This window comes from Streptomyces blattellae (assembly GCF_009709555.1).
In the GTDB taxonomy this organism is placed as follows: domain Bacteria; phylum Actinomycetota; class Actinomycetes; order Streptomycetales; family Streptomycetaceae; genus Streptomyces; species Streptomyces blattellae.
On the sequence record NZ_WJBG01000158.1, the window covers coordinates 57,672 to 114,361 of the forward strand.

Annotated in this window: 49 protein-coding genes and 4 pseudogenes (1 of these 53 only partly in view); 25 read left to right on the top strand and 28 right to left on the bottom strand. The window is 68.4% G+C overall.

Annotated elements, in window-relative coordinates:
* From GFH49_RS18690 to GFH49_RS18705, 4 genes are all read right to left on the bottom strand, one after another.
* Positions 1-171 carry the beginning of an LppU/SCO3897 family protein gene (locus GFH49_RS18690; protein ID WP_155057185.1) on the bottom strand. The gene continues 390 nt to the left of window position 1, outside the view, so 171 of the gene's 561 nt are visible here — the first part of the coding sequence; the start codon lies at positions 169-171; its stop codon lies off the left edge, out of view.
* Between the two features lie 121 nt (positions 172-292).
* Positions 293-1,555, bottom strand: coding sequence for an MFS transporter (locus GFH49_RS18695; RefSeq protein WP_155057187.1), 1,263 nt, complete (start codon positions 1,553-1,555; stop codon positions 293-295).
* A gap of 79 nt (positions 1,556-1,634) precedes the next feature.
* Positions 1,635-2,717 (bottom strand): inositol-3-phosphate synthase, encoded by a 1,083-nt coding sequence (locus GFH49_RS18700; protein ID WP_155057188.1) that lies wholly within the window; start codon positions 2,715-2,717, stop codon positions 1,635-1,637.
* Between the two features lie 43 nt (positions 2,718-2,760).
* Positions 2,761-3,444, bottom strand: a complete 684-nt coding sequence (locus GFH49_RS18705; protein ID WP_155057190.1) for a PadR family transcriptional regulator — start codon at positions 3,442-3,444, stop codon at positions 2,761-2,763.
* Between the two features lie 385 nt (positions 3,445-3,829).
* On the opposite strand from GFH49_RS18705, the gene GFH49_RS18710 reads away from it, so the two are divergent.
* Positions 3,830-6,499, top strand: coding sequence for a transglycosylase domain-containing protein (locus GFH49_RS18710; protein WP_155057192.1), 2,670 nt, complete (start codon positions 3,830-3,832; stop codon positions 6,497-6,499).
* Positions 6,500-6,620: 121 nt separating this feature from the next.
* Positions 6,621-8,138, top strand: coding sequence for a glycosyltransferase family 87 protein (locus GFH49_RS18715; protein ID WP_155057194.1), 1,518 nt, complete (start codon positions 6,621-6,623; stop codon positions 8,136-8,138).
* Positions 8,139-8,219: 81 nt separating this feature from the next.
* On the opposite strand, the gene GFH49_RS18720 is transcribed toward GFH49_RS18715, so the two are convergent.
* The 3 genes from GFH49_RS18720 to GFH49_RS18730 all read right to left on the bottom strand — a co-directional run bounded on the left by GFH49_RS18720 (position 8,220) and on the right by GFH49_RS18730 (position 10,921).
* On the bottom strand, positions 8,220-9,251 hold the full coding sequence (locus GFH49_RS18720) for an alanine racemase (protein ID WP_155057196.1): 1,032 nt from the start codon (positions 9,249-9,251) through the stop codon (positions 8,220-8,222).
* A gap of 65 nt (positions 9,252-9,316) precedes the next feature.
* Positions 9,317-10,438 carry a peptidoglycan bridge formation glycyltransferase FemX gene (gene femX / locus GFH49_RS18725; RefSeq protein WP_155057197.1) on the bottom strand — a complete coding sequence of 374 codons (1,122 nt, stop codon included), beginning with the start codon at positions 10,436-10,438 and terminating at the stop codon, positions 9,317-9,319.
* A gap of 168 nt (positions 10,439-10,606) precedes the next feature.
* Complete coding sequence (locus tag GFH49_RS18730; RefSeq protein ID WP_155057199.1) at positions 10,607-10,921, bottom strand: hypothetical protein; 315 nt, start codon at positions 10,919-10,921, stop codon at positions 10,607-10,609.
* Positions 10,922-11,185: 264 nt separating this feature from the next.
* Between GFH49_RS18730 and rpsF the strand changes: the two genes are divergently transcribed.
* From rpsF to rplI, 4 genes are all read left to right on the top strand, one after another.
* Positions 11,186-11,476, top strand: coding sequence for a 30S ribosomal protein S6 (gene rpsF, locus GFH49_RS18735; RefSeq protein WP_005482942.1), 291 nt, complete (start codon positions 11,186-11,188; stop codon positions 11,474-11,476).
* A gap of 80 nt (positions 11,477-11,556) precedes the next feature.
* Positions 11,557-12,138 carry a single-stranded DNA-binding protein gene (locus GFH49_RS18740; RefSeq protein ID WP_155057201.1) on the top strand — a complete coding sequence of 194 codons (582 nt, stop codon included), beginning with the start codon at positions 11,557-11,559 and terminating at the stop codon, positions 12,136-12,138.
* A gap of 73 nt (positions 12,139-12,211) precedes the next feature.
* Complete coding sequence (gene rpsR / locus GFH49_RS18745) at positions 12,212-12,448, top strand: 30S ribosomal protein S18 (protein WP_003949403.1); 237 nt, start codon at positions 12,212-12,214, stop codon at positions 12,446-12,448.
* Positions 12,449-12,466: 18 nt separating this feature from the next.
* Complete coding sequence (gene rplI / locus GFH49_RS18750; protein WP_155057203.1) at positions 12,467-12,913, top strand: 50S ribosomal protein L9; 447 nt, start codon at positions 12,467-12,469, stop codon at positions 12,911-12,913.
* 190 nt (positions 12,914-13,103) lie between these two features.
* On the opposite strand, the gene GFH49_RS18755 is transcribed toward rplI, so the two are convergent.
* Positions 13,104-14,447, bottom strand: a complete 1,344-nt coding sequence (locus GFH49_RS18755) for an MATE family efflux transporter (protein ID WP_196218043.1) — start codon at positions 14,445-14,447, stop codon at positions 13,104-13,106.
* 453 nt (positions 14,448-14,900) lie between these two features.
* Here GFH49_RS18755 and dnaB point away from each other — a divergent pair, with 453 nt between their 5' ends.
* Positions 14,901-16,379, top strand: coding sequence for a replicative DNA helicase (gene dnaB, locus GFH49_RS18760; RefSeq protein ID WP_155057207.1), 1,479 nt, complete (start codon positions 14,901-14,903; stop codon positions 16,377-16,379).
* Positions 16,380-16,456: 77 nt separating this feature from the next.
* Here the strand turns inward: dnaB and GFH49_RS18765 are convergent, their stop codons facing one another.
* Positions 16,457-16,852, bottom strand: coding sequence for a RidA family protein (locus GFH49_RS18765; protein WP_155057299.1), 396 nt, complete (start codon positions 16,850-16,852; stop codon positions 16,457-16,459).
* A 136-nt stretch (positions 16,853-16,988) separates the two neighbouring features.
* On the opposite strand from GFH49_RS18765, the pseudogene GFH49_RS18770 reads away from it, so the two are divergent.
* Both GFH49_RS18770 and GFH49_RS18775 read left to right on the top strand, forming a co-directional pair.
* A pseudogene (locus tag GFH49_RS18770) lies at positions 16,989-18,049 on the top strand (helix-turn-helix transcriptional regulator).
* Entirely contained in the window at positions 18,030-19,415 is a 1,386-nt protein-coding gene (locus GFH49_RS18775) for a serine hydrolase domain-containing protein (RefSeq protein WP_155057209.1), read from the top strand. The pseudogene GFH49_RS18770 and the gene GFH49_RS18775 overlap by 20 nt, the downstream one beginning before the upstream one ends.
* Positions 19,416-19,477: 62 nt before the next feature.
* On the opposite strand, the gene GFH49_RS18780 is transcribed toward GFH49_RS18775, so the two are convergent.
* Positions 19,478-19,930, bottom strand: coding sequence for a GNAT family N-acetyltransferase (locus GFH49_RS18780; RefSeq protein ID WP_155057211.1), 453 nt, complete (start codon positions 19,928-19,930; stop codon positions 19,478-19,480).
* 9 nt (positions 19,931-19,939) lie between these two features.
* Positions 19,940-20,032: pseudogene (locus GFH49_RS40200) on the bottom strand (MarR family transcriptional regulator); the annotation flags it as partial.
* A 21-nt stretch (positions 20,033-20,053) separates the two neighbouring features.
* Here GFH49_RS40200 and GFH49_RS18790 point away from each other — a divergent pair.
* Positions 20,054-20,689, top strand: a pseudogene (locus GFH49_RS18790) (MFS transporter); the annotation flags it as partial.
* A 24-nt stretch (positions 20,690-20,713) separates the two neighbouring features.
* On the opposite strand, the gene GFH49_RS18795 reads toward GFH49_RS18790, so the two are convergent.
* Positions 20,714-21,580, bottom strand: a complete 867-nt coding sequence (locus tag GFH49_RS18795; protein WP_155057213.1) for a GNAT family N-acetyltransferase — start codon at positions 21,578-21,580, stop codon at positions 20,714-20,716.
* A 219-nt stretch (positions 21,581-21,799) separates the two neighbouring features.
* Between GFH49_RS18795 and GFH49_RS18800 the strand changes: the two genes are divergently transcribed.
* Both GFH49_RS18800 and GFH49_RS18805 read left to right on the top strand, forming a co-directional pair.
* A complete protein-coding gene (locus GFH49_RS18800) occupies positions 21,800-22,432 on the top strand; it encodes an HAD family hydrolase (RefSeq protein ID WP_155057216.1) in 633 nt (210 codons plus the stop codon).
* Positions 22,433-22,849: 417 nt separating this feature from the next.
* On the top strand, positions 22,850-24,418 hold the full coding sequence (locus GFH49_RS18805; protein ID WP_196218044.1) for a globin domain-containing protein: 1,569 nt from the start codon (positions 22,850-22,852) through the stop codon (positions 24,416-24,418).
* 14 nt (positions 24,419-24,432) lie between these two features.
* On the opposite strand, the gene GFH49_RS18810 is transcribed toward GFH49_RS18805, so the two are convergent.
* From GFH49_RS18810 to GFH49_RS18830, 5 genes are all read right to left on the bottom strand, one after another.
* Positions 24,433-24,915, bottom strand: a complete 483-nt coding sequence (locus GFH49_RS18810; RefSeq protein WP_155057220.1) for an NUDIX domain-containing protein — start codon at positions 24,913-24,915, stop codon at positions 24,433-24,435.
* A gap of 88 nt (positions 24,916-25,003) precedes the next feature.
* Entirely contained in the window at positions 25,004-25,909 is a 906-nt protein-coding gene (locus GFH49_RS18815; protein WP_155057222.1) for a LysR family transcriptional regulator, read from the bottom strand.
* Between the two features lie 229 nt (positions 25,910-26,138).
* Positions 26,139-27,293 (bottom strand): cystathionine gamma-lyase, encoded by a 1,155-nt coding sequence (locus GFH49_RS18820; protein ID WP_155057224.1) that lies wholly within the window; start codon positions 27,291-27,293, stop codon positions 26,139-26,141.
* Positions 27,290-27,781: a low molecular weight protein-tyrosine-phosphatase gene (locus GFH49_RS18825; RefSeq protein ID WP_155057226.1), complete on the bottom strand. Its 492-nt coding sequence runs from the start codon at positions 27,779-27,781 to the stop codon at positions 27,290-27,292. The genes GFH49_RS18820 and GFH49_RS18825 overlap by 4 nt, the downstream gene beginning before the upstream one ends.
* Positions 27,782-27,788: 7 nt before the next feature.
* The gene (locus GFH49_RS18830; RefSeq protein WP_155057227.1) at positions 27,789-28,169 is read right to left on the bottom strand and encodes a phage holin family protein; all 381 of its coding nucleotides are present in this window, start codon (positions 28,167-28,169) and stop codon (positions 27,789-27,791) included.
* 60 nt (positions 28,170-28,229) lie between these two features.
* Here GFH49_RS18830 and GFH49_RS18835 point away from each other — a divergent pair, with 60 nt between their 5' ends.
* From GFH49_RS18835 to GFH49_RS18850, 4 genes are all read left to right on the top strand, one after another.
* On the top strand, positions 28,230-28,547 hold the full coding sequence (locus GFH49_RS18835) for a cupin domain-containing protein (protein ID WP_155057229.1): 318 nt from the start codon (positions 28,230-28,232) through the stop codon (positions 28,545-28,547).
* A gap of 177 nt (positions 28,548-28,724) precedes the next feature.
* Entirely contained in the window at positions 28,725-28,937 is a 213-nt protein-coding gene (locus tag GFH49_RS18840) for a DUF5326 family protein (protein ID WP_155057231.1), read from the top strand.
* A 200-nt stretch (positions 28,938-29,137) separates the two neighbouring features.
* Positions 29,138-30,034 carry an IclR family transcriptional regulator gene (locus GFH49_RS18845; RefSeq protein WP_408055923.1) on the top strand — a complete coding sequence of 299 codons (897 nt, stop codon included), beginning with the start codon at positions 29,138-29,140 and terminating at the stop codon, positions 30,032-30,034.
* A 98-nt stretch (positions 30,035-30,132) separates the two neighbouring features.
* On the top strand, positions 30,133-30,570 hold the full coding sequence (locus GFH49_RS18850; RefSeq protein ID WP_155057300.1) for an SsgA family sporulation/cell division regulator: 438 nt from the start codon (positions 30,133-30,135) through the stop codon (positions 30,568-30,570).
* A gap of 166 nt (positions 30,571-30,736) precedes the next feature.
* Here the strand turns inward: GFH49_RS18850 and GFH49_RS18855 are convergent, their stop codons facing one another.
* A complete protein-coding gene (locus tag GFH49_RS18855; protein ID WP_155057235.1) occupies positions 30,737-32,305 on the bottom strand; it encodes a YibE/F family protein in 1,569 nt (522 codons plus the stop codon).
* Positions 32,306-32,558: 253 nt separating this feature from the next.
* Here GFH49_RS18855 and thiC point away from each other — a divergent pair, with 253 nt between their 5' ends.
* A complete protein-coding gene (thiC, locus tag GFH49_RS18860) occupies positions 32,559-34,385 on the top strand; it encodes a phosphomethylpyrimidine synthase ThiC (protein ID WP_155057237.1) in 1,827 nt (608 codons plus the stop codon).
* 326 nt (positions 34,386-34,711) lie between these two features.
* Here thiC and GFH49_RS18865 read toward each other — a convergent pair whose 3' ends face one another.
* The 3 genes from GFH49_RS18865 to GFH49_RS18875 all read right to left on the bottom strand — a co-directional run bounded on the left by GFH49_RS18865 (position 34,712) and on the right by GFH49_RS18875 (position 38,169).
* Positions 34,712-35,581: a hypothetical protein gene (locus GFH49_RS18865; RefSeq protein ID WP_155057239.1), complete on the bottom strand. Its 870-nt coding sequence runs from the start codon at positions 35,579-35,581 to the stop codon at positions 34,712-34,714.
* A gap of 193 nt (positions 35,582-35,774) precedes the next feature.
* Positions 35,775-36,872 carry a metallophosphoesterase gene (locus GFH49_RS18870; RefSeq protein WP_268867508.1) on the bottom strand — a complete coding sequence of 366 codons (1,098 nt, stop codon included), beginning with the start codon at positions 36,870-36,872 and terminating at the stop codon, positions 35,775-35,777.
* A gap of 184 nt (positions 36,873-37,056) precedes the next feature.
* Positions 37,057-38,169 (bottom strand): LacI family DNA-binding transcriptional regulator, encoded by a 1,113-nt coding sequence (locus GFH49_RS18875; RefSeq protein ID WP_155057243.1) that lies wholly within the window; start codon positions 38,167-38,169, stop codon positions 37,057-37,059.
* 439 nt (positions 38,170-38,608) lie between these two features.
* Here GFH49_RS18875 and hisC point away from each other — a divergent pair, with 439 nt between their 5' ends.
* Positions 38,609-39,703, top strand: coding sequence for a histidinol-phosphate transaminase (gene hisC / locus GFH49_RS18880; protein ID WP_155057245.1), 1,095 nt, complete (start codon positions 38,609-38,611; stop codon positions 39,701-39,703).
* A gap of 5 nt (positions 39,704-39,708) precedes the next feature.
* On the opposite strand, the gene GFH49_RS18885 is transcribed toward hisC, so the two are convergent.
* On the bottom strand, positions 39,709-40,995 hold the full coding sequence (locus GFH49_RS18885; protein ID WP_155057247.1) for an MFS transporter: 1,287 nt from the start codon (positions 40,993-40,995) through the stop codon (positions 39,709-39,711).
* Between the two features lie 258 nt (positions 40,996-41,253).
* On the opposite strand from GFH49_RS18885, the gene GFH49_RS18890 reads away from it, so the two are divergent.
* From GFH49_RS18890 to cydD, 3 genes are all read left to right on the top strand, one after another.
* The gene (locus GFH49_RS18890; protein ID WP_155057248.1) at positions 41,254-42,762 is read left to right on the top strand and encodes a cytochrome ubiquinol oxidase subunit I; all 1,509 of its coding nucleotides are present in this window, start codon (positions 41,254-41,256) and stop codon (positions 42,760-42,762) included.
* A 20-nt stretch (positions 42,763-42,782) separates the two neighbouring features.
* The gene (gene cydB / locus GFH49_RS18895; RefSeq protein WP_155057249.1) at positions 42,783-43,802 is read left to right on the top strand and encodes a cytochrome d ubiquinol oxidase subunit II; all 1,020 of its coding nucleotides are present in this window, start codon (positions 42,783-42,785) and stop codon (positions 43,800-43,802) included.
* Positions 43,803-43,916: 114 nt separating this feature from the next.
* Positions 43,917-47,408, top strand: a complete 3,492-nt coding sequence (gene cydD / locus GFH49_RS18900; protein WP_155057250.1) for a thiol reductant ABC exporter subunit CydD — start codon at positions 43,917-43,919, stop codon at positions 47,406-47,408.
* A gap of 275 nt (positions 47,409-47,683) precedes the next feature.
* On the opposite strand, the gene GFH49_RS18905 is transcribed toward cydD, so the two are convergent.
* The 3 genes from GFH49_RS18905 to GFH49_RS41000 form a co-directional block, all read right to left on the bottom strand.
* On the bottom strand, positions 47,684-48,571 hold the full coding sequence (locus GFH49_RS18905; RefSeq protein WP_196218045.1) for a Cof-type HAD-IIB family hydrolase: 888 nt from the start codon (positions 48,569-48,571) through the stop codon (positions 47,684-47,686).
* 95 nt (positions 48,572-48,666) lie between these two features.
* A complete protein-coding gene (locus GFH49_RS18910; protein WP_230396367.1) occupies positions 48,667-49,401 on the bottom strand; it encodes an LLM class flavin-dependent oxidoreductase in 735 nt (244 codons plus the stop codon).
* Between the two features lie 8 nt (positions 49,402-49,409).
* Positions 49,410-49,541, bottom strand: coding sequence for a hypothetical protein (locus GFH49_RS41000; RefSeq protein WP_268867509.1), 132 nt, complete (start codon positions 49,539-49,541; stop codon positions 49,410-49,412).
* Between the two features lie 40 nt (positions 49,542-49,581).
* On the opposite strand from GFH49_RS41000, the gene GFH49_RS18915 reads away from it, so the two are divergent.
* Entirely contained in the window at positions 49,582-49,893 is a 312-nt protein-coding gene (locus GFH49_RS18915) for a calcium-binding protein (protein ID WP_155057252.1), read from the top strand.
* Positions 49,894-49,945: 52 nt separating this feature from the next.
* Positions 49,946-51,151 carry a hypothetical protein gene (locus GFH49_RS18920; RefSeq protein WP_155057253.1) on the top strand — a complete coding sequence of 402 codons (1,206 nt, stop codon included), beginning with the start codon at positions 49,946-49,948 and terminating at the stop codon, positions 51,149-51,151.
* 191 nt (positions 51,152-51,342) lie between these two features.
* On the opposite strand, the gene GFH49_RS18925 is transcribed toward GFH49_RS18920, so the two are convergent.
* Both GFH49_RS18925 and GFH49_RS18930 read right to left on the bottom strand, forming a co-directional pair.
* Complete coding sequence (locus GFH49_RS18925) at positions 51,343-52,587, bottom strand: SWIM zinc finger family protein (RefSeq protein ID WP_155057254.1); 1,245 nt, start codon at positions 52,585-52,587, stop codon at positions 51,343-51,345.
* Positions 52,584-55,463 carry an SCO1167/SCO6262 family helicase gene (locus GFH49_RS18930; protein ID WP_230396368.1) on the bottom strand — a complete coding sequence of 960 codons (2,880 nt, stop codon included), beginning with the start codon at positions 55,461-55,463 and terminating at the stop codon, positions 52,584-52,586. The genes GFH49_RS18925 and GFH49_RS18930 overlap by 4 nt, the downstream gene beginning before the upstream one ends.
* Positions 55,464-55,673: 210 nt before the next feature.
* Between GFH49_RS18930 and GFH49_RS18935 the strand changes: the two genes are divergently transcribed.
* Together GFH49_RS18935 and GFH49_RS18940 are read left to right on the top strand one after the other, a co-directional pair.
* On the top strand, positions 55,674-55,922 hold the full coding sequence (locus GFH49_RS18935; RefSeq protein ID WP_155057255.1) for a type II toxin-antitoxin system CcdA family antitoxin: 249 nt from the start codon (positions 55,674-55,676) through the stop codon (positions 55,920-55,922).
* Positions 55,919-56,320, top strand: coding sequence for a DNA-binding protein (locus tag GFH49_RS18940; RefSeq protein WP_155057256.1), 402 nt, complete (start codon positions 55,919-55,921; stop codon positions 56,318-56,320). The genes GFH49_RS18935 and GFH49_RS18940 overlap by 4 nt, the downstream gene beginning before the upstream one ends.
* Positions 56,321-56,371: 51 nt before the next feature.
* Here the strand turns inward: GFH49_RS18940 and GFH49_RS18945 are convergent.
* A pseudogene (locus GFH49_RS18945) lies at positions 56,372-56,608 on the bottom strand (LLM class flavin-dependent oxidoreductase); the annotation flags it as partial.
* Between the last annotated feature and the right edge of the window lie 82 nt (positions 56,609-56,690).

Sequence of the window (56,690 nt, forward strand, 5' to 3'; positions counted from 1 at the left end):
CTGGGGAAAGCCGGGCTGCTGAGGGAAGCCGGGCTGCGGGGGAAAGCCGGGCTGGCCCTGATGCTGCGGGTAGCCGCCCTGGGGCGGATACGGGGCCTGGCCTTGCGGCTGGGCGTACGGGTTCTGGCCCTGCGCGAATGGGTTCTGGCCCTGGGGCGGCGGAGTTGTCAACGGGGTCCCCCTGAAAAGGATGGGCGACGCGGACATGGCGTCGAAATAAGACGCACGTAAGCTACCGGCCCCCACTGACAACTCCGTATCCGGGAGTGACTCTGTGGCACTGATGTGACACTTACTGGCGTTCAAAGCGGTTCATAGTGGTGGCAACTGCCCCGTAGATAACGGCCACCGTGATCACCAGCGGCACCGACCGACCGTCCGGCGGCAGCATCAAGGCAGCCACAGCGGCGGCTCCGACGAACGCGGCGTTGAACAGGACGTCGTAGACGGAGAAGACCCGGCCGCGGAAGCCGTCGTCGACCGAGGACTGCACGATCGTGTCCGTGGCGATCTTCGCCCCCTGGGTGGTGAGGCCCAGGACGAATGCCGCGACCAGCATGGGAGCCGTGGCGAACGGCAGGCCCAGGACGAGTTCCAGGACCGAGGCCGCCGCCGCACACACCACGATCCAGCGGCCGGCTCCGAGTCGTCCCGCTGCCCAGGGCGTCAGCACCGCCGCCGCGAAGAAACCGGCGCCGGAAATGGCCAACGCAAGCCCCAGTAGGGCGAGTCCGTCGTCTGAGGTGGACGTGAAGGCGTACCGGCAGAGCATCAGCAGCATGACCGTCAGGGCGCCGTAGCAGAACCGCATCATCGTCATCGCGCACAGCGCCCATGCCGCCTCCCGGCGCTGAGGGGCGGCAAGATGACGTACACCTGCTGCCAGGTCGCGTGCGGTGCCGGAGAGCGCGGCGGCGAGGCGAGGCTGGACCAGCTCTCGGTCGGGGCCCAGCAGGTCCCGGGCCATGCTCAGCGAGGCCAGCCCCGCGCACAGATACAGCACGGCACCCAGCAGCACCACGGCCGCGTCGGAGTCGGCGACCAGCAGCCGCACGACGAAGGCGAGGCCGCCGCCGGCGGTCGCGGCGAGCGTTCCGGCAGTCGGGGAGAGGGAGTTGGCGATCACCAGCCGGTCGGCGTCGACCACGCGGGGCAGTGCGGCGGACAGGCCCGCCAGGACGAAGCGGTTGACGGCGGTGACGCACAGGGCGGAGACGTAGAAGAGCCAGTCAGGGACGTTGCTGACGATCAGGGCGGCCGTCACCGACGCCAGCAGGGCGCGCAGCAGGCTGCAGTACAGGAGAACCTGGCGGCGGCGCCAGCGGTCCAGCAGGACGCCTGCGAAGGGGCCCACCAGGGAGTACGGGAGGAGCAGGACCGCCATCGCGGAGGCGATCGCGGCGGCCGACGTCTGTCTCTCCGGCGAGAAGACGACGTAGGAAGCGAGTGCGACCTGGTAGACGCCGTCGGCCCCCTGGGACAGCAGGCGTACGGCGAGCAGGCGCCGGAAGCCCTGGAAGCGCAGGAGGATGCGCAGGTCACGGACGACGGCCATGCGGTTCAGCCTCACATATGGGGAGGGCCCCCGGGCCATACGACCCAGGGACCCTCAACGGGTCAAGAGACGACCGCTCTCAGCGCTCGACCTCGCCCTTGATGAACTTCTCCACGTTCTCCCGGGCCTCGTCGTCGAAGTACTGGACCGGCGGGGACTTCATGAAGTAGCTCGACGCCGAGAGGATCGGCCCGCCGATGCCGCGGTCCTTGGCGATCTTCGCGGCCCGCAGGGCGTCGATGATGACGCCGGCGGAGTTCGGGGAGTCCCAGACCTCGAGCTTGTACTCCAGGTTCAGCGGGACGTCACCGAAGGCGCGGCCCTCAAGGCGGACGTACGCCCACTTGCGGTCGTCGAGCCAGGCGACGTAGTCGGACGGGCCGATGTGGACGTTCTTCTCGCCGAGTTCCCGGTCGGGGATCTGCGAGGTGACGGCCTGCGTCTTGGAGATCTTCTTGGACTCCAGGCGATCACGCTCAAGCATGTTCTTGAAGTCCATGTTGCCGCCGACGTTCAGCTGCATCGTGCGGTCGAGGATGACGCCGCGGTCCTCGAACAGCTTTGCCATGACGCGGTGCGTGATGGTGGCGCCGACCTGCGACTTGATGTCGTCGCCGACGATCGGCACGCCCGCCTCGGTGAACTTGTCCGCCCATTCCTTGGTGCCGGCGATGAAGACCGGGAGGGCGTTGACGAAGGCGACCTTGGCGTCGATGGCGCACTGGGCATAGAACTTCGCCGCGTCCTCGGAACCGACGGGCAGGTAGCAGACGAGGACGTCGACCTGCTTGTCCTTGAGGATCTGGACGACGTCGACCGGCGCCTCGGCGGACTCCTCGATGGTCTCGCGGTAGTACTTGCCGAGGCCGTCGAGGGTGTGGCCGCGCTGGACGGTCACGCCGGTGTTCGGCACATCGCAGATCTTGATGGTGTTGTTCTCGGAGGCGCCGATGGCGTCTGCGAGGTCGAGGCCGACCTTCTTCGCGTCGACATCGAACGCGGCGACGAACTCCACGTCACGGACGTGGTAGTCGCCGAACTGCACGTGCATGAGGCCGGGGACCTTCGACGCCGGATCGGCGTCCTTGTAGTACTCGACTCCCTGCACCAGCGACGCGGCGCAGTTGCCCACGCCGACGACGGCTACGCGAACCGAACCCATTCCGGTTGCTCCCTGTGTGTACGAGTGAGGCCCTGACGGGACCTCACGTGGCGGTGTCGTCGGGCGTATCCGGCCGGGAGGTGTCCCCGGACCGGGGCAGGCCGCCCGACTCTCCAGATGTGGTGTCCTGCTGAGCGGGCCCCCCGGAGGCGGAACCACGGAGGTCCCGTCCGGCCCGCTCGCTCTCGATGAGCTCGTTCAGCCAGCGCACTTCGCGCTCCACGGACTCCATCCCGTGGCGCTGGAGCTCAAGCGTGTAGTCGTCGAGGCGCTCCCGGGTGCGCGCCAGGGAGGCGCGCATCTTCTCCAGGCGCTCCTCCAGCCGGCTGCGTCGCCCCTCAAGCACGCGCATGCGTACGTCGCGCGACGTCTGCCCGAAGAAGGCGAAGCGAGCGGCGAAGTGCTCGTCCTCGTACACATCGGGCCCGGTCTGCGAGAGCAGCTCCTCGAAGTGCTCTTTGCCTTCCGCCGTGAGCCGATAGACGATCTTGGCGCGGCGTCCGGTGAGAGGCGCGGCGAGGGCGTCCTCGGCGGTGCTCCCCGGCTCTTCGATCAACCAGCCGTTGGCGACCAGCGTCTTGAGGCAGGGGTAGAGCGTCCCGTAGCTGAACGCACGGAACACTCCCAGTGATGTGTTGAGTCGTTTGCGCAGCTCATAGCCGTGCATCGGGGATTCGCGGAGCAGGCCGAGTACGGCGAATTCGAGGATCCCGGAACGCCGGCTCATCGTCGCCTCCTCCCTGCCGCGGCCCTTGCGACGGGGCGCCTTGACGGTCCTTATGTCGAGCTGATGTATCGACTCGATACATCACGACGATAGAACGGCCTTCCGGATGCGACAAGAGGGAGGACGGTGAACGGGATCACATCACCGATTCGTAGGAAGTAAGTTGCCTGGTTTGGGGTGAACCTCGGGGCTAGGTGGGTTTTGACGGTGCGTAGTCTGTGCGGCATGCAGACCACCGGGAACCGAGTGACGCCTGGGGACGTCCTCGTCCCCGGTGCAGTACGGGTGAATGCGGGACCGACCACATCCGTACTTCGGGGGGACCGGAAACCTGCCGCCGTTTCCAGGCGCGCCACGGTGCGCCTGCCCTAGGAGTAGTCGTTCGATGAGCGAGCACCGCCGCAAACCGCCGCAGCCGCAGGGAGGCGGACGTGCCGCGGCCCGACGCGGCCAGTCCGGCTTGCCCACCGGCCGCCGCGCGGCACCGCGAGGCGCCACCGGGTCTCCTTCCGACTCGTACGGGTCGGATTCCGGGTCGGGAGCCGAGGAGCGGCCGTACGGCGGCCGCGCCGAGGCCCGGCGTGCGGCCCAGAGAAGCTCAGGCGGTCGCCGCAGAGCAGCCGACCCGGCCCAGAGCGGCGGACGCGCCGGTCCCGGACGAGGCAGAGGGCGATCGGTTCCTCCTGGCAGGAAACGGCTCATCGACTACCCCCGGGCCGACAGGTACGGGTGGCGTCGCTGGGTGCCGTCCTGGAAGCTCGTCTCCGGCCTGTGCATCGGCTTCTTCGGCAGCCTCGTGGCCGCGGCGGGCATCGCGTACGCGATGGTGGACATCCCCGACATCGCCAAGACCGCCGAGGCGCAGAACAACGTCTACTACTGGGCCGACGGCAGCGAGATGGTCGCCACGGGTGGCGAGACGAATCGCCAGATCGTCAATCTCTCGCAAATCCCCGAGGATATGCGCAACGCCGTCATCTCCCAGGAGAACAAGACCTTCTACACGGACAGCGGCATCGACCCGAAGGGCATCGCCCGCGCCGTGTTCAACATGGCCAGGGGCGGCGCGACGCAGGGTGGCTCCACGATCACCCAGCAGTACGTCAAGAACGCGATGCTCGACGACCAGTCGCAGACCGTCTCCCGGAAGGTCCAGGAGATCTTCGTCTCCATCAAGGTGGGCTCGCAGCTCTCCAAGGACGAGATCATGGCCGGCTACCTGAACTCCGGGTACTACGGCCGCGGGGCCTACGGCATCCAGGCGGCGGCGCGCGCGTACTTCAAAAAGGACGCCATCGACCTGAACGCGGGGCAGTGCGCCTTCCTGGCAGCGATGCTCAAGGGCGCCACGTACTACGACCCGGCGGGTGCCACCTCGATCGACCCCGCCGCCACGCCCGAGGCGAACAGCAGGCGGGCGGAGATCCAGATGCAGGACACCCTGGACAAGATGGTCGAGTACGGCCATCTGGATGCCGCGACGCGGGCCAAGTACACCGAGCTTCCCCGAACCCAGAGTCCGCGTTCGAACGCGGCGCTGAGCGGCCAGGTCGGCTACCTCGTCGACCTTGCCAAGGCGTATGTGGTCAACAACACGGACATCACCCAGAGCGATCTGGAACAGGGCGGCTACTCGATCTACACGACCTTCGACAAGAACAAGGTCAACGAGCTTGAGGACTCGGTCAAGAAGGTCCAGAAGGCCAACATCGACCCCGAGAAGCGTCCTGAGACGGACACGCACGTCCAGTTCGGCGGTGCCTCCGTGGACCCGAAGACCGGTGCGATCAAGGCCATCTACGGCGGTGAGGACGCGACCAAGCACTTCACCAACAACGCCGACGTCACCGGCGCCCAGGTCGGTTCGACGTTCAAGCCGTTCGTGCTCGCGGCAGGGATGACGTGGGGTGTGCGGGACCCGGATCTGGGTCCGACCCAAGCACAGGACGAGCGGACCCAGGTGTCCCCGAAGAGCCTCTACAGCGGCAAGAACAAACTCAAGATCGAGGAGTACAACGGAGACGTCTGGAAGAACGAGGAGGGCAAAGAGTGGCTGCAGGTCAATGACGGCGACCAGTCGTACGGCAGTCCGCCCAACTACGACATCGACCTCCGGGAGGCGATGCGGGAGTCGGTGAACTCCGCCTATGTGCAGCTGGGCATGGACGTCGGCCTGGACAAGGTGGAGGAGGCCGCCATCAACGCGGGCCTCAAGGAGGACAGCCTGTCCGGCACCGACTATCCGACGTTCTCCATCGGCACCTCCGACCCCAGTGCGATCCGCATGGCGGGTGCGTACGCCACGTTCGCATCCAGCGGCGAGCAGCGTGACCCCTACTCCGTGGAGAAGGTCACGAGCAAGGACGGCACGGTCTTCACGCACGAGACGCAGACCAAGCAGGCGTTCACCAAGGACGTCGCCGACAACGTCACGGACGTCCTGAAGACGGTCGTCGACGAGGGCACGGGTACCAACGCCCAGCTGACGGGGCGCGACGTGGCGGGCAAGACCGGTACCACCGACGGCAACAAGTCCGCCTGGTTCGTCGGCTACACCCCGCAGCTGTCCACGTCGATCACGATGTTCCGTTACGACGACGATGAGACCAAGAAGAACCGTACGTTCCTGGAGATGTACGGCACAGGCGACCAGGATTCGATCCATGGCGCCTCGTTCCCGGCGCAGATCTGGCACGACTACATGGAAGAGGCGCTGAAGGGCGAGCCTGTGGAGAAGTTCCCGACGCCCAAGCCCATCGGTGAGATCGTCAATGAGCCGACGCCGACTCCCACTCCTACCTTCACCGAGACGCAGGAGGAGAGCCCGACGCCGACTCCGACGCCCAGTGAGTCCCTCGCCTCTCCCTCGCCCTCGACATCCGAGACCTGTGGCTTCTTTGGCTGTGACGACTCGGGCGGCTCCGAAACGGGAGGTGCGAACAGCGGAGGTACGGACGGCGGTGTGACGTCTTCACCGACGCCTACGGATACGGGCGACGAGAATGGAAACCAGGGCAATGGCAACGGGGGCCTTTTCGGAGGGTCAACAGGCTAGGTGCCGGATCGTCCGGTGTGACTGTTTCACGTGAAACACCCGGATGTTTCACGTGAAACGAGGGCCGCCGCACCCACGAGGTGCGGCGGCCCTCGACGTACTCCTAGGTCGGTACGGCAGGATGTGCCCCATGCCCAGCGCAGAATCGACGCAAGCGAGCGTGCACGAGCCGGAGCCGGTACCGCCGACCAAGACCGACGAGGTCGCGGCGACCGGCAGTGAGCTGATCGGCGGCCCCATCGGCCGACGTGCCCTGCTCGGGACGTCCTGGTGGACCCCCGTGAGAGTCATCGCGCTGGTGGCGATCGGCATGTTCGCCCTCGGCCTGGTCCAGAAGGCGCCCTGCTACAACGGCGCCTGGTTCTTCGGTGCCAGTTCGCAGTACACGCACGCGTGCTACTCGGACATCCCGCACCTCTACCAGGGGCGCGGGTTCGCCGACGGGCTGGTGCCGTACTTCGACAAGCTCTCCGGCGATATGCAGTACCTCGAATACCCGGTGCTGACCGGAGTGTTCATGGAGGTGGCCGCCTGGCTCACGCCGGGCAGCGGCAGCATCCAGGACCAGGAGCAGTGGTACTGGATGGTCAATGCCGGGCTGCTGATGGTGTGCGCCGTCGTCATCGCCGTCTGCGTGACCCGTACGCACGCCCGGCGGCCCTGGGACGGTCTGCTGATCGCCCTGGCGCCCGCCTTCGCACTGACCGCCACGATCAACTGGGACCTGCTGGCTGTCGCTCTGACGGCCGCGGCGATGCTGATGTGGTCGCGGGGCCGCTCCCTCGCCTTCGGGGTTCTCCTAGGGCTTGCCACGGCCGCCAAGCTCTATCCCTTCCTCCTGCTCGGGCCGCTGCTGGTGCTCTGCTGGCGGGCCGGTAAATGGCGGGAGTTCGGTACGGCACTGGCAGGGGCGGTCGTCGCCTGGCTGGTCGTGAACCTGCCGGTGATGCTGTTCGCCTTCGAAGGGTGGTCGAAGTTCTACGAGTTCAGCCAGGAGCGGGGCGTCGACTTCGGCTCCTTCTGGCTGATCATGGCCCAGAACTCGACCAACCCGCTCAGCACCGACACGGTCAACACGCTTGCCACGCTGCTGGTGCTGGTGTGCTGCGCGGGCATCACGGCGCTCACCCTGACCGCACCGCGCCGTCCACGCTTCGCCCAGCTCGCCTTCCTGATCGTCGCGGCCTTCATCCTCACCAACAAGGTCTACTCGCCGCAGTACGTCCTGTGGCTGATCCCGCTGGCCGCGCTGGCCCGGCCGAAGTGGCGGGACTTCCTGATCTGGCAGGCCTGCGAGGTGGCGTACTTCCTGGGCATCTGGCTGTACCTCGCCTACACGACCAGCGGAGACGCCCACAAGGGCCTTCCGACCGACGGCTACCACTGGGCCATCGGCGTGCACCTGCTGGGGACGCTGTACCTGTGCGTGCTGATCGTGCGTGACATCCTCATGCCGGAGCGGGACGTGGTGCGCAGGGCCGGCGACGACGATCCCTCGGGAGGCGTCCTCGACGGCGCCGAAGACGTCTTCGTGCTCGGCGCGGCCGCCCATCCCCCTCGGCACGCGGCTCCGTTCGAGGGAACTCAAGTGGAGTGGGGCGGCACAGGCCCTGGGCCGTCCGAGGAGCGTTCGCTCTGAGCGAACGCGGCGTACGCGGGCCACGTAAAAGGCCGTACACGGTGTTTCCGGGTACGGCCTTTCCTGCTGTCGTGCCGCTGCTCAGCGGTCGACGATCCGGTCGAACTGTGTGGTGGTGTGCCGCAGATGGGCCACCAGCTCGTCGCCGACCTTTGGCTCCGGGGCGTCCGCGGGCACGAAGAGAATGGAGACCTGCATGTGCGGCGGCTCCGCGAACCAACGCTGCTTGCCGCCCCAGACGAACGGCGAGAGGTTCCGGTTGACGGTGGCGAGGCCGGCGCGGGCGACGCCCTTGGCGCGGGGCATGACGCCGTGCAGCGCCTTCGGGGCCTCCAGACCCACTCCGTGCGACGTACCGCCCGCCACGACCACCAGGTAGCCGTCCGAGGCCGCCTTCTGCTGCCGGTAGCCGAAGCGGTCGCCCTTGGAGACGCGGGTGACATCCAGGACCGCGCCGCGGTACTCGGTGGCTTCGTGGTCGCCCAGCCACAGCCGGGTGCCGATGCGGGCACGGAAGCGGGTCTGCGGGAACTGCTGCTGGAGGCGGGTGAGTTCTTCGGCCTTCAGGTGGCTGACGAACATCGTGTGCAGGGGCAGGCGGGCCGCGCGCAGCCGGTCCATCCATCCGATGACCTCCTCGACGGCGTCCGAGCCGTCGGTGCGGTCCAGTGGCAGATGGATGGCGAAGCCCTCCAGACGGACGTTCTCGATGGCGGCGTGCAGCTGCGGCAGGTCCTGCCCGCTCACGCCGTGCCGCTTCATCGAGGACATCACCTCGATGACCACACGGGCGCCCACGAGGCCGTACACGCCGTCCACCGACGACACCGAGCGGATGACCCGGTCCGGCAGCGGCACCGGCTCCTCGGCACGCCGGTACGGCGTGAGCACCAGCAGGTCACCGCCGAACCAGTCCTTGATGCGCGCGGCCTCGTACGTCGTGCCGACGGCGAGGACCTCCGAGCCCATCCGGGTGGCCTCCTCGGCGAGACGTTCGTGCCCGAAGCCGTAGCCGTTGCCCTTGCAGACCGGGACGAGGCCCGGGAACTGCTCCTGCACGTGCTTGTGGTGCGCCCGCCAGCGCGCGGTGTCGACGTAGAGCGTGAGCGCCATGGCCGGACCTGGAACCTTTCTCGTGGCTGCGGTGTATCAGAGATGTGAAAGCAAATTGTGGTGTGTCAGCGGCGGGACATGTAGATGTCGAGCGCCTTGTGGAGCAGCTTGTTGAGCGGGAAGTCCCACTCGCCGAGGTATTCGGCGGCCTGCCCACCCGTGCCCACCTTGAACTGGATCAGGCCGAAGAGGTGGTCGGTCTCGTCCAGCGAGTCGGAGATACCGCGCAGGTCGTAGACGGTGGCGCCGAGCGCATAGGCGTCGCGCAGCATCGTCCACTGCATCGCGTTCGAGGGCCGGACCTCGCGGCCGATGTTGTCGGACGCGCCGTAGGAGTACCAGACGTGCCCGCCGACGACCAGCATGGTCGCGGCCGACAGGTTCACACCGTTGTGGCGCGCGAAGTACAGCCGCATGCGGTTGGGGTCCTCGGTGTTGAGGGCCGTCCACATGCGCTGGAAGTACGACAGCGGGCGGGGCCGGAAGTGGTCACGCACAGCGGTGATCTCGTACAGCCGCTGCCATTCCTCAAGGTCGTGATAGCTGCCCTGGACAACCTCGACACCAGCCTTCTCGGCCTTCTTGATGTTGCGGCGCCAGAGCTGGTTGAAGTTCTTGTGGACGTCTTCCAGGGAGCGGTTGGCCAGCGGCACCTGAAACACGTACCGGGGCTGTACGTCACCGAAGCCGGCGCCCCCGTCCTCCCCCTGCTGCCAGCCCATACGGCGGAGCTTGTCGGCGACCTCGAAGGCGCGCGGCTCGATGAAGTCGGCCTCGATGTCGCGCAGGCGCTTCACGTCCGGGTTCTGGATGCCCTGCTTGATGGAGCCGGCCTCCCAGCGCCGAATGATCACCGGGGGGCCCATCTTCACGGAGAAGGCACCCTGCTGCTTGAGGTGCGCGAGCATCGGTTCCAGCCACTCGGTGAGATTCGGCGCGAACCAGTTGATGACCGGGCCCTCGGGCAGATAGGCCAAGTAGCGCTTGATCCTGGGCAGTTGCCGGTAGAGGACGAGCCCTGCGCCGACCAGTTCACCGGTGCGGTCGTCGAACCAGCCGAGGCTCTCGGAGCGCCACTCCGCCTTGACGTCGGCCCATGCCGGGACCTGCATGTGGCTCGCCGCTGGCAGGCTCTGGATGTATGCCAGATGGTGCTCGCGACTGATCGTCCTCAGGGTCAGGCTCATTCGGGGCGCTCCTCGGGCTGGTCTGTCCCCATGGGTACAGGGGCTCCGGCTCTAGCGCCGAAGCCTACTGCGCCTTGCGCGCGCCCCGACTGGGCGTACGGCAGCTTCGCCCCGGCCTGTTGGCCACCGAGGCGTTCCACGGTGTTGAGAGGAGGGTGTTCTAAGGCGTCAGCCGAAGACCCCGCCGAAGAGACCGCCGTGTGCCATGCCGAGGAAGAAGCCGACACCTGCCGCTCCAAGACCCAGGATCAGGCCGAAGCGTTCGCGGGTCGTAACGGAGATCCACTGCCCGTAGGCGCCGGTGACGATCCCCACCAGGCCGGTCCAGGAGCTGAGCAGGTGCAGGCTGTGGAACATCGCCGTGACGAAGGACGTGATCCCCAGTACCAGCGTCACCGCGAGCAGCGTGTCCTGGAGCGGGTGGGGTTTGCCGTCGGTGGCGAAGAGGCCTCCGACGGTGTTGGGTCGCAATGCTTGTGCCATAGGGCACCTCCTGCGGAAGACGGCGCATCGTAGCGCCATACACACCCGATGTGTACAGATTGTCGGTTCCAGCGACCGGATTTCAACCGGAAGCAGGTGTGCGGGTACTCTTTACCCTCTGCACCGGTGTATGCCCATGCCACGGCTCGGAATTCCCAGGGGAACCCCCGATTGTCAGTGGCGGCCGATACCGTTGCGTACGCATCACAACCCTCCTGCCACGGAACGACCGTGGCCGCTGAGTCCAAAGGAGGTGGGTTCCATATGCGTCACTACGAGGTGATGGTCATCCTCGACCCCGATCTGGAGGAGCGCGCTGTCGCCCCCCTGATCGAGAACTTCCTCTCCGTCGTCCGCGAGGGCAACGGCAAGGTCGAGAAGGTCGACACCTGGGGCCGTCGTCGTCTCTCGTACGAGATCAAGAAGAAGCCCGAGGGCATCTACTCGGTCATCGACCTGCAGGCCGAGCCTGCGGTCGTCAAGGAGCTCGACCGCCAGATGAACCTGAACGAGTCGGTCCTCCGGACCAAGGTCCTCCGCCCCGAGACCCACTGAGCTCTCCCGCTCAGCTGAACTCGGGACTCTGAGTAGCAGCACTAGCAGCCAGCAGCAGCAAACCCGCCGAGAGGTTCCCCATGGCAGGCGAGACCGTCATCACGGTCGTCGGCAATCTTGTCGATGACCCCGAGCTGCGCTTCACCCCCTCTGGTGCGGCGGTCGCGAAGTTCCGTGTCGCGTCCACGCCCCGCACCTTCGACCGGCAGACGAACGAGTGGAAGGACGGCGAGAGCCTGTTCCTCACCTGCTCGGTCTGGCGTCAGGCGGCGGAGAACGTCGCCGAGTCGCTCCAGCGAGGCATGCGCGTCATCGTGCAGGGCCGGCTGAAGCAGCGGTCCTACGAGGACCGTGAGGGCGTCAAGCGCACGGTCTACGAGCTGGATGTCGAGGAAGTCGGCGCCAGCCTGCGCAGCGCCACGGCCAAGGTCACCAAGACCGCCGGCCGCGGTGGCCAGGGTGGTTACGGCGGCGGTGGCGGCCAGGGTGGCGGCGGCTGGGGCGGTGGCCCCGGCGGCGGTCAGCAGGGCGGTGGCGGTGCTTCCGCCGACGACCCGTGGGCGACCGGCGCTCCCGCCGGTGGCCAGCAGGGCGGCGGCGGTGGCTGGGGTGGAAACTCCGGCGGCGGTGGCGGCGGCTACTCGGACGAGCCCCCCTTCTAGAACTTCGGGCCCAGGTGCCCGTGGCCGAAGGCGGGTCGTACCCCAAACTTCTTGATCACACAGGAGAAACACCATGGCGAAGCCGCCTGTGCGCAAGCCGAAGAAAAAGGTCTGCGCTTTCTGCAAGGACAAGGTCACGTACGTGGACTACAAGGACACGAACATGCTGCGGAAGTTCATTTCCGACCGCGGCAAGATCCGTGCCCGCCGCGTGACCGGCAACTGCACGCAGCACCAGCGTGATGTCGCCACGGCCGTCAAGAACAGCCGTGAGATGGCGCTGCTGCCCTACACCTCCACCGCGCGATAAGGGAAGGGTGACCGACACATGAAGATCATCCTGACCCACGAGGTCTCCGGCCTCGGTGCCGCGGGCGACGTCGTCGACGTCAAGGACGGTTACGCTCGCAACTACCTGATTCCGCGGAACTTCGCGATCCGTTGGACCAAGGGTGGCGAGAAGGACGTCGAGCAGATCCGTCGTGCTCGCAAGATCCACGAGATCCAGACCATCGAGCAGGCCAACACCGTGAAGGCCCAGCTTGAGGGCGTGAAGGTCCGCCTGGCTGTCCGCTCCGGCGACGCCGGTCGTCTCTTCGGTTCCGTCACTCCGGCCGACATCGCTTCCGCGATCAAGGCTTCCGGTGGCCCCGAGGTCGACAAGCGACGGATCGAGCTCGGTTCACCGATCAAGACCCTGGGCGCTCACGAGACGTCCGTGCGTCTGCACCCCGAGGTTGCCGCCAAGGTCAGCATCGAGGTCGTCGCGGCGTAAGTGCTGCGCTCGCGAGAGCAGTGTGTGGGGCCGCACCCTTCGGGGAGCGGCCCTCTCTGCTTGCCGGGTGTTTCACGTGAAACAACGTGACCGCATGCGGCCGGTCAGGGGGCGGAGCTTCGGTCGATGGCGCCTCATGAGCCCATTGCTCGTGGCGGGCCTCCATCTGCTCATGTTTCACGTGAAACCCTCAGCGCGTCGCGCCGGTGACGATCCAGCGGCCCGAGCGGGTGCGCAGCCACAAGGTCAGCATCCGGACGGTCATCATCAGTGTCATGGCGGCCCAGACTGCGGTGAGTTCTCCGCCGAGTGTGGGGATGAGCAGCGCGACGGGGAGGAAGACCGCAAGGGTGACCGCCATCGCCCATGCCAGGTAGGGTCCGTCTCCCGCGCCCATCAGGACGCCGTCCAGGACGAACACGATGCCGCAGATCGGCTGTGAGAGGGCGACCACCAGCAGAGCGGGCAGGGCGGCGTCTTTGACCACGGAGTCACTGGTGAACACTGGCAGGAACAGTGGACGGGTGAGCATGACCAGCAGTCCCAGGACGACTCCGGTGGCGACACCCCACTCCACCATGCGTCGGCATGCGGCGCGGGCACCCTCGGTGTCCCCGGCGCCCAGATAGCGTCCGATGATGGCCTGCCCGGCTATCGCTATGGCATCCAACGCGAAGGCGAGCAGACTCCACAGGGACAGGATGATCTGGTGTGCCGCGACATCGGCATCGCCGAGGCGGGCTGCTACGGCCGTGGCGATCATCAGGATCGCCCGCAGGGAAAGCGTGCGCACCAGCAGGGGCAGGCCTGCTTGCGCGGATGCCCGGATCCCGGCAGCGTCGGGGCGCAGCGAAGCGCCATGGCTGCGGGCGCCCCGGACGACCACCACGAGGTAGGCCGTCGCCATACCGCACTGGGCGATGACAGTGCCCCAGGCGGATCCGGCGATGCCGAGGTCGGCGCCGTAAACGAGTCCCACGTTCAGGACGCCATTGGCGACGAAGCCAGCGATTGCGACGTACAGAGGCGTCTTGGTGTCCTGTAGTCCGCGCAGGACCCCTGTCGCGGCGAGCACGACGAGCATGGCCGGTATGCCAAGCGATGAGATCCGCAGATAGGTGGTCGCATATGGCGCCGCGGTGTCCGAGGCACCGAAGAGGTCCACGAGGGCTGGTGCCGTAGGCAGGACGACGGCCACGACGGCTGCGCCGAGGAGTAGCGCGAGCCAGATGCCGTCCATGCCCTGGCGGATGGCGGACTGGAGGTCGCCGGCGCCGACGCGTCGGGCAACGGCCGCCGTGGTGGCGTAGGCGAGAAAGACAAAGACGCTGACGGCTGTCACGAGGAGGGCCGAGGCGACCCCGAGTCCGGCGAGCTGCGCCGTGCCGAGATGGCCGACGATCGCGCTGTCGGCCATGACGAAGAGGGGCTCGACGACAAGTGCGCCAAAGGCCGGGACGGCCAGTGCGACGATCTCTCGATCGTGCTGTCGCCGAACAGTCCTGGGGGTCGCGGGGGCCTGTGTCATGAGCATCAATCTAACCGTCCACAGGTAAGAGATGCAATGTATTAGTGACCCTTACTGACTGTCTCGGCCGGTGTAGCTTTGTGTGCGGTTTGAAGCGATCTTGATCCGGCGAAGAAGTTTTTTCTTCTGCACAGCCGGTGGATGGTAAAAGTGCAGGTCAAAGCCGTTTGTGTGGCGGGGGCGGGGGCTTGTTCACAGGCCTGTCCACCGTGTCGTGCACAGGTTTTGCGGAGTTCTCCACAGCATCGGGACCGTCGTCCACATGGCCTGTGGATAACCAGATTGGCTGACGGTGCCGCGGGGCCTACGGTGGTCCGACGCCTACTCCGCCCGTCGGCTCGAAAACCATCACAAATCCGACGCGTCAGAAGCGGAGTTGGGCCTCTTATTTGTCAGTGCCGTGCCGTAGAAAAGAGAGGCGCGGCGAGGTCCGCTGGGCGGACGGGAGGAGGTGGCTCGGTGAGTATTTCCGAGCCCTTGGACGACCCGTGGGCCGATACCGGTCCAGGTGATCGTCTCCCCGCGTCTCGCCGACGCGGCGACGGAGGCCGTGGCCGCGACGAACAGCACGACCGCGGCCGGGAGAACGGCACCTGGGACGGCGGGGGCACCTCCTTCGAGCGTGTACCGCCGCAGGACCTCGACGCCGAGCAATCCGTCCTCGGCGGCATGCTTCTGTCCAAGGACGCCATCGCCGACGTCGTCGAAATCCTCAAGGGCCACGACTTCTACAAGCCCGCGCATGAAACGATCTTCCAGGCGATCCTCGACGTCTATGCGAAAGGAGAGCCGGCCGACCCGATCACGATCGCCGCCGAGCTGACCAAGCGCGGCGAGATCAACAAGGTGGGCGGTGCGTCGTATCTCCACGGCCTTGTCCAGACCGTGCCGACGGCTGCGAACGCCGAGTACTACGCCGAGATCGTGCACGAGCGGGCCGTCCTGCGCCGCCTGGTCGAGGCGGGTACCCGTATCACCCAGATGGGATATGCGGCCGACGACGACGTCGACGAGATCGTCAACCGCGCCCAGGCCGAGATCTACGCGGTCACCGAGCAGCGCACCAGTGAGGACTACCTGCCGCTCGGCGACATCATGGAAGGTGCGCTCGACGAGATCGAGGCGATCGGTTCGCGCAGCGGCGAGATGACCGGTGTGCCCACAGGATTCACCGACTTCGACTCGCTGACCAACGGGCTGCACCCGGGGCAGATGGTGGTCATCGCCGCGCGTCCTGCCATGGGCAAGTCCACGCTCGCGCTCGACTTCGCGCGCGCCGCGTCGATCAAGCACAACCTGCCGAGCGTCATCTTCTCCCTCGAAATGGGCCGCAACGAAATCGCGATGCGTTTGCTGTCCGCCGAGGCCCGCGTCGCCCTGCACCACATGCGATCCGGCACTATGACCGACGAGGACTGGACGCGCCTGGCCCGCCGGATGCCGGACGTCTCGGCCGCCCCGCTCTACATCGACGACTCCCCGAACCTGTCGATGATGGAGATCCGCGCCAAGTGCCGTCGACTGAAGCAGCGCAACGACCTGAAGCTGGTCGTCATCGACTACCTCCAGCTGATGCAGTCCGGTGGCTCCAAACGGGCCGAGAGCCGTCAGCAGGAGGTCTCGGACATGTCCCGTAACCTCAAGCTGCTGGCCAAGGAGCTGGAGCTCCCGGTCATCGCGCTCTCCCAGCTGAACCGTGGTCCCGAGCAGCGGACCGACAAAAAGCCGATGGTCTCCGACCTGCGTGAGTCCGGCTCCATCGAGCAGGACGCCGACATGGTGATCCTGCTGCACCGCGAGGACGCCTACGAGAAGGAGTCGCCGCGAGCGGGCGAGGCCGATCTGATCGTGGCCAAGCACCGTAACGGCCCGACGGCTACGATCACGGTCGCCTTCCAGGGGCACTACTCGCGTTTCGTGGACATGGCACAGACCTGATTCGACGGCTGTAGGGTCATCTGCCTGCTCCTTGTGCCGGTCCGGCCGGCACTGGTGGCAGAGGCGGCGAGGTCGCATCACGCGACGGCGGTCGCCTCAAGCTCGACCATGTGGCTGGGGATCGCCAGCCGCGTCACCCCGAGCATCGTGGTGGTCGGCGCCACCCCGGCGGTGCCCAACCGCGCCGCCAGCACGCCGTAGTGCTGGAAAAGCAGGTCGACGTCGGTCGTGTAGACGTTGAGGCGGACGAGGTTCGCGAGAGACATGCCGGCCTCGTCGAGCACGGCCTCCAGGTTGGCGATGGTCAGCGCCAACTGCCCCGCCATGTCGCCGTCATGCTGGGGCCTGCCGTCGTCGCTCATCGCCGTCTGCCCCGAGACGTACAGGGTCCGGGTGTGCCCGGAGACGACCTCCCCCTGGTTGAACCCCAACTCGGCAGACCACGTCACCGGGTTGACCGCCGTTCGTTCCATTGCCACGTCAGCTCCATTCGATTTACGGGGAGTACGTACGGCCATCGGCTCGGTAGCCGTCAGCTTCGACGTCGTGTTGACGAGCCTCGCAACAAAACACGACATCCTTGGTCACGTATTTCGATAACGTCCTCGCATGCGCGCCGACCGATTGGTCTCGCTGGTGCTGCTACTGCGTCAGCGCGGTCTGCTGACTGCGGACACGCTGGCCCGTGAGTTGGAGGTGTCCACCCGCACCGTGCTGCGCGACATCGAGGCGCTGTCCGCGGCCGGCGTCCCGGTCTACGCCGAACGTGGCCGGTACGGCGGATTCGCGTTGTCGCCCGGCTTCCGGACCGAGCTCACCGGTCTGAACCACGACGAAGCCCTTGCCTTGCTGACCGCCGGATCGGGGCGCGGCGAGCAGGTATTCGGCCTCGGCTCGGCGCTCGCTTCGGCTATGCGAAAGGTGGTCGACGCGCTGCCCGAAAGCCACCGGGCCACCGGGCCACCGCGAGCGATGCGGTCCAGCGACTTCTCGTCGACCCGGAGACCGATCTGCTCTCACGCCGGCTGGTCACTGAGGAGGTACCCGACGCCACGATGATCGAGGTGCGGCGCGCGGTGCTCGCCGGACACAAGCTGCGCATCCACTACGCGGCCGCGGGCCAGACAGCACGGTGGCGCACGGTGGACCCGATCGGCCTGGTCACGGTACGCGACCGGGGCTACTTGCTGGCCACGAGATCTGGCGCGGACCGCACCTACCGGCTGTCGCGGATGTTGGCCGCCGAGGAGCTCCCCGAAACGGCACAGCGGCCAAACCGGGTCGATCTGGACCGGATCTGGCGGGAGCGCTCGGCGTAGTTTCTCTCTGGCGGCGACCACATCACCGTGCTGGTGCGGGTGAACCCGGCACGCCGTGAGGACCTGCTGGACACCGCGCTGGCCGTCCGCGCAGAAGCCCCCGACACAGACGGCTGGCTGCGGCTGGAAGTGACCTTCCAGGATTCACGCCACGCCGAGTGGGCGCTGTGGCAGCTCAGCACGGACGCGGAAGCCCTGGGCCCGCAGTCGTTGCGCACCTCCCTACGCGACCGCGCCGCCGCGATGGCCACCAGCTACCGAGCCTCATCCGACGGGCGGGCACGCGGAAATGCGCTCGACGTGTGCCGTCCCGGCGGATGGACTGAGGAGTATGACGACAACTCAGGATGAGCTTCTTCCCGGCACGCGCAGGGCGCTGCTGCACCGGATCGCGGTTGCCCAGGCCGAAGGACGTGCGCCGTCGCTGGTCGCGGCTGTCGTACGGGGCGGGCGGACGGTGTGGCACGGTGCCCGGACCTCAGTGGACGGACACGCGCCCGACGAGAACATGCAGTTCAGGATCGGCTCGATCACCAAGACCTTCACAGCCGTTCTTGTGCTGAGGCTGCGCGATGAGGGAGTGCTCGACCTCGGTGATCCGCTGGAGAAGCATCTGCCGGGTACCGGCGCGGGGGAGGCCACGATCGCCGATCTCCTCGCGCACACAAGCGGGTTGGCGGCCGAGTCGCCCGCGCCCTGGTGGGAGCGAATACCAGGGACCCTGCGCCCCGATCTCGCCGACGTGCTCGGAAAGCAGCCCTTCGTGCATCCCGTAGGCCGCCGCTTCCACTACTCGAACCCCGGCTACACGATGCTGGGCGCGCTCGTCGAGAAGCTGCGGGGAGCTGCTTGGGAGGACGTACTACGGCGTGAAGTGCTCGAACCTCTGGGCCTGAACCGCACGAGTGCTCAACCTCAGGCGCCGCATGCGGGTGGCTGGGCCGTGCATCCCTGGGCCGATGTGATGTCGCCCGAGCCGGCCGAGGACCTCGGACGGATGGCTGCGGCCGGTCAACTCTGGTCCACGACCGGCGATTTGGCGCGATTCTCGGTCTTCCTCGCCAAGGGAGACAGCCAGGTGTTGAGCGCGGAGACGGTACGGGAGATGTGGACGCCGGCGGCACCCGCTGAGGTGGCGGATGTCGTGGACGGTGTGACCTATGGTCTCGGCATGCAGCTCCAGAGCAGGGACGGCCGGTTGCTCGTGGGGCACTCGGGCTCGCTGCCGGGTTTCCTGGCGAACCTCACGATGAGCGTGGAGGACGACGTCGCGTCGGTGGTGCTGGCCAACTGCACGTCCGGGCCCCTGCTGGGCACGGTCGGCCCCGACCTCGTACGCATCGTCGCCGACGCTGAGCCGCGCATTCCCGAACCCTGGCGCCCCCTGCCGGAAGTCGACCGGTCCGCACTGGAGTTGACGGGGCAGTGGTACTGGGGGACGCACGCTTTCGCCCTGCGGCTCACGGCCGCCGAGGGGGTTTCACTGGAGCCGTTGTCCGGCACCGGCCGGCGCTCGCGCTTCCGGTCGAACGGCGACGGCACCTGGACCGGCCTGGAGAGCTACTACGCCGGAGAGCTTCTACGGGCCGTACGGCGGGCGGACGGGACAGTGGACCATCTGGACCTCGGGTCGTTCGTGTTCACACGTCAGCCGTACGACGAGGCGGCTTCTGTACCAGGTGGAGTCGATCCGGCAGGCTGGCGGGGCATTCGGTAACCAGGGGACGGGCGCGTAGGACATGAGAGGGGCCCTGTTTCACGTGAAACAGGGCCCCTCCGTCACAGCATGAGCTTGAACCCCACATGCGAGGCGTCGAAGCCCAGCCGCTCATAGAAGCGATGCGCATCAGTGCGGGAGGCGTCGGACGTCAACTGCACCAACCGGCAGTGTCGGCGCCGTGATTCGTCGACCGCCCACTCGATGAGCTGTGTACCGAGACCGCCGCCGCGCTCGTCCGCGTGGATGCGTACTGCCTCAACGATCGAGCGGGTCGATCCCTTCCGGGACAGCCCGGGGATGATCGTCAACTGCAGGGTCCCGACAATCCGGCCCTCCCTTACGGCCACGACCAAGTGCTGGTTCGGATCGCCGCTGAGGCGCTCCAGAGCCGCCAGATAGGGGGTCAGGTCGTCCGGGGATTCGCGCTGGGCCCCCAAGGGGTCATCGGCGAGCATGGCCACGATCGCGGGGACGTCGTCCTTGACCGCGGGACGTATTTCAAGATCTCCCATGCCCGCACCCTATGCGGGCAGGTTCAGCGACTCCACGACACGTACCAGCGGAGCCAGCTCGGGATTCCTGGCGGCCTCGTCGAGGGCCTCGCGCAGCGTCGCCGCTCTCGGCGTCGTCGGCCTCTCGTCCCCGGCCTGTGCAAGCCCGAAGGCGTGCGCCTGCGCGACGAACTGGCCGCGTTCAAGAAGGCCCAGGTGCAGCTCGCCATGGCGATGACCGTGCTCGGCTTCGGCGGCGTCTTCGCGGCCATCACCTACATCGCGCCGATGATGACTGACGTCGCCGGCTTTTCGCCGACGGCTCTGTCACCTGGCTGCTGCTCCTCTTCGGCCTCGGCATGGTGGGCGGCAATCTCGTCGGCGGCAAGTACGCCGACCGGGCCTGATGCCCATGCTGTATGTCTCGCTGGGCGTCCTCGCGGTCGTCCTCGCGCTGTTCACGCTCACCGCGCACAACAAGGTTCTCGCGGCGGTCACGATCGTCCTCGTCGGTGCCCTGGGCTTCGCCACCGTCCCACCCCTGCAGAAGCGGGTCCTCGACCAGGCGTACGGCGCCCCGACCCTGGCCTCGGCCGTGAACATGGGCGCCTTCACCCTCGGCAACGCGTTGTCGGCCCGGCTAGGCGGCCTCGTCATCGCGGGCGGTCTCGGCTACACCGCACCCAACTGGTGGGTGCCATCCTGGCTGCTGCGGCGCTGGTCCTGGCATTCCTTTCGGCCGCCCTGGAGCGCCGTGAGAGCACACCCATGCCCTTGTGACCGGTGCCGGCGTATCGAGGGATCTCAGCCGGCGGCCACCGTGAGTGGGGCGAACCGCCGCGTCCAGTCGCCGGGCAGTTCCGAGATGCCGTACGTCATGACCGCGTTGAAGGCCACGGAGGCCATACCTCGCTCCTTCGCCCACACCAACAGCTCCTCATGGCGCACATCGATGTCCGTGCGCAGTCGACGGTTCGTATGGGCGGCCAGGGAGGCGATCAGGGCCTTGGCGGTCTCCGTGTCATGGGCGATCAGCGGACCCACGACATGCGTGTCCATATTGGGCCAGGCGGCCGCGTATCCGACGATCCGGCCGCGCTCTTCGGCCACGCACAGCCGATCGGCGAAGGCGGGCAGGCGGGTGATGAGGTGCGTGCGATCGGTGCCGAACACCTCCTCATCGAGCCGGAGGATCGCCGTGAGGTCCTCGGCGGTGGCGGCACGCGTGGTGACCTCGGGCTTGCGGCCGCCCGGCGTGAAGTGCCCATGCAGCATTTCGGCCCGGCCGGTGACCTTGAAGCCGATTTCCTCGTACAGCGGGCGGCCGTTCGGCGTGGCGTGCAGTGTCAGGGGCGTGGTGCCCAGCTCGGACACGACGTGCCGCATCAACCGGCGGCCGACGCCCTGGCGGGCGTACCGCTCGGCGACCAGGACCATGCCGATGGCACCGAGGTCGGGGCGTTCCCGGGGACCGTACTCGGTGACGACACAGGCGCTTACGAGCCCTCCGGCCGGGTCATCGATGCCGAAGCCCTTTCCGGCCGCGAGGAGCAAGCTCCACTTGTGCTGCTCGCGCGGCCACCTCCGATCCTCGGACAAGTCGGCGCAGGCCGTGAGGTCACGAAGCGTCAGACGACGGATGGGCAGAGAAGTGAGGAAAGGAGTCGGCACGCAGGTCAGGCTGTCCGACGGGTGCCCGCTGCGTCCACCTGTTTCCGGGGAGTTGTACGACCTTTTGGCCATGTCATGGCGAGGCGCACAGCGCATCCACGAGTGTCGGAGGTTTCACGTGAAACAGGGCGAACGGAGGCCATTGGGCGCTCGGACTCGGCTCGTTCGGACTGCACTCGCGCAGAGTGCCGCATGCGCGTCCCATTAGCCTCAAGGCCCATGGCGAGACTTCATCTCTTCGACCTGGACGGCACGTTGCTTCATGGCACCTCCGCGCCCATGGAGATCTCACGGCAGCTCGGACTTGAGGCTGAGACGGTGCTGCTGGAGCAGGCGATCTCTGCGGGGGAGATCGGGCCGCCGGAGTATGCGACGAGGGTGCACGGGCTATGGAGGGATCTCACCGAGGCGCATGTGTCCGCCGCCTTCGAGGGCGCACCGTGGCTGACGCGCATCCGTGACGTCTGGGCGGAGGCCACGGCGCAGGGCGACTACTGCGCCGTGATCTCGCTCTCGCCGTCGTTCTTCGTCGAACGTCTCACGGCCTGGGGCGCGCACGCGGCCTATGGATCCCGCTTTCCCGCTCTCCCGTTCACTGAGCCTGTGGACCCTGCTGGAGTGCTCAGTGCTGCGGCCAAGGTCGAGATCGCTGACCTGCTGTGCGAGAAGTTCGGAGTAGCCCGCGCCGATTGCATCGCCTATGGCGACTCATCGTCGGACACGGACCTGTTCGGCGTGGTGCCGGTCTCCGTCGCGGTCAACGCGGACGCTGCGCTCTCCGGTCTCGCGACGCATTCCTACAAGGGGAAGGATCTGTGGGAAGCCTATGAATTGGTGCGTCATGCCCGGTAATTGAGGGAATTGCTGGTTCGCCCTCTCGCCTTATTCGTGGGGGAGCAAGGGGGGACTTGTGATCGGGGCGGCTGCCGGTATGGTCGACTCCGGTTCGCTTCCGGGGGCGGGGCACGCAGCTCTTGGTCCGGGCCGCGAGCAGGGCAATGCAGCCTAACGGGACGGAGAGATCGAAGACCCGCATTCCGGGTTATACGGCTGAGGCTTCCACGCGGGGTGGGATGCTGCGGTGACAGTACTGCGGCCAATGTCACACTCTCGCCTACTTGTCCGTACGCAGCACGAATACGGGTTGAATGTGGCCGCATTGGCCGCGGCGCCGAACGGGACAGCAGAACCGTCTGCGGGGGAAAGCAGGCACCTTCCGACCGGGGAAGTGCGCAGACCGACCGAAAGATGTTCGAGGCGAGGCACACCATGGACGCTCCGACCACCACGTCGGCCGACAACGGCACTTCCGGCGGCGGGGGCGGCTGGTTCACGCCGCGCAAGAAGCCGCCGGAGACTCCGCACGGCGAGCAGGATGCGGCAGAGGGCAGCCGCCTGGCCGGTATGCGGCCGATGAGCAGACATGCCTCCGTCACGGCCTCGGAGGGCAAGTCCCCCTCCGTCACAGCCTCGGAGGGCAAGTCTGCCTCCGTCATGGCCCCTGAGGGCACGCCGGAGACGGCCACCGTCGAGCCGCCGGCGCATGACCCCGCACGGGATGCCACGTCGCCCCCCGACATCACGCCAGGCAGCCCCGCAGCGCCGCTGTCCTCTCTGGCCGGCAGCCCGGCTGCTCCCCCGCCCCCGCTGCCCCTCCCAGCCGACCCTCCACCCCCTGAGCAGCGCGTGCCCGTCCAGCGGTCGAACTCTCCGGAGGACACCGCCTCGCCGGACGCCATTCTCATCCGCCGCACCATGGCCGAGGTCGGCCCGGTGGCTGACAAGGTCACCTCGTACTTCTACGCGCTGCTCTTCGTACGCCATCCCGACCTGCGGTCGCTGTTCCCGGCCGCGATGGACACCCAGCGGGACCGGCTGCTCAAGGCGCTGCTCACCGCGGCCGAGCACATCGACAACGCCCCGGTTCTCGTCGAGTACTTGCAGAACCTCGGCCGCGGCCACCGCAAGTACGGCACCCGTGCCGAGCACTATCCGGCGGTCGGCGAGTGCCTCATCGGCGCCCTGAGCCGGTACGCCGAGCCCATCTGGGACGCGGAGACGGAGGCGGCCTGGGTCCGGGCGTACACGATGATCTCGCAGGTGATGATCGACGCGGCGGCCGCGGACGAGTTGCGTGCCCCGGCCTGGTGGTACGCGGAGGTGGTCTCGCACGATCTCAGAACGCCGGACGTCGCGGTGATCACCGTCCGCCCGGACCAGCCCTATCCGTTCCTCGCCGGACAGTACGCGAGCCTGGAGACACCGTGGTGGCCGCGAATATGGCGGCACTACTCCTTCGCCTCGGCGCCCCGCTCCGACGGCCTGCTGTCGTTCCATGTGAAGGCCGTCCCCGCAGGCTGGGTCTCCAACGCCCTGGTACACCGCGCCCGGCCCGGCGACATCATCCGGCTCGGCCCGCCCGCCGGTTCGATGACCGTGGACCACACCACGGACAGCGGGTTGCTCTGTCTGGGCGGCGGCACCGGCATAGCGCCCATCAAGGCCCTCGTCGAGGACGTAGCCGAGCACGGCGAGCGGCGACGGGTCGAGGTGTTCTACGGCGCCCGCACCGATCACGACCTGTACGACATCGACACCATGCTCAGACTCCAGCAGTCCCACCCCTGGCTCTCGGTCCGCGCGATCGTCGACCAGCAGGCGCACCTCCAGCTCCCCGACGCCGTACGCGAGTACGGCCCCTGGACCGAGTACGACGCCTATCTCTCGGGCCCGCCCGGAATGATCCGCAGTGGTGTGGACGCCCTGAGAGACGTCGGTATCCCGTCGGAGCGCATACGGCATGACTCGGTGGAGGAGCTGGTCGCCGCCGGGGACTGATACCCAGCGCGGCATCAGCCGAGGTCCGGGGCGTGCATCGCGCGTACGCCCTCGATGTTCCCGTCCAAGTAGTGCCGTAGCGACAGCGGGACGAGATGCACGGAAGCGATGCCCACGCGGGTGAACGGCACTCGTACGATCTCGTACTCGCCTGCGGGCTCGTCCACCTCGGGCCCGTGGCGCAGGGCCGGGTCCATGGAGCCCAGCCGGCAGACGAAGAAGTGCTGCACCTTCACTCCGGTCGCGCCGCCGTCCTCGCCGATGTGCTCGACGGTGTCCACGAAGCAGGGCACCACATCGATGATCTTGGCGCCGAGTTCTTCGTGGACCTCGCGGTGCAGGGCTTCGACAACGGTCGTGTCCTCCGGCTCGACCCCGCCACCGGGGGTGACCCAGTAGGGATCGACGCCGGGCTTGGTGCGCTTGATGAGGATCAGGTCGTCACCGTCCAGAAGAACGGCACGGGCGGTGCGCTTGACCACGGGTCGGACGGTCATGGGAGAAATGTGGCCCGCGATGTTCCACGTGAAACATCGCGGCACGTCACCGCATGGGCTCGGGGCGTGATCTCTCGTGGTCGGCGGCTCAGCACCAGTCCGTGGCAGCCCGCTGCAGCCATTCATGGGCCCGGGCAATGTGCGGCATCGCCAGCGTGCCGGTACGCACCACCAGGAAGTACGTCCGCAGCGGCGGGACCGCGGGCTCGTGCAGGGCCACGACATCGCCGCGATCCAAGGCGTCGGCACAGAGATAGCGGGGCAGCACCGCGAGCCCGGCGCCCGCGGACGCGCAGGCGAGCACCGCGCGGAGATCGGGAACGATGACGGCGCCGGAGGCGGCCGGTCGGGAGTCGAAGACGGAGGCCCAGTAGCGGGAGACGAACGGCAGTGACTCGTGCACCTCCACGACCGGGAGGTTCTTCAGGACGGGTGCCCCCTTGCGGCACAGCTTCACGGAGCCGATCTGCTCGGCCCAGCGCGGGGCGGAGACCAGGACGTGCTCTTCGTCGCAGAGCGGAGTCGCCGTGAGCAGAGCACCACGCGGACGGGCCGTAGTGATGGCCAGATCGTGATGCCCGGCGGCAAGACCCTCCAAGGTTTCCTCGGCGTTCCCGAAGGAGGCGCGCAGCGCGAAGCCCTGTCCCTCCTCACCGGTCAGCTCGGTGAGCGCGGGCAGCGCCCGCTCGGCGGTGAACTCGGGGGGCCCGGCGAGATGCAGGGTGCGCAAGGAGGACTCGTCGTCGATCCCGGTCTCGGCGATCTCGACCAGTGCGTCCAGATGAGGCGCGGCCTTGTGCGCGAGTTCGTCGCCGATGGTCGTCGGTGTCACGCCACGCGCCTGCCGCAGGAACAGGGGGCGGCCCAGCTGCCGCTCCAGGGTGCGGATCTGGGAGGTGACGGCCGGCTGCGACAGTCCGAGCAGCGCGGCGGCGCGGGTGAAGGAACCGGCCCTGTGCACGGTCACAAAGGTGCGCAGCAAGGCCAGATCCATGGCGCACCCTCCCCTTCTTCGCTTTCCCTGACCCCTGGGCCGCGCCCCAACTATAAATAAGTCGATAGGTTGCTGTCGCTACTGTGATTGGACACTGACACAGAGTCAACTAGCCTTGTTCGCGCGGTTCTTCGCGCACGGAACCGAGGACGGTCCGAGCCACGAGGGGGGAGGCTCGGACCGTCCGTTGTACGTAGCCGGACACCGTCTCCGCGCCGGTGAGAAGCGGTCAGTCGGCCGACTCGTCGAGCGCACGCAGCACATCGGCGACCAGATCCTCGGGATCCTCGGCACCGACGGAGAGACGGATGAAGCCCTCCGGCACGGCATCCCCACCCCAGCGTCCGCGGCGCTCCGCCGTGGAGCGCACCCCGCCGAAACTCGTCGCGTCGTCGACGAGCCGCAGGGCGCCGAGAAAACGGTCGGCACGCGCGCGCGTGGGCAGCGTGAAGGAGACGACGCATCCATAACGGTGCATCTGCTGTGAGGCGATCTTGTACGAGGGGTCGCTCATGAGTCCCGGGTAGCGCACCCCGAGTTCCTCGGGCCAGTCGCGCAGCGCCTCGGCGACCGCGAGGGCAGTGCCGCTCTGCCGGTCCACCCGCAGTGGGAGCGTCGCGACGGAACGGTGCGCGAGCCAGGCCTCCATGGGCCCCGGGATCGCCCCGACGATCTTCCGCCAGCGGCGTACGGCCGCCATGTCCTCGGCGTCGCGGCCGACGACGTAGCCCAGGAGGACGTCCCCGTGCCCGGTGAGCTGCTTGGTGCCGCTGGCCACGGAGAAGTCGGCGCCCAGCTCCAGCGGGCGCTGCCCGAGCGGTGTCGCGAGGGTGTTGTCGACGGCGACAAGGGCGCCCCGCGCGTGGGCCGCTTCGACGAGCCGCCGGATGTCGCACACGTCCAGCCCGGGGTTCGACGGGGTCTCGATCCACAGCAGCTTGGCGCCGTCGAGGACCTCCAGCTGGGTGTCGCCTCCGGTGGGAGCGGTGCGCACCTCGATGCCGTAGGACTCCAGCTGTGTGCGCAACAGGGGCAGCGCCTGGTAGCCGTCGCTGGGCAGGACAACCGTTTCGCCGGAGTGCAGCTGGGAGAAGACGACGGAGGAGATGGCGGCCATGCCGGAGGCGAAGACCAGTGTCTCGACGCCGTCCTGCCCAGGGGCTTCCAGATCGCCGATCGCGCGCTCCAGATGCGTCCAGGTCGGGTTATCGTCGCGGCCGTAGGCGTACGGGCCGGTCGGGTCGCCCGGCAGATGGTAGTGCGCGGCGAACACCGGACCGGGCAGCGTCGGCTCGTACTTGACCGGCTCGGGGAGCCCGGCGCGCACCGCGCGCGTGCCTTCGCCGGTGGCCGGACCACCCCTGCCCGCTGCGGAATCGTTCACGCTGCCTCTCCCTCCACTTGCACGCGGACCGCGGCGAGCAGTCCCGTGCTCGCCGCCTCCACCATCTCAAGACACTCCTCGAAGCCGTCCATCCCTCCGTAGTACGGGTCCGGGACGTCGAGGTCGCCGTGGGCGGCGGGGTCGTAGGAACGCAGCAGCCGCACCTTCGCCGCGTCCTGCTCGGTGGGTGCGAGGCGGCGCAGGGCCTTGAGGTGGCCGGTGTCGAGAGCGATGACGAGGTCGAGGTGGGAGAACCAGGAGGCCTGGAACCGGCGGGCCGTGTGCTCGCCGGCGTAGCCGTGCTCCTTGAGGACGGCGACGGTGCGCGGGTCGGCTCCGTCGCCCTCGTGCCAGCCGCCCGTGCCGGCGCTGTCGACCTCGACGAGCTCATCGAGCCCGGCCGCCGCCACGCGCGCGTGGAAGACGGATTCGGCCATCGGGGAGCGGCAGATGTTGCCGGTGCAGACGAAGCAGACGCGGTAGGGCATGCCGTACTCAGTCCTTGCTGTCGGGCAGGACCACGTGGAGCGCCCAGGAGACGACAGAGATGATCAGGCCGCCCACGACCGCGGTCCAGAAGCCCTCGACGTGGAAGCTCAGGTCGAGCTTGTCGGCGAGCCACGAGGTGAGCAACAGCATCAGCGCGTTGACGACCAGGGTGAACAGGCCGAGCGTCAGGATGAGCAGTGGCAGACTGAACAGCTGCACGATGGGCTTGACCAGGGAGTTCACCAGTCCGAAGACCAGGGCGACGAGGAGGAGCGTCCAGATCTCCTTGCCCGTGCTGTCCCCGGTCAGGGTGATCTTGTCGAGCAGCCATACGGCGACCGCCAGGGCGCCTGCGTTGGCGATCGTCTTGACTACGAAATTCTTCATGTGTCTGATCGTGGCAGACGAGATCGGTCACTAGCAGTGGGACAAGGGCGGACGACGACGATGAAGGCATTCCGGCTGGATGAACTGGAGGCGGAGCGCGCCGCCAATGAGGGCGCCTACCTGCAGTTTCTGCGGGAGCAGAACATGTCGGTCGGCCTGTACGCACTCAACGCGGGCGAGCATGATCCACAGAAGCCGCACAACCAGGACGAGGTCTACTTCGTTGTGAGCGGCCGTGCCGCGATCACGGTCGGTTTGGAGACCACGCAGGTGGCGCGTGGCAGCGTGGTGTACGTGCCGGCCGGGGTCGCCCACAGGTTCCACCACATCAGCGAGGACCTGCGGGTGCTGGTGGTGTTCTCTCCGCCCGAGAGCTGACCTGTCACCTCGGATTCCCTAGGGGATCGATCAGGGGAGGACAAGGGCTGTGAGGCACCCGCTGTGCCCCCTCGCGGTCCTAGCATCGAGTGCAGGACACCAGAAGGATCCGGTACCGAGAGGACCGGACATCGACGCACCCGGCACAGCGACGGGCGGAGAGTAAGGACAAGGGCGATGCGAGAGATCTTCACGGGACTTCCGTGGTGGGTGAAGTGGATCGCGGTGCCTGTCATCGCCCTGGTCGTGTTCGGCGGGCTGATCGCCAGCGTCGTCGGCTTCGTCATCGGGCTGCTGTTCAAGCTGCTGGTCTTCGTGGCACTGGTCGGTGGACTCATCTACGTCGTACGGAAGTTCACTTCGAGTTCCGCCTCGCGCAGCGACTGGTGAGCACCGAGGGGAGCCGGTGAGCGGTAACAGGAATCACCGGTTCCCTCGGGCGAGGGAAGTTTTCCCGGCGGGCCGACTGTGAGCGGTGGCAGACGGTTAAAGTCCGGAATTCGACGCGGGGCTACGAACCCCGCGAGCGGCGTACACCCCCTCCCGTGTTTCCCCCCGCACGGGCTGCCCCCTCGCATCGGGAGTGACCCTTGGCCACGGCTGACACCGCACCCGCAGACCCCCACGCACCCACCGCAGCCGTCCTGACTCCGGGAACCCGCATGAGACCCCCGGAACAGCCCGGCCCCCGGGAGCGGCAGCCCCGGCAGCAGACAGCTGCCACTGAGGAGCAGCCGCACTCCGCGACGCTCATCGGATCCGTACAGCGCGCCATGCGCCTCCTGGAATCGGTCGCCGAGCATGCGCACGGCGCCCCCGCCAAACAGCTGGCCCGCGAGACCGGCCTGGCGCTGCCCACGGCGTACCACCTGCTGCGCACTCTCGTGCACGAGGGCTATCTGCGCCGTGACAAGGGGCTGTTCTTCCTCGGGGAGGCCGCTGAGCGGCTGAGCAGCAGCGGCGCCCGGCAGAAACGTCGCAGCACGGTCGTCGAGACGCTGGCGGTCTGGCGCGACGCCATCGGCGTACCCGTGTACTACGCGATGTACCAGGACGGCGAGATCGAAGTCATGTGTGTCTCGGACACCCCGGGCAATCCGGCGGTGGAGGAGTGGGCCGACTTTCGCGAGACCGGGCATGCGCACGCCATCGGACAGTGTCTGCTGTCCCAGCTCGACGAGGACGCCCGCCGCGACCACCTCGATCGCTATCCCGTGCAGTCCATCACCCCCTACACCGTGCGAGACGACCACGCGCTGCTGCGCCGCCTGGAACGGACGCGGCGGACGCAACCGGTGACGGAGCGGCAGGAGTATGCGCTCGGGACCGTGTGCGCGGCGATTCCGATCACCGTGGGTGCCACGGCCGCGACCGTGGCCATCTCGATGCCCGCCCACCAAGCGGATCGTCTGCTGCCCGCAGTGCGGCAGTTGCAAGGCGAGATCGGGCGACTCCTGGGCTCGCTGGCGATCTCTATCAGCATCTGAAAACTCACTCCTTGTGATCTGCCGTGTACGTTCAGCAAGATGCCTTCAATGCCGGGGACCCATACCCGGCCAGACGATGGCAAATGACGGGACAGGCGATGCGCGAGTCCGTACAGGCAGAGGTCATGATGAGCTTTCTCGTGTCCGAGGAGCTCTCCTTCCGTATCCCGGTGGAGTTGCGCTACGAGACCGATGATCCCTATGCCGTGCGGCTGACGTTCCATCTGCCCGGTGACGCCCCCGTGACCTGGGCGTTCGGGCGGGAGCTGTTGATCGACGGGGTGGGCCGGCCGTGCGGAGAGGGCGACGTCCGCGTCTCGCCCGCCGAAACCGACACGCTCGGCGACGTCCTGATCCGGCTTCAGGTCGGCGGCGACCAGGCCGTGTTCCGTTCCTCGGCGGCACCGCTCGTGGCCTTTCTCGACCGCACCGACAAGCTGGTGCCGTTGGGCCAGGAGGGTGCCCTCGCCGACTTCGACGCACACCTCGACGAGGCGCTGGACCGCATCCTCGCGGAGGAGCAGAGCACAGGGTGAAAGCGCGGTGAAACGGTGTGGGGGGCGGTGGTGAGGCAACGGTTCGCCAGGGCTGTGCAGCCGCGCAGGAACGCTTTTGCGAGGCGGGACGGAGCGAGCGATTGCGGGCTTGGTGTCTGCCGGTGGTGACCGGCACGGCAGACACCCGGTAACCGGGTGCGGCCCCTCACCGCTTGCGGCGTCGCCCCCTACCGCCTCGTGTCGGAGCCGCGACTGTCGCGCCGGACGGAGCGGCCTGCTCTCCTCCCGGACGGTCGGCCGAGACCATCAGCGCCGCTAGCGCGGTCGTGACCGGCACCGACGCGACCAGGCCGATAGAGCCCACCAGCGTGCGTACGATCTCCTCCGCGACCAGCTCGCTGTTGGCGACGGTGCCGATGCTGCTCTGTGCGATGGAGAAGAGCAGCAGCAGCGGCAGCGCCGCGCCCGCATAGGCCAGGACCAGGGTGTTGACGACCGATGCGATGTGGTCGCGGCCGATGCGGATACCCGCACGGTACAGCTCGCGCCAGCCCATCGCCGGATTGGCCTCGTGCAGTTCCCAGACCGCCGACGTCTGCGTGACCGTCACGTCGTCGAGCACACCGAGCGAACCGATGATGATGCCGGCGAGCAGCAGACCACTCATGTCGATCGACGGGTACAGCCCGTGGATCAGACCGGTGTTGTCATCCGTGTTGCCGGTGAGCGCCGCCCAGTCGATGAACAGTGAGCCCAGGATGCCGATCAGCAACAGCGAGATGAGGGTGCCGAGCACGGCCACGGACGTTCTGGCAGACAGTCCGTGGCACAGGTACAGGGCGACGAGCATGATGGCGCTTGCCCCGATCACCGCCACGACCAACGGGTTCGAGCCCTGCAGGATGGCTGGCAGGATGAAGAAGTTCAGCACCAGGAAGCTGATGGCCAGCGAGACCAGCGCCATGACACCCCGCAACCGTCCGACGACCACGACGGCGAGCGCGAAGATACCGGCGAGCACCATCATCGGCAGGCGACGGTTCACATCGGTGACCGAGTACTGCAAGTCCCTGGGCGCGGAGGGCTCGTAGGCGACCACGACCTTCTCACCCTCGTGCAGTTGCCGCGACTGGTCCGGCTGCACGATCTCGGTGAAGGTACGGCCCTTGTCCTTGCCTGTGTCGACCCGGATCGTCGCCCTCTTGCAGGTGCCGTTCGCCTGCTGCTGGGCCGAGGAACCCTCCGCGGTGGAGGTGTCGCCGGTCGGGGTTTCACCCGAGGCATTGACGTCCTTGCAGCTGACCTCGACCACCTTGGTGACCGTGGCCTGCTGGGTCTGCCGGTCGAAGCCGACCCCGGTGCGCTCGTGCGGCGGCGCTCCGCCGGGCCACAGCACCGCGAGCCCGACGACCACAGCCGCGGCGAACGGGATGAGGATGGCCGCGATGATCTTGCGAAGGTGCTGGGAGACGGGCGCCGCCGGACCGTGACTGTGCGAGTGGCCGTGCCCGCCGCCACCGCCGCCCCCGGGTCCGTGTCCGCCCCCGCCACCGTGATCGTGGCCGCCACCGGCACCCGGACCCTGGTCGGGTCCGGTGTCGGAGACAGGCCCGTGCTCATGCCACTCGCCCGATCTGATCGCGGCTCCAGTCTCGCGACCGCCGCCGGAAACAGGCCCACTTCCCCGGCTGCTGCCGTTTGCGGGGCCGCTTCCGGAGCCGGGGCCGCGGGGCGGCTCGGGCGGTGGGTACGGGGACTGATGTGTCGTGGTCACCGCCCGATCATCGCAAGAACGGCCGGGGCCCACTGTTCAGCGCGCCCGAATTGACGCTAGCGTGTAGACACCTTTGTACACGCGGGAGCTCGGAGCACCGGGCTGAGAGGGCGCTGACCTCCGTCTTCGCGATGTTTCACGTGGAACGTCACCGGCATCGAGTGACGTTCCCCATGAAACGTCGGCAGACGGAAACCGCTGCGTCGACCGCTGAACCTGTTACCGGGTAATGCCGGCGTAGGGAGTAGGTCTCATGGCCATCAAGGACACACGCACGCCTGCCGCCACGCAGAACGCGGCGGACGGTCCGTCGCCGACTCCGACCAGCGAGGAAGCCGGGAAGTCCATCGGCTGGCGCAAGGCGTACATCGAGGGCTCGCGCTCTGATCTGCGCGTGCCGGTCCGCCAGGTGCATCTCACCAACGGGCAGTCGGTCACGCTGTACGACACTTCCGGCCCGTACACCGATCCGCTCGTCGAGACCGAAGTCCGCCGGGGGCTGGCCCCGCTTCGGGAGAACTGGATCACCGCCCGCGGCGAGACCGAGGAGTACGCGGGCCGCCCCGTCCGCCCCGAGGACGACGGCATCAAGCACACCTCGCCGCGCGGCGGCCTGCGCAACCTCGACGCGGTCTTCCCCGGCCGACCGCGTCAGCCGCGCCGCAGCCGGGACGGCAAGGCCGTCACCCAACTCGCCTACGCGCGCCGGGGCGAGATCACGCCCGAGATGGAGTTCGTGGCTGTCCGGGAGAACGTTTCGCCCGAGGTGGTCCGCGAGGAGATCGCGGCGGGCCGGGCGGTGCTGCCTGCGAACGTCAACCACCCGGAGATCGAGCCGATGATCATCGGCAAGCGATTCCTGGTGAAGGTCAACGCCAACATCGGCAACTCCGCGGTGACGTCTTCCATCGAGGAGGAGGTCGAGAAGATGACCTGGGCGACCCGCTGGGGCGCCGACACGGTCATGGACCTGTCCACCGGCCGCAATATCCACACGACCCGCGAGTGGGTGCTGCGCAACTCTCCCGTCCCCATCGGCACGGTCCCCCTCTACCAGGCCCTGGAGAAGGTCGACGGCCGAGCCGAGGAGCTGACCTGGGCGATCTACAAGGACACGGTCATCGAACAGGCCGAACAGGGCGTCGACTACATGACGGTCCACGCGGGCGTCCGCCTGTCGTTCGTACCGCTCACCGCGAACCGCAAGACAGGCATCGTCTCGCGCGGCGGCTCGATCATGGCGGCCTGGTGCCTGGCGCACCACAAGGAATCGTTCCTCTACGAGAACTTCGAGGAACTCTGCGAGATCCTCGCCGCCTACGACGTCACATACTCGCTGGGCGACGGCCTCCGGCCCGGCTCGATCGCGGACGCCAACGACGAGGCGCAGTTCGCGGAACTCCGAACTCTCGGGGAACTCAACCAGATCGCGAAGCGTTTCAACGTACAGACCATGATCGAGGGCCCGGGACATGTCCCGATGCACAAGATCAAGGAGAACATCGACTTTCAGCAGGAGATCTGTGATGAAGCTCCGTTCTATACGCTCGGCCCGCTGACGACGGACGTCGCGCCGGCGTACGACCACATCACTTCCGGCATCGGTGCCGCGATGATCGCCTGGTGGGGCACGGCCATGCTCTGCTATGTCACGCCCAAGGAGCACTTGGGGCTGCCCAACCGTGACGACGTCAAGACCGGCGTCATCACCTACAAGATCGCCGCCCACGCAGCCGACCTCGCCAAGGGGCACCCCGGTGCACAGGAGTGGGACGACGCGCTGTCCGACGCACGCTTCGAGTTCCGGTGGGAGGACCAGTTCAACCTCGCCCTCGACCCGGACACCGCCCGGGACTTCCACGACGAGACCTTGCCGGCCGAGCCGGCCAAGACCGCTCACTTCTGCTCGATGTGCGGGCCGAAGTTCTGCAGCATGAAGATCAGTCACAGCATCACCGAGCGGTTCGGCCGCGCGGCGGCCGATGGAGCGTCTCCCGAGGAGATCGCTGACGGAATGCTCCAGAAGTCGAGGGAGTTCGCGGCGAGCGGCAACCGGGTCTATCTGCCGCTGGCCGACTGAACTCGCACAGCTGGGAGCACCAGAGCATCGACGATCTGCCTTTGCGTCCTGCGACAGTGGTCCAGTACCTGCTGCGCGCCGACCGCGTTCATCGGTGGGCTCCTCTTGCGCCGGCGCTGTTCCATCTTGCGTTGGTGCATGTCTACAGCCGGACGATGGTCGAGAGGGCGGCGGTGCAGATTCTTCGCCGTCTGGTAGGGGAAGCGCGGAAGGCTGTCCACAAGCGGCCGTCGTGGTGTGGCGGAACAGGCCGTCTACGCCCCCGTGTTCGGCTTGCGCTCCCCTGTGTGGGGGGCGCAAGCCGAGGGGCGTCATGCCGGAGCGGCCTACTCCGGCTGGTGCTCCGGGCCTCCGAAGTCCGGGCTGGTGTAGTCCGGGCTCGTGAAGCTCGGGCGGTGGCCCGGGGCGTGGCCGTCGCCGGGGCTGGTGAAGCCCGGGCGGTTGTAGCCGAGGTGCGGGATACGGCTGGTTGTCGCCCGTGGTGCCGTGCGGTGCAGTGCCGCGGCGGCGCCGGGTTCGGCCAGTGCGTCCCGCAGGAACGGCAGGATGCCGCGTTCCAGCAGGGCCTCGCGCCAGGCTTCCCTGGCCCTGGCCACCTCCCCGTTCAACTTGCCGTAAGGGCCGGTGGCGTGCGAGGGCCTGTTGTGCAGGGCGGTGATCAGCAGTCCGACGGCGGCGACAAGGATCGCGACCGCTGTCACGGCGCCGAATACCCACCCGGTGTTCAGCATGGTCTGGGCGAACTCCGGCGCGGGGTCCAGCATCTGCAGGATGTAGCCCACGAGCAGGAAGATCGCCGCTGCGGTTCCGGCGAGGACGGGTGCCAGGACCGCGACGACGGCGACGGCGCCCGCGCCGACGGTCTCGGCGACCTCGCCCATGGTGGCGGCGAGCCCCACCGCGTTCGCGCCCGGTTCCGAGGAGCCGGATTCGCGGACGGACGGCGGGGTGGACGGCGCCGGCTGGCGCAGTTCCTCGCGGACCTTCACGTAGTGCTGGTACTCGGTGGCCGCCGCCGCGGTGATGAGTGCGGAGGCGTTGAGAGCCATGGTGCGCAACTGCTCAGGGTTGAGCCGCTGTCCGACAGCGGTCAGTTCAGGGCGGTGTGGGGCGGAGCGCAGCGCCTCATCGAGGATCCGCTCGTATTCCTGGCGGTCCTCGCTCAGCAGGTGCTGCGGAACGCTGTTCATGTGCATCCCCCGATGCTCCGTAGGGCTTGGGGCTCGCACGCTGACGAGCCGTATGGCAGAAACGGAGGGGAGCCTGCTACGGATAAGCCGATGGTAGAGCGGTGACGGCACACGGTGACAGGGGATTTTCAAAAATTGCCCCTTGGCCTGCGCCGTCTCCGGTAGTACCTCCGTGAGGGGACGCCTGCCCTAAGAAAGCTCAGATATCCAGCGGGAGTTGCTGGACCAGCAGCTTTCCGGCCATGGTCACTCCGCCGTCCATCGCGATGGCGAGCCCGTCCGCATAGATGTGCGGTCCAATGACATGGGGACCGGCCTCGTCCTCGCCGTCCTCGGAGCCGACTTCGCCGAGGAGGTACGGAATGGGGCTGTGGCCGTGAACGATGCGGGTGCCGCCGTACGTATCGAGCAGTGAACGCACATGGTCGGCGCCGCCCTCGTCGCGGAAGGAGAAGCGCTTGGTGAACTTGCGGAAGAGATCCCAGACTTCGTCGGCGTCGTTGCGCGTGAGCGTCTCGCGCACGGTGTCGTTGACCGCCTCGATCGAGTCGCCGTAGTCGAGATAGGCGGTGGTGTCCGAGTGGACGAGCAGATGGCCGTCGACCTCTTCCATGGCGTCCAGCCGGGCCATCCACTGCAGATGGTGGTCCTGGAGCCGGTCCATGTCGGTCTTCTGACCGCCGTTGAGCAGCCAGGCGGCCTGGAAGGTGGCGGTGCCCGCGCCGGAGTTGACGGGAGTGTCGCCGAACCGCTTGGCCCCGAGGAGGAGCAGCTCGTGATTGCCCATGAGGGCCTTGCAGTAGCCGCCCGCCGCCGCGGCCTCGGCGGACAGCCGCATCACGAGGTCGATGACGCCGATGCCGTCCGGGCCGCGGTCGGTGAAGTCTCCGAGGAACCACAGCCGGGTGGTGCCCGCGCACCAGTTGCCCGCGGTGTCGACGAGGCCCTGCTCCTGGAGGGCGGCCACCAGCTCGTCGAGATAACCGTGGACGTCTCCGACGACGTACAGGGGCCCCGGCCCGGCAGTCGACTGCGGGGTCGGCGCGGACACGGGGTCGACGGTCATCTGGAGCGTGTCACCGCGGTTGATGACGGGCAGGTCGCGCTGCGTGGGTGTGTAGCCGTCCGGGTAGTCCACCGGCTCCTCGACGGGGCTGACCGCCTCGCCGGGGTGCGTGCTGTGGATGTACGGACCGGTCTCGTGGACATACGCGGGTACCCGGAAGTCGCGCAACGTCGCCGTCCGCTCCACCTCGGGTCCCTGACCGGCCCCCTGAGTCATCGACCCCTCCACCATCGCGCCGCAGCTGCACCGCATCGGACTGCCTGGTCGCAGCGGCCCGCGGTGTCGTGGGCCCATCATAGGAATGCGGATCGCGCCATGTGATGACCCAGGGGTGGTGAATCAGCGCAAGACTCCAGTTCATCGCGGCTTTCGCCCCGATTGGGCCGGGCTTTGCCCGCCGGGCGACGGCCCTTGCCTACTCCTTCTTGGGCGACCGCGGCGGGCTGACGGTGGTACGCGGCGACCGTCGCTGGGACGAGGTACGGACGATCAGCTCGGTCGGTATCACCTGCTCGACCGGTTGGTCCGAATCGACCCCCTCGATGGCGTCGATGAGGAGCTGGACCACCGCCGTGCCGATGCGGCGAGGCTTCAGGGAGAGCGTGGTGATGGGCGGCTCGGTGTTGGCATACACAGTGGACTCGCTGCAGCAGACCAGAAGCAGGTCGTCCGGTACGCGCAGCCCGTACCGGCGGGCCGCGGCGAGCAGGTCGGTGCCGTTCGGGTCGAACAGGCCGTAGACGGCGTCGGGCCGGTCGGGGCGGGCGAGCAGCCGGTCGGCGGCGACGGCGCCCGCGCATGGATCGTGCGCCGGGTAGGCCTCGTACACCGGATCCTGCCCGACCCGTTCGCACCAGCGCAGATACGCCGTGGTCGACAGATGGGTGTATGTGTCCGTCGACGTCCCGGTCAGCAGACCGATGCGGCGGGCGCCGGCGTCGGCCAGGTGGTCGAGGATGCCGAGGACGGCGGCCTCGTGGTCGTTGTCGACCCAGGCGGTGACCGGCAGCGATCCGGCCGGGCGGCCGTCGGAGACGACCGGCAGACCCTGCCGGACCAGCTCGCTGACGACCGGGTCCTGGTCGGAGGGATCGATGACGACGGTGCCGTCCAGGGCGACGTTCGACCAGACGTCGTGGCGGGAGGTCGCGGGAAGGATGACGAGGGCGTAGCCGCGGGCGAGCGCGGCCGAGGTGGCGGCTCTGGCCATCTCGGCGAAGTACGCGAACTCGGTGAAGGTGAAAGGTTCATCCCCGTATGTCGTCACGGTCAGGCCGATCAGTCCTGACTTGCCGGTACGGAGGGTTCGGGCCGCGGCCGACGGGCGATAACCCAGTCGGTCGGCCACCTCGCGGACATGGCGCCGGGTGGCGTCCGGGAGCCGGCCCTTGCCGTTGAGTGCGTCGGAGACGGTCGTGATGGAGACTCCGGCGGCGGCGGCCACGTCTCTGATGCCTGCCCGGCCCGGCCGACTGCCTCGACGTGAGGTTTCCGCGCGGCTCACCTGGTGCTTCCCTGCTGCTGTCATGGCGAGCCGATAGTAGGGCTCATGCGGTGGGGTAGTGCGGACGCATATGCACCCGTTGACAGGCACGTTTCTGCAAGGTCATAGGCCGTCAATTTCCTTAGAAACCAAGGGGGTTGACCGCTTCCACGCCAGCACGTGACTTGTCGGCGTGTGCACACCTGCCAAGTCGCCGATGTTTCGAAGAGGTCTCAACTCACCTTCACGGGGGATGCGCGCCACCGCGCGAGCCACCGGCGCATAGATATATGTGTGTGCGCCCCAGAATTCGTACACCTTCGTGCAGTGATGCCCTTGATGTCAGTGAGGCGGATGGGTGGGCTCCTCCCGCTGTACGAGGTGGTCGCAGCCCCATACGCAGCAGCGCCGAATCCTCATAAGGTGAGAAGCATTGGAAGCCGGCGGCGGTCAGGGGCCGCCGGTGGTCGCAAGGAGGACTGCGGTGAGCGAGACGAGCCCCAAGCTGCGCACCGAATTGGAGGGTATTCCCACCTACAAGCCGGGTCGGCCCGCGGCCGCCGGCGGCCCGGTGGCGTACAAGCTGTCCTCCAACGAGAACCCCTATCCGCCGCTGCCCGGCGTGATGGAGAGCGTGACGGCCGCCGCCTCGTCCTTCAACCGCTACCCGGACATGGCCTGCACGGGCCTGATGAACGAGTTGTCCGACCGCTTCGCTGTCCCCGTCACCCATCTGGCCACCGGCACCGGCTCGGTCGGCGTCGCCCAGCAACTGATCCAGTCCACCGCCGGTCCCGGCGACGAGGTGATCTACGCCTGGCGGTCGTTCGAGGCGTACCCGATCATCACGCAGATCAGCGGTGCCACCTCGGTGCAGGTGCCGCTCACACCGGGCGATGTGCACGACCTGGACGCGATGGCGGACGCGATCACCGACCGGACGCGGCTTGTTTTCGTCTGCAACCCCAACAACCCGACGGGCACGGTCGTACGGCGGGCCGGGCTGGAGCGGTTCCTGGAGCGGGTGCCGAGCGATGTGCTCGTGGTGCTGGACGAGGCGTACCGGGAGTTCATCCGTTCCGCCGAAGGAGAAGGGGGTGCTGTGCCGGACGGCGTGGAGTTGTACCGCGACCGGCCGAATGTCTGTGTGCTGCGGACGTTCTCGAAGGCGTACGGCCTGGCCGGGCTGCGCGTCGGATTCGCGATCGCGCATGAGCCGGTGGCGGCGGCGCTGCGCAAGACGGCGGTGCCGTTCGGCGTGAGCCAGCTCGCGCAGGATGCGGCCATCGCCTCGCTGCGTGCCGAGGACGAACTGCTCGGCCGGGTCGGCTCGCTGGTGTGCGAGCGCACGCGGGTGGCCGACGGGCTGCGCGCCCAGGGCTGGACCGTGCCCGAGACCCAGGCCAACTTCGTCTGGCTGCGGCTGGGGGAGCGTACGGTCGCGTTCGCGGCGGCATGTGAGCGTGCGGGCGTCGTCGTCCGGCCGTTCCCGGGCGAGGGCGTGCGGGTGACGGTCGGGGAGACCGAGGGGAACGACATCTTCCTGAAAGTGGCCGAAGGGTTCCGCAAGGAACTGTAAGCACGTCAGGTACGGGTACCGGCCGCCTCGTCCGGCTCAAGCCGCTGCGCGTGATCGCGTCGTGGGAGCAGGAGCGGGGTGGCCAGCAGCAGGAGACCGGCGATCGCGATCGCGGTGCGGGTGCCGGTGAGGGCGGCCAACAGGCCCCATACGGCGGTCATGGCCGCGGTGGTGGCCTTGCCGGTGATCGACCATGCCGACAGGGTGCGGGCGACGCGCTTCTTGGGGGTCAGATCGAGCCGGTAGGTGGCGAGCACCGGGTTGAACACACCGATGCAGATGATCAGCCCGAACTCGACGACCATGACGAGGACGAGCCCGGCCGTGCCGGGGCCGACGAAGGCCAGCCCCAGTGGCCAGCAGGCGCGCAGCCCCCCGGCGATGAGCATCATCCGGTGCCGGCCGAACCGGGCGACCAGCGGGCGGGCCAGCCGTGAGCCGATCAGGCCGCCTGTGCAGGGCACCGCGAAGGCGAGGGCGTACTGCCACGGCGCAAAGCCGAGCGGGCCGAGCATGAGAACGGCGAGCAGTGGCGCGGGCGCCATGATCAGGCTGTTGACCAGGAGCGTGTTGAGGAACAGCGGGCGCAGGGCGGGGTGGGCGAGGATAAAGCGCCAGCCGTCCAGCAGATCGCCCGCGCGCAGCCGTGGTGCGCCGTCGCGCACAGGTTGCGGCTCCTTACCGCCTATGGCACGGATCCCCGACGCGGAGAGCAGATAGCTCACCGCATCGGCCGTCACGGTCGTCACTGGGCCGAACAGCCCGACCGCGGCCCCGCCGAGCGGCGGTCCCAGCATGGTGGCGGTCCAGGTGGTGGACTCGAAGCGCCCGTTGGCGACGAGCAGGTCCTGCGGCTCTATGAGGCTCTTCAGAAAGGCCCCGCTCGCCGCGATGAAGGCGATGTCGGCTGCGGCGACGACAACCGACACCACCACGAGCTGGGCGAAGGAGAGCAGGCCGAGTGCGTATGCCGTGGGGATGCTCAGCAGCGCCGTGAACCGCACCAGGTCCATCGCGATCATCACCGGCCGTTTGCGGCGGAACTCCACCCACGGACCGAGTGGTATCGCTACGACCGCCCCCACGGCCAACCCTGCGGCGGCCAGCAACGCCACCTGCGTCGGACCGGCGTCCAGGACGAGGATCGCGATCAGACGGAAGGCGTCGAAGGCGAAAAAGGTGCCGAAGGTGCTGACCGCGTATGACGCCCAGAGCCATCCGAACCGCCGATCCAGCACGCCCTCGGACCTCCTCGCGCGAGGATCGAACGGCCTCGCCTCGACCGGCGCCATCCAAGCGTGAGGACGGTGGATGGGGCAAACGAGGGGCAACGGCCGCTCGGCTGGGCGGATGTTTCACGTGGAACAGGGGTTGTCGTCCACCGTGTCGTGGACGACAGGGGGACCCCCTTGCGGACAGTCGAATCGAGTGGGTCATAATTGCTTGTGAATGTGAACGCGTTCACAAGCGCGGCCGGTTAATCCCGATATGCGCGGAACGAGCGAGGCAAACCGCCGCTGTGACCACGGCGACGTAAGGAGACCGACGACGTGGACCTGGCTTTGGCGCCGGAGACTTTGGCGCGATGGCAGTTCGGCATCACCACCGTCTACCACTTCCTGTTCGTCCCGCTGACGATCTCGCTGGCCGCCCTCACGGCCGGCCTGGAGACCGCCTGGGTGCGCACGGAGAAGGAGAAGTACCTCAAGGCGACCAAGTTCTGGGGCAAGCTCTTCCTGATCAACATCGCGATGGGTGTGGTCACCGGCATCGTGCAGGAGTTCCAGTTCGGCATGAACTGGTCCGACTACTCGCGCTTCGTCGGTGACATCTTCGGCGCCCCACTCGCCTTCGAGGCTCTGATCGCGTTCTTCTTCGAGTCGACCTTCATCGGCCTGTGGATCTTCGGCTGGGACAAGCTGCCGAAGAAGATCCACCTGGCCTGTATGTGGATGGTCTCGATCGGCACGATCCTGTCGGCGTACTTCATCCTGGCGGCCAACTCCTGGATGCAGCACCCGGTCGGCTACAAGATCAACGAGGAGAAGGGACGGGCCGAGCTCACCGACTTCTGGTTGGTGCTGACCCAGAACACCGCACTCGCCCAGGCCTTCCACACGCTGTCCGCCGCCTTCCTCACCGGCGGTGCCTTCATGGTCGGCATCTCCGCCTTCCACCTGCTCCGCAAGAGGCACATCCGGGAGATGAAGACCTCGCTTCGGCTCGGTCTGGTCACCGTCGCGGTCGGCGGCCTGCTCACCGCCGTCAGCGGCGACACACTCGGCAAGATCATGTACGAGCAGCAGCCGATGAAGATGGCCGCCGCCGAGGCGCTCTGGGACGGCGAGGCACCGGCACCCTTCTCGGTCTTCGCCTACGGCGATGTGGAGAAGGGTCACAACAAGGTCGCCATAGAGATTCCAGGCCTGCTGTCCTTCCTCGCCAAGGACGACTTCAGCTCGTACGTGCCCGGCATCAACGACGTCAACAAGGCCGAGCAGGAGCAGTTCGGGCCCGGCGACTACCGGCCCAACATCCCGGTCGCCTACTGGGGCTTCCGCTGGATGATCGGCTTCGGAATGACGTCCTTCACCATCGGCCTGGTCGGACTCTGGCTGACCCGCAAGAAGTTCATGCTGCCGCAGCACCTGAGGGTGGCCGATGACGAGGTGCCGCATCTCGTGCTGTTCCGGAAGAAGCCCCTCGGCCCGACGCTCACCAAGTGGTACTGGCGCATCGCGATCTGGACTCTGGCCTTCCCGCTGATCGCCAACTCCTGGGGCTGGATCTTCACCGAGACGGGCCGTCAGCCGTGGGTCGTCTACGGCGTCCTGCAGACCCGTGACGCGGTCTCCCCCGGCGTTTCCCAGGGCGAGATCCTCACCTCGATGATCGTCTTCACCTCCCTGTACGCCATCCTCGCCGTCATCGAAGTCAAGCTGCTCGCGAAGTACGTCAAGGCCGGCCCGCCCGAGCTCACCGAGGCCGACCTGAACCCGCCCACGAAGATCGGCGGCGACTCCCGTGACGCCGACAAGCCGATGGCCTTCTCGTACTAGGCCGAGGGAGCTGCACAGTCATGGAACTTCACGACGTCTGGTTCGTCCTCATCGCCGTCCTGTGGACCGGCTACTTCTTCCTGGAGGGGTTCGACTTCGGAGTCGGCATCCTCACCAAGCTGCTTGCACGGGACCGGCCCGAGCGGCGGGTGCTGATCAACACCATCGGCCCCGTCTGGGACGGCAACGAAGTGTGGCTGCTCGCGGCGGGCGGCGCGACCTTCGCAGCCTTCCCCGAGTGGTACGCCACACTCTTCTCCGGGTTCTATCTGCCTCTGCTGATCATCCTGGTCTGCCTGATCGTGCGGGGCGTCGCCTTCGAGTACCGGGCGAAGCGGCCCGAGGAGAACTGGCAGCGCAACTGGGAGACCGCGATCTTCTGGACCTCCCTGATTCCCGCGTTCCTGTGGGGCGTGGCCTTCGGCAACATCGTGGGGGGCGTGAAGATCGACCAGGACTTCGAGTACGTCGGCAGCCTCTGGGACCTGCTCAACCCGTACGCCCTGCTCGGTGGTCTGGTGACACTGACGCTGTTCACCTTCCACGGTGCGGTGTTCACGGCGCTCAAGACCGTCGGGGACATCCGGGTGCGGGCACGGAAGCTGGCGCTGCAAGTCGGTCTGATCACCGCCGTGTTGGCGTCGATCTTCCTGCTCTGGACGCAGGTCGACAGCGGCGACGGCCAGAGCCTGGTCGCCCTGATCGTGGCGGTCGCCTCCCTGGTCACGGCGCTGGCGGCGAATCAGGCCGGGCGGGAGGGCTGGTCGTTCGCGCTGTCCGGGCTCACGATCGTGGCCGCCGTGGCGATGCTCTTCCTGTCGCTCTTCCCGGACGTCATGCCGTCCTCGCTCAATGAGGACTGGAGCCTCACGGTCACCAACGCATCGTCGAGCCCCTACACGCTGAAGATCATGACCTGGTGTGCGGCGATCGCCACGCCGATCGTGGTGCTCTACCAGTCGTGGACGTACTGGGTGTTCCGCAAGCGCATCGGCACACAGCACATCGCCGCCGACGCAGCTGCCGGAGCAGTGCACTGAGTCCGAATTGGGGCGTGTTTCACGTGAAACAAGCCCGAGTGCCCCACTGAGTCCTATGTGCTCCGTGAGCTACATGAGCCCCATGAGACCTCTTGGGAAGAGGGTGTGTTTCACGTGAAACCGATCGACCCGCGACTGCTTAGGTACGCCCGCGCCACCCGGCTCTTCCTGCTGGCCGTCGTCGGCCTGGGCGCTGTCGGAGCGGCGCTGGTCATCGCGCAGGCGATGCTCATCGCCGAGGTGGTGGTCGGTGCGTTCCAGCACGGGCTGTCGGTCGGTGAACTGAGCACTCCTCTGCTGCTGTTGGTGGCTGTCGCGGTCGGGCGAGCCGCTGTCGCCTGGCTCACCGAGTTGTCTGCCCATCGGGCGAGTGCGGCGGTGAAGTCGGAGCTGCGCGGGCGGTTGCTGGAGCGGGCCGGGGCGCTCGGGCCCGGCTGGCTGAGCGGGCAGCGGACCGGCTCCCTGGTCGCGCTTGCCACCCGCGGAGTGGATGCCCTCGACGACTACTTCTCGCGCTATCTACCGCAGTTGGGCCTGGCCGTCGTCGTCCCTGTCGCGGTGCTGGCCAGGATCGTGACCGAGGACTGGGTCTCTGCCGCGATCATCGTCGGCACCCTGCCTCTCATCCCGATCTTCATGGTGCTGATCGGCTGGGCCACGCAGTCCCGGATGGACCGTCAGTGGCAGCTGCTGTCCCGGCTGTCCGGGCACTTCCTGGACGTCGTCGCGGGGCTGCCCACCTTGAAGGTGTTCGGGCGGGCCAAAGCGCAGGCCGACTCGATCCGGCGCATCACCGGCGAGTACCGGCAGGCGACCATGAGTACTCTGCGGATCGCCTTTCTCTCATCCTTCGCTCTGGAATTGCTTGCCACGATCTCGGTGGCCCTGGTCGCGGTGACCATCGGCATGCGGCTCGTCCATGGCGAGATGGATCTCTACATCGGCCTGGTCATCCTGGTGCTCGCGCCCGAGGCGTATCTGCCGTTGCGACAGGTGGGGGCGCGATATCACGCGGCGGCGGAGGGTCTTGCCGCCGCCGAGGAGATCTTTGCGGTGCTTCAGACGCCGGTGCCGCCGTCGGGCACCGCTGCTGTACCGGCCGGCCCTGTGCGTTTCGACGGCGTCACGGTCCGATACCCCGGGCGGTCCGTGGACGCCGTTTCCGACGTGTCCTTCGCCGTCGAGCCCGGAGAGACAGTCGCACTCGTCGGGCCGAGCGGTGCGGGCAAGTCGACGCTGCTGCACGCCCTTCTGGGGTTCGTACGGCCCACTGAGGGGCGTGTGGCGCTCGGGGGAGTGGATCTCGCCGAAGTCGACCTGGAGGAGTGGCGGTCGCGCATCGCCTGGGTGCCGCAGCGGCCTCATCTGTACGCCGGGACGATCGCGGAGAACGTACGGCTGGCGCGTCCCGACGCGGACGACATGGACGTACTGCAAGCGCTTCGGGACGCGGGCGCCCTGGAGTTCGTGGACGCGCTGCCCCAGGGCCTGGACACCCTGCTCGGCGAGGACGGAACCGGGCTGTCCGCCGGGCAGCGGCAGCGGCTCGCGCTCGCCCGGGCGTTCCTGGCGGACCGGCCCGTGCTGCTGCTCGACGAGCCGACGGCCGCGCTGGACGGGGAGACCGAGGGCGAGATCGTGTCGGCGGTGCGCCGCCTGGCGATGGGGCGGACGGTGCTGCTGGTGGTGCACCGGCCGGCATTGCTGGCGGTCGCGGATCGAGTCGTGCGGCTGGAAGAGGCAACGGCGTACGCTCCCGTGGAGGTCACGTCCAAGGGAGCGGCGGCCCAACGCATCGAGGAAGCGGCGGCGGACGACCGCGCTGCGGAGCCGGAGACAGAGTTCTCGACGCCGGTCGGCGGCGTTCTGGCCCGTGTCCGCGCCATGGCCCGCGCCCACCGCGGACGTCTCGCACTCGCCCTGCTGCTCGGAAGCCTCGCCCTCGGCAGCGCCGTCGGGCTCATGGCCACCTCCGGGTGGCTCATCTCCCGGGCCTCGCAGCAACCGCCCGTGCTGTATCTGATGGTCGCGGTGACGGCGACGCGGGCCTTCGGGATCGGCCGCGCCGTCTTCCGGTATGCCGAGCGGCTGGTGTCGCACGACGCCGTGCTGCGGATGCTGGCCGATACGCGGGTCGCCGTGTACCGGCGACTGGAGCGGCTGGCGCCCGCCGGGCTGCGCCGGACCCGACGGGGCGACCTGCTGTCGCGGCTCGTCTCCGACGTGGACGCGCTGCAGGACTACTGGCTGCGCTGGCTGCTGCCCGCCGGTGCCGCCGTCGCCGTGTCCGCTGCCTCGGTCGGCTTCACCGCCTGGCTGCTGCCCGAGGCCGGGGCCGCTCTCGCCGTAGGGCTGCTGGCAGCCGGCGCCGGTGTCCCGCTGCTCACCGGGGCCGTCGCCCGGCGGGCGGAGCGCAGGCTGGCCCCCGCCCGAGGAGTGCTGGCCACCCGCGTGGCCGATCTGCTCACCGGCACCGCCGAGTTGACTATCGCCGGCGCGCTGCCCGCACGTACCGCCGGGGTACGGCGGGCCGACGGCACACTCACCCGGATCGCCTCCCGCGCCGCCACCGCCACCGCGCTGGGTGACGGACTCACCGCGCTCGTCTCCGGCCTGACCGTCGCAGCCACTGCCCTCGTGGGCGCCGAGGCGGTCGCCGACGGCCGCCTCGGCGGCATTGCCATGGCCGTCGTCGTCCTCACCCCGCTGGCCGCCTTCGAGGCGGTGCTCGGTATGCCGGTGGCCGTGCGGTTCCGGCAGCGGGCACGCCGGAGCGCCGAGCGCGTGTACGACGTGCTGGACGCGCCCGAGCCCGTACAAGAGCCGGAGCGGCCCCGGCAGGCGCCCGCGTCGCCGTTCCCGGTGGTCGTCAAGGGGCTGGCCGCCCGGCACCCGGGGCAGGAGCGGGACGCCCTCGCCGGCCTCGACCTGACGCTGGCGGAGGGGCGCCGGATCGCCGTGGTCGGCCCGTCCGGGTCCGGCAAGACCACCCTCGCGCAGGTGCTGCTGCGGTTCCTGGACGCGGACGCGGGCTCATACACGCTGGGCGGCGTGGACGCGGGTGCGCTGGACGGCGACGACGTACGGCGGCTGGTCGGGCTGTGTGCCCAGGACGCGCACCTCTTCGACAGCTCGGTGCGGGAGAACCTGCTGCTCGCCAGGAAGGACGCCACCGAGGGCGAACTGCGCGACGCCCTGGAGCGGGCCCGGCTGCTGGACTGGGCCGAGAGCCTGCCCGATGGGCTCGACACCCTGGTCGGCGAGCACGGGGCGCGGCTGTCCGGCGGGCAGCGGCAGCGGCTCGCGCTGGCCCGTGCGCTGCTCGCCGATTTCCCCGTCCTGGTGCTCGATGAGCCCGCCGAGCATCTCGACCTGCCGACCGCGGATGCGCTCACCGCCGATCTGCTGGCCGCCACCGAGGGCCGTACGACGCTGCTCATCACGCATCGACTGGCCGGTCTGGAGACGGTGGACGAGGTGATCGTGCTGGAGGAGGGGCGCGTGGCGCAGCGCGGCACGTATGCGGAGCTGGCCGTGGTGGAGGGGCCGCTGCGGCGGATGGCGGAGCGGGAGGCGGAGTCGGAGCTGCTGGCAGGCGTGCACTAGCCGCGTGGTGATCCGCTCGGATCTCCGTCGCACATGCACCCCGGAACGGCGGTGGTGCGACGGCGGTGTGCAGGCGCCGCATTGCGGGATCCCCCGTGCCGTGCTCCGTCCGCAGCAATGCGTCCCGCATGCGCACGACTTGAACGGGCCCGGAGCCGCAGCGGCGCGTCACGATCGCTGACATGCGCTCACCTCGTGACCGGGGCTGGGGTACGGGGGCGGGCTCCAGTGCTGACCGTGGCTCGTGTAAGAGGCGTGCGCCTGGATGACGCCCGTTACACCCGCTCCGCCAGCATCTGCTCGATCACGATCGCCACCCCGTCCTCGTTGTTGGCGACCGTCTGTCCCGACGCGGCCGCGATCACATCCGGGTGCGCATTGCCCATCGCGTACGACTGGCCCGCCCAGGTGAGCATCTCCACGTCGTTCGGCATGTCCCCGAACGCGACGACCTCCTCGTGCGAGATGCCGCGCTCGGCACAGCACAGGGCGAGCGTGCTGGCCTTGGAGACACCTGGGCCGCTGAGCTCCAGCAGGGCGCTGGGGCTGGACCGGGTGACGTTGGCACGGTCGCCGACAGCGAGACGGGCGAGGGTGAGAAAGGTGTCCGGATCGAGCTCGGGGTGGTACGCCAGGATCTTGAGCACCGGCTCATCGGCACCGGGACCGTCCGCAGCCAGCAGGTGCTCGGCCGGCGCCAGATGGTCCGGGACCTCCATGTGCAGCTTCGGGTAGTCGGGCTCCTGGTGGAAGCCGTACGTCTGCTCGACCGCGTACAGCGTGCCGGGCGCCGCGTCACGCAGCAGTCGTACGGCGTCCAGCGCGTTGTGCCTGGTCAGCTCCCGCACCTTCACGAACCGGTGGGCACCGGCGTCGCCGTGCAGGTCGACCACTGCGGCGCCGTTGCCGCAGATCGCCAGGCCGTGGCCATGGACGTGGTCGCTGACCACCTCCATCCAGCGGGCCGGGCGGCCGGTGACGAAGAAGACCTCGATGCCGGCCTCCTCGGCGGCGGCCAGAGCGGCGACCGTACGCGGGGAGACCGACTTGTCGTCGCGCAACAGAGTGCCGTCGAGATCGGTCGCGATCAGGCGCGGCGGGACAGTGGATGCCGGGGTCTCGGGCTGTCTGGTCGCTGAGGTCACCCGGCCATTCTCGCGCATATGCCTGCACGGCCGTGCGAGACTCCGCACATGTGAGTGATGACGGCTCTCGCCGCACCCTTGTGCCCACCGTGCCCCGCTGTCGTAGCGGCGGTTCAGAGCAGCTGCGCTTGCGCCTCCATGGCGATCTGCTCGAAGACCTTCTCGTCGGCGGCGAAGTCCGAGTCGGGGATGGGCCAGTGGATCACGATCTCGGTGAAGCCCAGCTCCAGGTGCCGACCCGCGAAGTCCACGAACGCGTCGAGCGACTGCAGCGGGCGGCCACGGTCCGGGGTGAAACCGCTGAGCAGGATCTTGTCCAGCCCGGACACATCACGGCCGAGGACGGCACACGCGTCGGCGAGCTTCTCCACCTGCCCACGAATGGCTTGAATCGACTGTTCAGGAGTGCCGTTCTCGTACAGCTTGGGGTCGCCGGTGGTCACCCAGGCCTGTCCGTGCCGAGCGGCGAGCCGCAGCCCGCGCGGCCCGGTGGCGGCGACTGCGAACGGCAACCGGGGCCGCTGCACACAGCCGGGGATGTTGCGCGCCTCGTGCGCCGCGTAGAAGTCGCCCTCGTAGGACACCGTGTCCTCGCTCAGCAGCCGGTCGAGCAGCAGTACGAACTCAGCGAACCGGTCGCCACGCTCGCGCGGCGTCCAAGGCTCCTGACCGAGGGCGGTGGCGTCGAAGCCGGTACCGCCGGCACCGATGCCGAGGGTGACGCGTCCGCCCGAGATGTCGTCGAGGGAGATCAGCTCCTTGGCGAGGGTCACCGGGTGCCGGAAGTTCGGCGACGTGAACTTGTGCCTTCGGGCTTCCTGGTCTGGATGGTCTCTCTGACGGCTCACGGTCGCGGTCATGTCTCGGTCAGGTCGGTGAGCGCTGCTCCCAGACCGTCATGGGTGCCGCGAGAGGGGCGGTGTCGGCCGGTGCCGCGGGCCACCAATTCGCCCTCGTCGTCCCGGAGGTGGGATACCAGCAGTGCCATGGCCGCCCGGTGTCACCCCGAGGGTCGCTAGTGTTGCCCCATGGGCATGTTGGATACGGTCGAGCTTGAGGCCATGATCGAAGAGGCGACTGTCGATGCCTACAACGAGGACGAGCAGCTGACCGGTCTGTTCACCATGCTTGAGGAGCACCTCGGCCTGCCCTTCACCACCGCGGTTCTCGGCGTCGAGGTGACCGTGGACGGCATCGACCTCACGCCGGACGGCAGGATCGTCGCTCTGTGCTCTCGCGAAGGCGTGCGGCAGTCGATTGGAATCCTGGAGTTGCCGTTGTCCAGCCCGGGGCCCGAGGGCGTGGAGTGGATCGAGGCGTACCGTCACTGGGCCGGTTGAGGCCGGGCACCTCACACCCCACGCGGGACCGGCTTGTGTGGAAGGGCTGAACGTGGCTGACGTCGTACAGGGCAGGCATCAGAGCGGCGGTGGACCGTCGCTGGCCGACCTCATCGAGCGCAGTGGCGAGTTGAAAGGGCAGCTGGTCGCCTTCGGGCAGAGCGCCCGCTTCGACCGGTGGTTGACGCCCCTCCTGCTGGAGGCTGCAGGGCCTGAGCGGCAGTTGGACGAGGGCGAGGCGATCCGGATCATTGATCACTTCATCCTGCGGTACCGCCTGCCGGACGGTTCGACCGTGGTGGACCGCTTCGTTGCTGGACGGAAGGACTTGACGGCGGTCGACCGGGAGATGCTGCTCGGCTGGCGTGACCCGGTCGAGGGCATCTTCGAGGTCCAGCGCAAGGAGAAGGACGCCGTCGTCCTGCTGAACCTGGTCGACGACCTGGAGTACCGCACGTACTCCAATGTGGGGCGGGGAGCGTTCCGTGGAGTGTCCAAGGGGAGCTTCCTGCACACCTGCCTCGTACCCCTCCACTCGGCCGGTGGGGCGTGGCTGGTGTCCGGGGCGATGTCGAGTTACCCCAAGTCCAGCGCCACCGAGATCGCCCAAGCCGCTCTCCACCTGGCCACCAGCCAGCCCGAACTGGTCTTCCGCAACCCCGTGAAGATCGAGCAGGGCTGGCAGCAGATGCGGGAGGACCGGGCCGCGTTCGTCGAGTTCTGCGGCGGCGACGAACTGGTCCTTCCGCCTGCCGAAGCCGAGGACCTCCTCAACGCCTACTACCGCCACCGCCAAGAGGCAGCCGTCGCCGGACAGCCCGACCGTGCCCGGGGCAGGCGGCTACCCGGCCTGGACCTGCCCTTCTTCGAGCTACCGGGAGAACTGGCGGAGTCGGACAGCATCGGTGTCATCTACGACGAGGCCGACGGGCTCAACTTCTACGCGGACTACGGAATGTTGCGGGAACTCTTCGCGAACCCGGCGCTCGCGGGCCGCAGGCGGCACCAGGACCTGTTGCGCACGTACCTGCGCGAGGAGTCGATCGCGCCGCTGCCGATCCGCCGACTGGCCGCCGCGTACCCGGAGACAGCCGACGCGGTGTTCCGGACGCTGCTGCGGAAGCCCGGATTCACCTGGAGCGAGCACGGTGAGGCGCTGCTACGCCGACGCAAGCCCTGGTACTACGCGAACGAACCCCTCCCCGGTGTCTCCGTGATCGGCGACCACCTCAGCGCGCTCCTCACCGGCCGTCGGTAGTCACCGTTCACGCGGCAGCGACCGCTCGCACCACTGCGCCGCTGCCCCGGACGGCGGCAGGGACGATCCGCCAGCGGCAGCGATCAGCGTTCGCGAGTTGCCCCACCTGTGGATGGGAAGGATTACGGTGCTCAGTCGCATGCCTACGACCCTATGTTCTGGTGACTGCGAGCAATGCTGAGGGATTTGTACTACATCCCGGTGCGCTGCCAGATCGCGGTGAGCGCGGCAACGGGGTCGGTGTCGGCCGGTGCCGCCGGCCACCATTGGCCGTCGTCGTCCTGGAGGTAGGGGTACCAGCGGGCGTCGGGCCCCAGGCGCAGCTGGATGCAGTGGTCGGGGAGGGTGAGGCGGTTGCGCCAGGCCCTGAGACGGACGGGGGTGTCGGTCATCTCGGCGAGGGCCGTGGTCAGGGCGGTACGGGCTGCTGTCATAGCCGACGGTTCCGGGCTGTGGGGCTGTTCAGTGACGGTGATGCCGGTGGGGCCGCCGTGGCGCCAGGCGCGCGTGAGACGGGCGAAGGAGGTGGGGTTGGCGCCGGTGTTCTGGATCAGGTGGTGGAACCACTCGGGGCCGGGGCCGCTCGCGGCGATGCGTACGGCGTCCTGGTGCTGGGTCAGGTGCAGGGTGGTGGCGTCGCCCGACAACAGCCGTGCCGCGCGGGCCGAGACATCGGTCATCAGGCGCTCCAGGTCCGCGCCGACCAGACCGCTGCCGGTCGGTGGGGGGACCGGCAGCGCGGTGTCGTGGGCGGACGGTTCGGGCAGGTCGGGCCACCCCGGGGTGCGCTCGGCCAGGGCGGTCCACGCGGCGTAGGCGCCGGCCGCGTGGACACCGGCCGGAGCGGGCGGGGCGTCCGTGGTCCGGCCCGCTGTCCGGCGTGCGCGCAGTTCTGTCAGGACGTCGTCCCGTCCGCGGCCCCGCAGCGCGAACAGCACGAACGGGTCGTCGTCGATGGTGGCGGCGATGGCGTAGCAGAGCGCGGCAGCGTGTTTACAGGGATGGCCCCAGTCGGGGCAGGAGCATTCGGGGTCGAGCTCGGTGGGTCGCGGGAGCAGGGGGACGCCGGCGTGGCGGGCGTCGTCGATGAGCTCCGCGGGCATCTCACCGTCGAGTAGTGCCGCGAGATGCCCGGCTCGGGCCGCGATGGTGTCGAGAAGGGTGTGCCACTGGGCGTCGGTGAGGACGGGCAGGTGGACGGCGGAGCGGTACGGGCGCGGACGGCTGCCCTGGACGGCGGCCCTGACCTCGCCGGGGGCGACGGTGACCGCGCCGACCATGCCCTGGCGGGCGTAGGTGCGTCCGCGGGACAGCCGCCCCGAGTCCAGGGTGGAGTCCTCCAGGGCCGTCACCCATGCCTGGCCCCACCACGTCGCCGCGAAGGCACGCCTGCCGCGGCCGGGTGCACGGCGAGGGCCGGGGACGGACGGGCTCATGACTGCCTCCCCAGGGCGACGAGTTCGGCGAGGTCGGCGTCGGACAGTTCGGTCAGCGCGGCCTCGCCGGAGCCGACGACGGCGTCGGCGAGCGCCCGCTTGGATTCCAGCAGTTTCGCCACCCTGTCCTCCACGGTGCCTTCGGCGATGAGCTTGTGGACCTGGACGGGCTTGTCCTGGCCGATGCGGTAGGCGCGGTCGGTGGCCTGGTCCTCGACGGCAGGGTTCCACCAGCGGTCGTAGTGCACGACGTGGGTGGCGCGGGTGAGGTTGAGGCCGGTGCCGGCCGCCTTCAACGACAGCAGGAACACCGGCACTTCGCCTCGCTGGAAGCGTTCCACCATCTCCTCGCGTGCGGTGACGGGCGTGCCGCCGTGCAGGAAGAGGGTGGGCATGCCTCGCTCCGCGAGATGTCTCTCCAGCAGAGCCGCCATCTGCTTGTACTGGGTGAAGACCAGCACCGACTCGCCCTCGGCGGTGATGGTGTCGACGAGTTCGTCGAGGAGGTCGAGTTTGCCCGAGCGGCCGTGCAGGGGTGTGGACTGGCGCAAGTACTGGGCGGGGTGGTTGCAGATCTGCTTCAGCGCGGTGAGGAGCTTGAGAATCAGTCCGCGGCGGGCGATGCCGTCGGCTTCGGCGATCTTCGCCATGGTCTCGCGGACCACAGCCTCGTACAGACTCGCCTGCTCGGCGGTGAGCGGGACGACGCGGTCGGTCTCGGTCTTGGCGGGCAGTTCGGGTGCGATGCCCGGGTCGGACTTCCGGCGGCGCAGCAGGAACGGGCGGACGAGGCGGGACAGCCGTTCGGCGGCCTGTGCGTCCTCGCCCGACTCGATCGCGCGGGCGTGGCGGTCGCGGAAGGCGGCGAGGGGGCCGAGGAGTCCGGGGGTGGTCCAGTCGAGGAGCGCCCACAGCTCGGAGAGGTTGTTCTCCACGGGGGTGCCGGTGAGGGCGACGCGGGCGCGGGCGGGCAGGGCGCGCAGTTCGCGGGCGGTGACGGCGTAGGGGTTCTTGACGTGCTGTGCCTCGTCGGCGGCGATCAGCGACCAAGCGTTCTCGGCGAGGGCATCGCGGTCGCGGCGCAGGACACCGTAGGTGACCAGGACGATCTCGTCCCCGGCCAGGTCCTTCAGGTGGCGGTCGCCGCCGTGGTAGCGGCGTACGGGGGTGGCGGGCGCGAATCTGGCGGCCTCGCGCTGCCAGTTGCCGAGCAGGGAGGTGGGGCAGACGACGAGGGTGGGGCCCGCGGTGGTGGGGTCGGTCTGGCGGTGCAGGTGCAGGGCGAGCAGGGTGATGGTCTTGCCCAGGCCCATGTCATCGGCGAGGCAGCCGCCGAGGCCGAGCTCGCACATCTCCGCCAGCCAGGCCAGACCCCGCTTCTGGTAGTCGCGCAGCGTGGCCTTCAGAGCGGCGGGCTGGGTGGCGGGAGTACGGGACTCGGGCTCACGGATACGAGCGACCAGGTCGCCGAGCGCCCCGACCGCAGCACAGGTGATCGTCTCCCCGTCCCGCTCCACCTCGCCGGTCAGCGCGGCACCCAGGGCCTCGATGGGAGTGAGCGATTCCATCCGGCGGCGTCGGGCGCGGGCCACCAGCTTCGGGTCGGCGACCACCCACTGGTCGCGCAGCCTGACGAGGGGACGGCGTGCCTCGGCGAGGACATCCATCTCGGCCTCGGTGAGCGGCTCACCGCCGAGCGAGAGCTGCCAACGGAAGTCGAGGAGGGCGTCGGCGTCGAGCAGACCACCGGCACTGGAGCCGGGCGCGGTGCGCTGCCCGATCTCGGCAGTCGCGCTGAGCGCCTTGACCAGCTCGCGCGGCCAGTGCACGTCGATACCGGCGGCGCGCAGCGTGTCGGTGGCGTCGCCCAGCAGGTCGAACGCCTCGTCGTCGGTCAGCCGCAGCTGGTCCGGCGCGGCGCCCTTCAGCAGCCGGTCGAGTGGAGGCCAGACGCGGGCGCCGCGGCGCAGTGCGAGCAGCGTCTCGGTCTCGGCGCGAGGGCCGAGGAGGCGCTCGGTCTCGGACGGCTCGTTCCACAGCCGTGCGGCCTCTACGACGAGCGCCGGATCCGCCGCGGTGTGCAACTGCAGAACGGCCCGGAACTGCCGGCGCCGCCCCTCGGGCAGGTCGACACGCAGCGAGACGCCGATGTCGGCGGTGAACGCGGCGGCGGTCTCCTCGGCCCACTCGCGTAGGACGGGCACGGCACGCGCCTCGCGCCAGGCGTACGGCAGCGCCCCCATCGCGAGCGGCGCGGCCGGAGTACGGACCAGGTCATCCGCGACCGCGTCGCAGAACTGGCGTACCAGCGCGACCGGTTCCGCGATGCGCAGTGGAGCCGGGCCGGGTTCGGGCAGGCAGTGGGCGTGGGGTGGGAAGGCGGCGCCGAGGGCGTCCAGCGTCTGCCGCTGTACGGCGGTGAGGGGACCCGCCTGCCACGTGTCGTAGCCGGCGTCGGTGAGGGCCGGATGGAGACGGCCGTCGGCGAGCAGCCGCAGCGCGAAGCGGGAGGCGGCTTGCCAGGCCGCGGCGGACGGATGCGCCGGCCGGGCGTCGGCCAGGGCGGCGACAGCGACGGCGGCGGGCAGCGCATAGCCCTCGACTCTGCGGCGTCGGACCGACCGGCCGTGCGGCAGTACCAGTTCCACCGACTCGGATTCGATGCCCTCGGGCACTGTGCCGTCTGCCGCCGCTGCCCCGGTGGGCTTCCAGAGCAGCAGCCGTCCGAGGCGGGCGGGTTCGCCGGGCAGGAACACCGCCGCCCAGCCGCCGTCGAGCAGGGCGACCGCGAAGGCGGTTGCCTCCGGTGTGGCGAGCGGTGGCGTGATCCTCGTGCTGGTGCGTGGTTCTCGTACGACGACCCGTGCCACGCCCATTCGCTCCATCGTGTTCCAGGCGGCCCTCACCGCGTCCCGCTCACCAAGCAGGCCCATCATGGCGGGTCGGCGCAGCCTTGCTCAAACCCGGATGTCGGCGGCCGTTCCCTTTCGGCAAGCATGGCCCCGGTGTGGCTGGCAGGGTGCGCTCGCGTGCGGACGTGTGGCGAGCGACACGACCCGGGGCGCATATCGCAGTATGCTCGGGTCATGGCGGACACCACGCGTATCACTGTGACGCTGCCGAGCGAGCAGGTCGCCGAGCTCAGGAAGCTCACCGACAACGTCTCCGGCTATGTCGCCGAGGCGGTGGCGCGGCAACTGCGGCACCAACTGCTCGGTGCCGACCTGCGGCGTCACCAGGAGGAGCACGGGGCCTTCACCGAGGAGGAGTTGGCGGAGGCGCGCTCCAGGATCTTTGGGACGACGGGTACGGGCGGATCGGCCAGCGCGGCGTGAAAGAGCATGTCGAGACGGTCGTACTGGACTCCCAGGGGCTTTCTGCCTGGATCGCCCAGGACCGCAAGATCCTCGCGATGTTCCAGGTGTTCCATGCCGTGGGTGCCGATTTCGTCATCGGTGCCAACACCATTGTGGAAGTCAGCCATGCGCGGGTGAACATGCCTCGGCTGCGGTGGGCGCTCTCCCGAGTCAAGATCGAGCCGGTGACCGAGGACGCGGCGAAGGCGTCCGCGGAACTGCTCAAGGCCGCCGGTCTGCACGGCCACAAGTACGCGATCGACGCGACCGTGGCCGAGGTGGCCCTGCGTCAGCCCGGCCCAGTGGTCATGGTGACCTCCGACGTCGACGACATGGCCCGGTTGTGTGGCGACCGTGTCCGGCTCATCGGTATCTGAGACGGGCAGCTGTGACAGCTTACCGAAAGAAATCTTCGCAGGTCAGCCTGCGATAGGCGAAAAAGCCTTGACTGACGTGACGAGCGTGCCCAATCGAATACTCTGCGTAGCCGTTGCTGCTGCGGTCAACGTGGGAACGGCCCCGAGCCAAGGGCCGTCCCGGAAGGTGCGCCAGGACAGGTGGTCGTAGGTGTAGGCCGCGTGAAAGCCGAGGTCTTCGGCACGCCGCCAGTGCTGGTGTCCCTCGCTCCAGCGGTGGATGGGAAGGATTACCGTGCTCAGTCGCATACCGTGACCCTACGCTCCAGTGACTGCGAGCAACCCGAGCACCAGCCCTACCGGCCGGGGACGAGACCTGGAGCCGCGTGTC

Bases quoted from the DNA above. Each gene is read 5' to 3' on its own strand.
- GFH49_RS18695 (WP_155057187.1), bottom strand. From the start codon at position 1,555: ATGGCCGTCGTCCGTGACCTGCGCATCCTCCTGCGCTTCCAGGGCTTC.
- GFH49_RS18700 (WP_155057188.1), bottom strand. From the start codon at position 2,717: ATGGGTTCGGTTCGCGTAGCCGTCGTCGGCGTGGGCAACTGCGCCGCG.
- GFH49_RS18705 (WP_155057190.1), bottom strand. From the start codon at position 3,444: ATGAGCCGGCGTTCCGGGATCCTCGAATTCGCCGTACTCGGCCTGCTC.
- GFH49_RS18710 (WP_155057192.1), top strand. From the start codon at position 3,830: ATGAGCGAGCACCGCCGCAAACCGCCGCAGCCGCAGGGAGGCGGACGT.
- GFH49_RS18715 (WP_155057194.1), top strand. From the start codon at position 6,621: ATGTGCCCCATGCCCAGCGCAGAATCGACGCAAGCGAGCGTGCACGAG.
- GFH49_RS18720 (WP_155057196.1), bottom strand. From the start codon at position 9,251: ATGGCGCTCACGCTCTACGTCGACACCGCGCGCTGGCGGGCGCACCAC.
- femX (WP_155057197.1), bottom strand. From the start codon at position 10,438: ATGAGCCTGACCCTGAGGACGATCAGTCGCGAGCACCATCTGGCATAC.
- GFH49_RS18730 (WP_155057199.1), bottom strand. From the start codon at position 10,921: ATGGCACAAGCATTGCGACCCAACACCGTCGGAGGCCTCTTCGCCACC.
- rpsF (WP_005482942.1), top strand. From the start codon at position 11,186: ATGCGTCACTACGAGGTGATGGTCATCCTCGACCCCGATCTGGAGGAG.
- GFH49_RS18740 (WP_155057201.1), top strand. From the start codon at position 11,557: ATGGCAGGCGAGACCGTCATCACGGTCGTCGGCAATCTTGTCGATGAC.
- rpsR (WP_003949403.1), top strand. From the start codon at position 12,212: ATGGCGAAGCCGCCTGTGCGCAAGCCGAAGAAAAAGGTCTGCGCTTTC.
- rplI (WP_155057203.1), top strand. From the start codon at position 12,467: ATGAAGATCATCCTGACCCACGAGGTCTCCGGCCTCGGTGCCGCGGGC.
- GFH49_RS18755 (WP_196218043.1), bottom strand. From the start codon at position 14,447: ATGCTCATGACACAGGCCCCCGCGACCCCCAGGACTGTTCGGCGACAG.
- GFH49_RS18765 (WP_155057299.1), bottom strand. From the start codon at position 16,852: ATGGAACGAACGGCGGTCAACCCGGTGACGTGGTCTGCCGAGTTGGGG.
- GFH49_RS18775 (WP_155057209.1), top strand. From the start codon at position 18,030: ATGACGACAACTCAGGATGAGCTTCTTCCCGGCACGCGCAGGGCGCTG.
- GFH49_RS18780 (WP_155057211.1), bottom strand. From the start codon at position 19,930: ATGGGAGATCTTGAAATACGTCCCGCGGTCAAGGACGACGTCCCCGCG.
- GFH49_RS18800 (WP_155057216.1), top strand. From the start codon at position 21,800: ATGGCGAGACTTCATCTCTTCGACCTGGACGGCACGTTGCTTCATGGC.
- GFH49_RS18805 (WP_196218044.1), top strand. From the start codon at position 22,850: ATGGACGCTCCGACCACCACGTCGGCCGACAACGGCACTTCCGGCGGC.
- GFH49_RS18810 (WP_155057220.1), bottom strand. From the start codon at position 24,915: ATGACCGTCCGACCCGTGGTCAAGCGCACCGCCCGTGCCGTTCTTCTG.
- GFH49_RS18815 (WP_155057222.1), bottom strand. From the start codon at position 25,909: ATGGATCTGGCCTTGCTGCGCACCTTTGTGACCGTGCACAGGGCCGGT.
- GFH49_RS18825 (WP_155057226.1), bottom strand. From the start codon at position 27,781: ATGCCCTACCGCGTCTGCTTCGTCTGCACCGGCAACATCTGCCGCTCC.
- GFH49_RS18830 (WP_155057227.1), bottom strand. From the start codon at position 28,169: ATGAAGAATTTCGTAGTCAAGACGATCGCCAACGCAGGCGCCCTGGCG.
- GFH49_RS18835 (WP_155057229.1), top strand. From the start codon at position 28,230: ATGAAGGCATTCCGGCTGGATGAACTGGAGGCGGAGCGCGCCGCCAAT.
- GFH49_RS18840 (WP_155057231.1), top strand. From the start codon at position 28,725: ATGCGAGAGATCTTCACGGGACTTCCGTGGTGGGTGAAGTGGATCGCG.
- GFH49_RS18850 (WP_155057300.1), top strand. From the start codon at position 30,133: ATGCGCGAGTCCGTACAGGCAGAGGTCATGATGAGCTTTCTCGTGTCC.
- thiC (WP_155057237.1), top strand. From the start codon at position 32,559: ATGGCCATCAAGGACACACGCACGCCTGCCGCCACGCAGAACGCGGCG.
- GFH49_RS18865 (WP_155057239.1), bottom strand. From the start codon at position 35,581: ATGCACATGAACAGCGTTCCGCAGCACCTGCTGAGCGAGGACCGCCAG.
- GFH49_RS18870 (WP_268867508.1), bottom strand. From the start codon at position 36,872: ATGGTGGAGGGGTCGATGACTCAGGGGGCCGGTCAGGGACCCGAGGTG.
- GFH49_RS18875 (WP_155057243.1), bottom strand. From the start codon at position 38,169: ATGACAGCAGCAGGGAAGCACCAGGTGAGCCGCGCGGAAACCTCACGT.
- GFH49_RS18885 (WP_155057247.1), bottom strand. From the start codon at position 40,995: ATGGCGCCGGTCGAGGCGAGGCCGTTCGATCCTCGCGCGAGGAGGTCC.
- cydB (WP_155057249.1), top strand. From the start codon at position 42,783: ATGGAACTTCACGACGTCTGGTTCGTCCTCATCGCCGTCCTGTGGACC.
- GFH49_RS18905 (WP_196218045.1), bottom strand. From the start codon at position 48,571: ATGCGCGAGAATGGCCGGGTGACCTCAGCGACCAGACAGCCCGAGACC.
- GFH49_RS41000 (WP_268867509.1), bottom strand. From the start codon at position 49,541: ATGGCACTGCTGGTATCCCACCTCCGGGACGACGAGGGCGAATTGGTG.
- GFH49_RS18915 (WP_155057252.1), top strand. From the start codon at position 49,582: ATGGGCATGTTGGATACGGTCGAGCTTGAGGCCATGATCGAAGAGGCG.
- GFH49_RS18925 (WP_155057254.1), bottom strand. From the start codon at position 52,587: ATGAGCCCGTCCGTCCCCGGCCCTCGCCGTGCACCCGGCCGCGGCAGG.
- GFH49_RS18930 (WP_230396368.1), bottom strand. From the start codon at position 55,463: ATGGGCGTGGCACGGGTCGTCGTACGAGAACCACGCACCAGCACGAGG.
- GFH49_RS18935 (WP_155057255.1), top strand. From the start codon at position 55,674: ATGGCGGACACCACGCGTATCACTGTGACGCTGCCGAGCGAGCAGGTC.